55 protein-coding genes and 4 tRNA genes (1 of these 59 running past the window's edge) are annotated in these 55,595 nt (G+C 59.3%); 35 read left to right on the plus strand and 24 right to left on the minus strand.

Translation table 11 applies throughout. The annotated features are described in order from the left end of the window. Positions 1-1,147, plus strand: partial view of a DNA polymerase II gene (locus J3P93_RS09915; RefSeq protein ID WP_434596978.1) — the 3' portion only. The gene continues 1,214 nt to the left of window position 1, outside the view; 1,147 of the gene's 2,361 nt are visible here — the last part of the coding sequence; its start codon lies off the left edge, out of view; the stop codon is at positions 1,145-1,147. On the opposite strand, the gene J3P93_RS09920 is transcribed toward J3P93_RS09915, so the two are convergent. From J3P93_RS09920 to J3P93_RS09930, 3 genes are all read right to left on the minus strand, one after another. Then, a complete protein-coding gene (locus J3P93_RS09920) occupies positions 1,112-1,582 on the minus strand; it encodes a DUF1810 domain-containing protein (protein WP_434596980.1) in 471 nt (156 codons plus the stop codon). The two genes, J3P93_RS09915 and J3P93_RS09920, sit on opposite strands and share 36 nt — an antisense overlap. A 27-nt stretch (positions 1,583-1,609) precedes the next feature. Then, positions 1,610-2,431 (minus strand): aldo/keto reductase, encoded by an 822-nt coding sequence (locus J3P93_RS09925; RefSeq protein WP_203418701.1) that lies wholly within the window; start codon positions 2,429-2,431, stop codon positions 1,610-1,612. A gap of 93 nt (positions 2,432-2,524) precedes the next feature. Beyond that, a complete protein-coding gene (locus tag J3P93_RS09930; protein WP_434596982.1) occupies positions 2,525-3,673 on the minus strand; it encodes an aldose epimerase family protein in 1,149 nt (382 codons plus the stop codon). 245 nt (positions 3,674-3,918) lie between these two features. Between J3P93_RS09930 and J3P93_RS09935 the strand changes: the two genes are divergently transcribed. The 4 genes from J3P93_RS09935 (at position 3,919) to J3P93_RS09950 (ending at position 7,425) form a co-directional block, all read left to right on the plus strand. Beyond that, on the plus strand, positions 3,919-4,668 hold the full coding sequence (locus tag J3P93_RS09935) for a hypothetical protein (RefSeq protein ID WP_434596985.1): 750 nt from the start codon (positions 3,919-3,921) through the stop codon (positions 4,666-4,668). A gap of 193 nt (positions 4,669-4,861) precedes the next feature. Next, on the plus strand, positions 4,862-6,076 hold the full coding sequence (locus J3P93_RS09940; protein ID WP_434596987.1) for an MFS transporter: 1,215 nt from the start codon (positions 4,862-4,864) through the stop codon (positions 6,074-6,076). 229 nt (positions 6,077-6,305) lie between these two features. Further along, a complete protein-coding gene (locus J3P93_RS09945; protein WP_203418697.1) occupies positions 6,306-7,091 on the plus strand; it encodes a sulfite exporter TauE/SafE family protein in 786 nt (261 codons plus the stop codon). A gap of 7 nt (positions 7,092-7,098) precedes the next feature. Beyond that, a complete protein-coding gene (locus tag J3P93_RS09950; protein WP_434596989.1) occupies positions 7,099-7,425 on the plus strand; it encodes a hypothetical protein in 327 nt (108 codons plus the stop codon). Positions 7,426-7,446: 21 nt separating this feature from the next. Here J3P93_RS09950 and J3P93_RS09955 read toward each other — a convergent pair whose 3' ends face one another. Further along, a complete protein-coding gene (locus tag J3P93_RS09955; protein ID WP_434596991.1) occupies positions 7,447-7,911 on the minus strand; it encodes a GNAT family N-acetyltransferase in 465 nt (154 codons plus the stop codon). A 209-nt stretch (positions 7,912-8,120) separates the two neighbouring features. Between J3P93_RS09955 and J3P93_RS09960 the strand changes: the two genes are divergently transcribed. Beyond that, positions 8,121-8,687, plus strand: a complete 567-nt coding sequence (locus J3P93_RS09960; protein WP_434596993.1) for a DUF4174 domain-containing protein — start codon at positions 8,121-8,123, stop codon at positions 8,685-8,687. Positions 8,688-8,823: 136 nt separating this feature from the next. On the opposite strand, the gene J3P93_RS09965 is transcribed toward J3P93_RS09960, so the two are convergent. After that, positions 8,824-10,017, minus strand: coding sequence for an AAA family ATPase (locus J3P93_RS09965; RefSeq protein ID WP_434596995.1), 1,194 nt, complete (start codon positions 10,015-10,017; stop codon positions 8,824-8,826). A 206-nt stretch (positions 10,018-10,223) separates the two neighbouring features. Here J3P93_RS09965 and J3P93_RS09970 point away from each other — a divergent pair, with 206 nt between their 5' ends. Both J3P93_RS09970 and J3P93_RS09975 read left to right on the plus strand, forming a co-directional pair. Beyond that, positions 10,224-10,646: a DUF6124 family protein gene (locus J3P93_RS09970; RefSeq protein WP_434596997.1), complete on the plus strand. Its 423-nt coding sequence runs from the start codon at positions 10,224-10,226 to the stop codon at positions 10,644-10,646. 16 nt (positions 10,647-10,662) lie between these two features. Continuing rightward, positions 10,663-10,929, plus strand: coding sequence for a hypothetical protein (locus tag J3P93_RS09975; protein WP_434596999.1), 267 nt, complete (start codon positions 10,663-10,665; stop codon positions 10,927-10,929). Between the two features lie 72 nt (positions 10,930-11,001). On the opposite strand, the gene ampC is transcribed toward J3P93_RS09975, so the two are convergent. Then, positions 11,002-12,168 carry a class C beta-lactamase gene (gene ampC / locus J3P93_RS09980; protein WP_434597001.1) on the minus strand — a complete coding sequence of 389 codons (1,167 nt, stop codon included), beginning with the start codon at positions 12,166-12,168 and terminating at the stop codon, positions 11,002-11,004. A gap of 160 nt (positions 12,169-12,328) precedes the next feature. Here ampC and J3P93_RS09985 point away from each other — a divergent pair, with 160 nt between their 5' ends. Next, complete coding sequence (locus J3P93_RS09985; protein WP_434597003.1) at positions 12,329-13,201, plus strand: LysR family transcriptional regulator; 873 nt, start codon at positions 12,329-12,331, stop codon at positions 13,199-13,201. A 128-nt stretch (positions 13,202-13,329) separates the two neighbouring features. Here the strand turns inward: J3P93_RS09985 and gudD are convergent, their stop codons facing one another. Together gudD and J3P93_RS09995 are read right to left on the minus strand one after the other, a co-directional pair. Beyond that, positions 13,330-14,673: a glucarate dehydratase gene (gene gudD, locus J3P93_RS09990; protein WP_434597005.1), complete on the minus strand. Its 1,344-nt coding sequence runs from the start codon at positions 14,671-14,673 to the stop codon at positions 13,330-13,332. A 24-nt stretch (positions 14,674-14,697) separates the two neighbouring features. Further along, a complete protein-coding gene (locus J3P93_RS09995) occupies positions 14,698-16,044 on the minus strand; it encodes an MFS transporter (protein WP_434597008.1) in 1,347 nt (448 codons plus the stop codon). Positions 16,045-16,399: 355 nt separating this feature from the next. Between J3P93_RS09995 and J3P93_RS10000 the strand changes: the two genes are divergently transcribed. Beyond that, positions 16,400-17,113: a FadR/GntR family transcriptional regulator gene (locus J3P93_RS10000; RefSeq protein ID WP_093100159.1), complete on the plus strand. Its 714-nt coding sequence runs from the start codon at positions 16,400-16,402 to the stop codon at positions 17,111-17,113. 94 nt (positions 17,114-17,207) lie between these two features. Continuing rightward, positions 17,208-17,438, plus strand: a complete 231-nt coding sequence (locus J3P93_RS10005; RefSeq protein ID WP_434597011.1) for a hypothetical protein — start codon at positions 17,208-17,210, stop codon at positions 17,436-17,438. A gap of 192 nt (positions 17,439-17,630) precedes the next feature. On the opposite strand, the gene J3P93_RS10010 is transcribed toward J3P93_RS10005, so the two are convergent. The 3 genes from J3P93_RS10010 to J3P93_RS10020 are packed head-to-tail and all read right to left on the minus strand — an operon-like array spanning position 17,631 to position 19,881. Then, on the minus strand, positions 17,631-18,161 hold the full coding sequence (locus tag J3P93_RS10010) for a DUF1097 domain-containing protein (RefSeq protein WP_434597013.1): 531 nt from the start codon (positions 18,159-18,161) through the stop codon (positions 17,631-17,633). Then, positions 18,161-19,096, minus strand: a complete 936-nt coding sequence (locus J3P93_RS10015; protein WP_434597015.1) for an SDR family oxidoreductase — start codon at positions 19,094-19,096, stop codon at positions 18,161-18,163. The genes J3P93_RS10010 and J3P93_RS10015 overlap by 1 nt, the downstream gene beginning before the upstream one ends. A gap of 44 nt (positions 19,097-19,140) precedes the next feature. Next, positions 19,141-19,881: an SDR family oxidoreductase gene (locus J3P93_RS10020; protein ID WP_434597018.1), complete on the minus strand. Its 741-nt coding sequence runs from the start codon at positions 19,879-19,881 to the stop codon at positions 19,141-19,143. Positions 19,882-20,133: 252 nt separating this feature from the next. Here J3P93_RS10020 and J3P93_RS10025 point away from each other — a divergent pair, with 252 nt between their 5' ends. Continuing rightward, positions 20,134-21,048, plus strand: a complete 915-nt coding sequence (locus tag J3P93_RS10025) for a LysR family transcriptional regulator (RefSeq protein WP_434597020.1) — start codon at positions 20,134-20,136, stop codon at positions 21,046-21,048. 167 nt (positions 21,049-21,215) lie between these two features. On the opposite strand, the gene yegQ is transcribed toward J3P93_RS10025, so the two are convergent. Next, positions 21,216-22,547: a tRNA 5-hydroxyuridine modification protein YegQ gene (yegQ, locus tag J3P93_RS10030; RefSeq protein WP_434597023.1), complete on the minus strand. Its 1,332-nt coding sequence runs from the start codon at positions 22,545-22,547 to the stop codon at positions 21,216-21,218. A 152-nt stretch (positions 22,548-22,699) separates the two neighbouring features. Between yegQ and J3P93_RS10035 the strand changes: the two genes are divergently transcribed. Next, entirely contained in the window at positions 22,700-23,761 is a 1,062-nt protein-coding gene (locus J3P93_RS10035; RefSeq protein ID WP_434597025.1) for an AI-2E family transporter, read from the plus strand. On the opposite strand, the gene J3P93_RS10040 is transcribed toward J3P93_RS10035, so the two are convergent. From J3P93_RS10040 to J3P93_RS10050, 3 genes are all read right to left on the minus strand, one after another. Next, positions 23,758-23,940: a hypothetical protein gene (locus tag J3P93_RS10040; protein WP_203418686.1), complete on the minus strand. Its 183-nt coding sequence runs from the start codon at positions 23,938-23,940 to the stop codon at positions 23,758-23,760. The two genes, J3P93_RS10035 and J3P93_RS10040, sit on opposite strands and share 4 nt — an antisense overlap. A 102-nt stretch (positions 23,941-24,042) precedes the next feature. After that, positions 24,043-24,237, minus strand: coding sequence for a hypothetical protein (locus J3P93_RS10045; RefSeq protein WP_016984641.1), 195 nt, complete (start codon positions 24,235-24,237; stop codon positions 24,043-24,045). 501 nt (positions 24,238-24,738) lie between these two features. Next, complete coding sequence (locus tag J3P93_RS10050) at positions 24,739-25,092, minus strand: hypothetical protein (protein ID WP_434597028.1); 354 nt, start codon at positions 25,090-25,092, stop codon at positions 24,739-24,741. Positions 25,093-25,347: 255 nt separating this feature from the next. On the opposite strand from J3P93_RS10050, the gene J3P93_RS10055 reads away from it, so the two are divergent. Then, on the plus strand, positions 25,348-26,166 hold the full coding sequence (locus tag J3P93_RS10055; RefSeq protein WP_434597030.1) for a shikimate 5-dehydrogenase: 819 nt from the start codon (positions 25,348-25,350) through the stop codon (positions 26,164-26,166). Between the two features lie 210 nt (positions 26,167-26,376). Beyond that, positions 26,377-26,895, plus strand: a complete 519-nt coding sequence (locus J3P93_RS10060) for a cupin domain-containing protein (protein WP_434597032.1) — start codon at positions 26,377-26,379, stop codon at positions 26,893-26,895. 116 nt (positions 26,896-27,011) lie between these two features. On the opposite strand, the gene J3P93_RS10065 is transcribed toward J3P93_RS10060, so the two are convergent. Further along, a complete protein-coding gene (locus J3P93_RS10065) occupies positions 27,012-27,656 on the minus strand; it encodes a YceH family protein (RefSeq protein WP_434597035.1) in 645 nt (214 codons plus the stop codon). A gap of 125 nt (positions 27,657-27,781) precedes the next feature. On the opposite strand from J3P93_RS10065, the gene J3P93_RS10070 reads away from it, so the two are divergent. After that, entirely contained in the window at positions 27,782-28,291 is a 510-nt protein-coding gene (locus J3P93_RS10070; RefSeq protein WP_434597037.1) for a DUF1993 domain-containing protein, read from the plus strand. Between the two features lie 183 nt (positions 28,292-28,474). Here the strand turns inward: J3P93_RS10070 and sstT are convergent, their stop codons facing one another. Further along, on the minus strand, positions 28,475-29,707 hold the full coding sequence (gene sstT / locus J3P93_RS10075; RefSeq protein ID WP_434597038.1) for a serine/threonine transporter SstT: 1,233 nt from the start codon (positions 29,705-29,707) through the stop codon (positions 28,475-28,477). Positions 29,708-30,016: 309 nt separating this feature from the next. On the opposite strand from sstT, the gene J3P93_RS10080 reads away from it, so the two are divergent. Further along, positions 30,017-31,174 carry an MFS transporter gene (locus J3P93_RS10080; protein WP_093100186.1) on the plus strand — a complete coding sequence of 386 codons (1,158 nt, stop codon included), beginning with the start codon at positions 30,017-30,019 and terminating at the stop codon, positions 31,172-31,174. Here J3P93_RS10080 and nhaR read toward each other — a convergent pair. After that, the gene (nhaR, locus tag J3P93_RS10085; protein ID WP_434597041.1) at positions 31,169-32,068 is read right to left on the minus strand and encodes a transcriptional activator NhaR; all 900 of its coding nucleotides are present in this window, start codon (positions 32,066-32,068) and stop codon (positions 31,169-31,171) included. The genes J3P93_RS10080 and nhaR overlap by 6 nt on opposite strands. Positions 32,069-32,201: 133 nt before the next feature. Between nhaR and J3P93_RS10090 the strand changes: the two genes are divergently transcribed. Beyond that, the gene (locus tag J3P93_RS10090) at positions 32,202-32,444 is read left to right on the plus strand and encodes a hypothetical protein (RefSeq protein ID WP_090284505.1); all 243 of its coding nucleotides are present in this window, start codon (positions 32,202-32,204) and stop codon (positions 32,442-32,444) included. Between the two features lie 30 nt (positions 32,445-32,474). Next, positions 32,475-33,224: a TerC family protein gene (locus J3P93_RS10095; protein WP_090284503.1), complete on the plus strand. Its 750-nt coding sequence runs from the start codon at positions 32,475-32,477 to the stop codon at positions 33,222-33,224. A gap of 239 nt (positions 33,225-33,463) precedes the next feature. On the opposite strand, the gene J3P93_RS10100 is transcribed toward J3P93_RS10095, so the two are convergent. After that, complete coding sequence (locus J3P93_RS10100; RefSeq protein WP_434597043.1) at positions 33,464-33,634, minus strand: hypothetical protein; 171 nt, start codon at positions 33,632-33,634, stop codon at positions 33,464-33,466. Positions 33,635-33,866: 232 nt separating this feature from the next. Here J3P93_RS10100 and J3P93_RS10105 point away from each other — a divergent pair, with 232 nt between their 5' ends. The 3 genes from J3P93_RS10105 (at position 33,867) to J3P93_RS10115 (ending at position 35,050) form a co-directional block, all read left to right on the plus strand. Beyond that, on the plus strand, positions 33,867-34,538 hold the full coding sequence (locus tag J3P93_RS10105) for a peptidase C39 family protein (RefSeq protein ID WP_434597045.1): 672 nt from the start codon (positions 33,867-33,869) through the stop codon (positions 34,536-34,538). Between the two features lie 90 nt (positions 34,539-34,628). Continuing rightward, entirely contained in the window at positions 34,629-34,832 is a 204-nt protein-coding gene (locus J3P93_RS10110) for a DUF6021 family protein (protein ID WP_208940565.1), read from the plus strand. Positions 34,833-34,843: 11 nt separating this feature from the next. Next, on the plus strand, positions 34,844-35,050 hold the full coding sequence (locus J3P93_RS10115; protein ID WP_208940566.1) for a hypothetical protein: 207 nt from the start codon (positions 34,844-34,846) through the stop codon (positions 35,048-35,050). A 52-nt stretch (positions 35,051-35,102) separates the two neighbouring features. Here J3P93_RS10115 and pbpG read toward each other — a convergent pair whose 3' ends face one another. Together pbpG and folD are read right to left on the minus strand one after the other, a co-directional pair. After that, entirely contained in the window at positions 35,103-36,041 is a 939-nt protein-coding gene (pbpG, locus tag J3P93_RS10120) for a D-alanyl-D-alanine endopeptidase (RefSeq protein WP_203418675.1), read from the minus strand. A gap of 229 nt (positions 36,042-36,270) precedes the next feature. Further along, a complete protein-coding gene (folD, locus tag J3P93_RS10125) occupies positions 36,271-37,125 on the minus strand; it encodes a bifunctional methylenetetrahydrofolate dehydrogenase/methenyltetrahydrofolate cyclohydrolase FolD (RefSeq protein ID WP_434597048.1) in 855 nt (284 codons plus the stop codon). Between the two features lie 274 nt (positions 37,126-37,399). Between folD and J3P93_RS10130 the strand changes: the two genes are divergently transcribed. The 10 genes from J3P93_RS10130 (at position 37,400) to J3P93_RS10175 (ending at position 46,793) form a co-directional block, all read left to right on the plus strand. After that, positions 37,400-37,476, plus strand: a tRNA-Arg gene (locus J3P93_RS10130). Positions 37,477-37,508: 32 nt separating this feature from the next. Next, positions 37,509-37,584 (plus strand) — tRNA-His (locus tag J3P93_RS10135). A gap of 57 nt (positions 37,585-37,641) precedes the next feature. Beyond that, positions 37,642-37,726, plus strand: a tRNA-Leu gene (locus J3P93_RS10140). Positions 37,727-37,802: 76 nt separating this feature from the next. Then, positions 37,803-37,878: transfer RNA gene (locus tag J3P93_RS10145), tRNA-His, on the plus strand. 400 nt (positions 37,879-38,278) lie between these two features. After that, positions 38,279-39,589, plus strand: coding sequence for a trigger factor (gene tig, locus J3P93_RS10150; RefSeq protein ID WP_434597050.1), 1,311 nt, complete (start codon positions 38,279-38,281; stop codon positions 39,587-39,589). A 91-nt stretch (positions 39,590-39,680) separates the two neighbouring features. After that, entirely contained in the window at positions 39,681-40,316 is a 636-nt protein-coding gene (clpP, locus tag J3P93_RS10155) for an ATP-dependent Clp endopeptidase proteolytic subunit ClpP (RefSeq protein ID WP_007951559.1), read from the plus strand. 111 nt (positions 40,317-40,427) lie between these two features. Continuing rightward, entirely contained in the window at positions 40,428-41,711 is a 1,284-nt protein-coding gene (clpX, locus tag J3P93_RS10160; RefSeq protein ID WP_016775335.1) for an ATP-dependent Clp protease ATP-binding subunit ClpX, read from the plus strand. Between the two features lie 163 nt (positions 41,712-41,874). After that, positions 41,875-44,271, plus strand: coding sequence for an endopeptidase La (gene lon, locus J3P93_RS10165; protein WP_434597052.1), 2,397 nt, complete (start codon positions 41,875-41,877; stop codon positions 44,269-44,271). A gap of 149 nt (positions 44,272-44,420) precedes the next feature. Next, on the plus strand, positions 44,421-44,693 hold the full coding sequence (locus tag J3P93_RS10170; RefSeq protein WP_003183171.1) for an HU family DNA-binding protein: 273 nt from the start codon (positions 44,421-44,423) through the stop codon (positions 44,691-44,693). A 228-nt stretch (positions 44,694-44,921) separates the two neighbouring features. Then, the gene (locus tag J3P93_RS10175; protein ID WP_434597054.1) at positions 44,922-46,793 is read left to right on the plus strand and encodes a SurA N-terminal domain-containing protein; all 1,872 of its coding nucleotides are present in this window, start codon (positions 44,922-44,924) and stop codon (positions 46,791-46,793) included. Between the two features lie 667 nt (positions 46,794-47,460). On the opposite strand, the gene J3P93_RS10180 is transcribed toward J3P93_RS10175, so the two are convergent. Further along, positions 47,461-48,666 carry an MFS transporter gene (locus tag J3P93_RS10180; RefSeq protein ID WP_434597056.1) on the minus strand — a complete coding sequence of 402 codons (1,206 nt, stop codon included), beginning with the start codon at positions 48,664-48,666 and terminating at the stop codon, positions 47,461-47,463. A 117-nt stretch (positions 48,667-48,783) separates the two neighbouring features. Here J3P93_RS10180 and J3P93_RS10185 point away from each other — a divergent pair, with 117 nt between their 5' ends. Further along, the gene (locus tag J3P93_RS10185; RefSeq protein ID WP_434597058.1) at positions 48,784-49,683 is read left to right on the plus strand and encodes a LysR family transcriptional regulator; all 900 of its coding nucleotides are present in this window, start codon (positions 48,784-48,786) and stop codon (positions 49,681-49,683) included. A 92-nt stretch (positions 49,684-49,775) separates the two neighbouring features. Next, positions 49,776-50,642: a DUF2242 domain-containing protein gene (locus tag J3P93_RS10190; protein WP_434597060.1), complete on the plus strand. Its 867-nt coding sequence runs from the start codon at positions 49,776-49,778 to the stop codon at positions 50,640-50,642. A gap of 410 nt (positions 50,643-51,052) precedes the next feature. Here the strand turns inward: J3P93_RS10190 and J3P93_RS10195 are convergent, their stop codons facing one another. Then, positions 51,053-52,093 carry an AraC family transcriptional regulator gene (locus J3P93_RS10195; RefSeq protein ID WP_434597062.1) on the minus strand — a complete coding sequence of 347 codons (1,041 nt, stop codon included), beginning with the start codon at positions 52,091-52,093 and terminating at the stop codon, positions 51,053-51,055. A gap of 3 nt (positions 52,094-52,096) precedes the next feature. Then, on the minus strand, positions 52,097-53,227 hold the full coding sequence (locus tag J3P93_RS10200; RefSeq protein WP_434597064.1) for a nitrilase-related carbon-nitrogen hydrolase: 1,131 nt from the start codon (positions 53,225-53,227) through the stop codon (positions 52,097-52,099). 209 nt (positions 53,228-53,436) lie between these two features. Between J3P93_RS10200 and J3P93_RS10205 the strand changes: the two genes are divergently transcribed. After that, positions 53,437-55,476, plus strand: coding sequence for an FAD-dependent oxidoreductase (locus J3P93_RS10205; protein ID WP_434597066.1), 2,040 nt, complete (start codon positions 53,437-53,439; stop codon positions 55,474-55,476). Positions 55,477-55,595 lie beyond the last annotated feature (119 nt).

The following is a 55,595-nucleotide window of genomic DNA, read 5'->3' on the forward strand; positions in this document are numbered from 1 at the left end:
CATGGACTCGCAGCCGGGGCTCTACGAATCGGTGCTGGTGCTCGATTACAAGAGCCTGTACCCGTCGATCATTCGCACGTTTCTGATCGACCCGGTGGGCTTGATCGAGGGCTTGCAGCACCCGGACGACGCCGATTCGGTGCCGGGCTTCCGCGGCGCACGTTTCTCTCGCACGCGGCACTGCCTGCCGTCCATCGTGTCGCGGGTGGCCGAGGGCCGTGAGACCGCCAAGCGCGAGCACAACGCGCCGCTGTCGCAAGCGCTGAAGATCATCATGAACGCCTTCTACGGCGTGCTCGGCTCCAGCGGTTGCCGTTTTTTCGATACGCGGCTGGCGTCATCGATCACCTTGCGCGGCCACGAGATCATGCTGCGCACGCGCCAGTTGATCGAAGCGCAGGGTCACGCGGTGATCTATGGCGACACCGACTCGACCTTCGTCTGGCTGCGGCGCCCGCACGGCCAGGAGGAGGCAGCGCAGATCGGCCATGCGCTGGTCCGGCATGTCAACGACTGGTGGCGTGAGCATGTGCGCGAAGAGTACGGGCTGGAAAGTGCGCTGGAATTGCAGTTCGAAATTCACTACAAACGCTTTCTGATGCCGACCATTCGCGGCGCGGAGGAGGGCAGCAAGAAACGCTATGCCGGCCTCGTCGTCCGCGCCGATGGCAGCGAGGAAATGGTCTACAAGGGCCTGGAAACCGTGCGCACCGACTGGTCGCTGCTGGCCCGGCAATTCCAGCAGGAGCTGTATCAACGGATTTTCCAGCGCAAGCCGTATCAGGATTACGTACGCGATTACGTGCGCAAGACGCTGGCCGGTGAGTTCGACGATCGCCTGATCTATCGCAAACGCCTGCGCCGCACCCTCGACGATTACGAACGCAACGTGCCGCCACACGTGCGCGCGGCGCGCCTTGCCGATGACTACAACGCCGAGCATGGGCGCCCGCGGCAATACCAGAACGGTGGCTGGATCAGCTACGTGATCACCCTGGCCGGCCCGGAGCCGCTGGAAGTGCGCCGCGCCGCCATCGATTACGACCACTACATTACCCGGCAGCTGCAACCGGTGGCGGATGCGATTCTGCCGTTCGTCGATGACGATTTCTCAACCCTGATCGGTGGGCAGCTGGGCCTGTTTTGAGTCGAGCAGCTGCAGCGTCCATTCATCGAGAATGCCGTGGAAATACCGCTCCAGCGCCTGATCGAACACGCTGTCCGCACCGGCGAACTGGGCGAACAGGGTCATCGATGAATGGAATTTCAGATCGTCCGGGTGGCCGAAAATCTCATTGATCGAGCGCTGCGGCACGGCCAGCACCTGTTGTGTGCAGGTGCGCAATCGTGCGCCGAGCAGGTCGTCGTTCAGATAAGCCTGCGCTTCCTCGGCTGAGCCAATTGCAAAGCGCCGCGACATCTCGCTGCCGCCCAGCCCGGCGAATTGCGGGAAGACAAACCACATCCAGTGGCTGCGCTTGCGGCCCGTCTTGAGTTCGCGCTGGACGCGGTCGAACACCGGGTCCTGCGCCTGGACGAAACGTTGCAGGTTGAACGGGTCGTGGTGATCCGTGCTTCTCATCGCGAAGCCCTCGCCAGTCGCAGCGGCTCAGACCATGGCCAGCCGCTGCTTGCGTTGTGGCGCTTGAAACGCCTGGTCCAGCGCCGCCAGATCCCCGGCCTCCAGTTGCAGCTGCGCGGCCTGGGCATTGAGTTGCACATGCTCCGGGTGCACAGCCTTGGGAATCGCAATCAGGCCATCCTGACGCAGAATCCACGCCAGCGAAACCTGTGCCGGGGTGACCCCGTGACGAGCGGCAATGTCTTTGAGCACCGGCTCGGCGAGCATGGCGCCGCCCTGGCCGATCGGACAGTAGGCCATCAGTGGCATGCGCTGATGCTGGCACCACGGCAGCAGGTCGAATTCGATCCCGCGTTCTTCGAGGTTGTAGAGCACCTGATTGGTCGCGCATTGCGAACTGGAGAGTTCTTCGAGGTCGTCGACGTCGAAATTCGACACGCCCCAACGGCCGATCTTGCCGTCCTCGCGCAGGCGTTCGAAGGCTTCGACGGTTTCTTCCAGCGGATACTGGCCGCGCCAGTGCAACAGATAGAGGTCAATGTAATCGGTGTCGAGCCGGCGCAGGCTGCGCTCGCAGGCCTGTGGAATGCCCTTGCGGCTGGCGTTGTGCGGGTAGACCTTGCTGACCAGAAACACCTGATCGCGGAGGCCGGTGATGGCCTCGCCGACCACCGTTTCCGCACCGCCCTCGGCGTACATTTCGGCGGTGTCGATCAGGGTCATGCCCAGCTCGATGCCGCTGCGCAACGCCGTCACTTCACGCTTGTGCGCCGAGCGGTCCTCACCCATCCGCCAGGTGCCCTGGCCAATCACCGGCACCTGCACGCCAGCCAACTCGAGGGTACGCATGCAAACCTCCTGTCTGAAGAATCCATATCTTTAGTGGGCAGGAGCATACAGATCGTTCCCGTGCGCGAGCATGGGAACGATTTGGGGCGGGGGTTATTTTGCGGAGAATTTCAGCACGACGCTTTGGGTATAAGTCTGGCCCGGGTCGAGGCGGGTGCTCGGGAAGTTCGGTTGATTCGGCGAATCCGGATAGTGCTGGGTCTCGAGGGTGAACGCGCCCCAGTGCGGATACACCTTGCCGCCCTTGCCCTTGACCGTGCCGTCGAGGAAGTTGCTGGTGTAGAACTGCACGCCCGGCTCGCTGGTGAACAGCTGCAGATGCCGGCCAGATTGCGGATCGCTGACTTCGGTGGCGACTTTGCTGATATCGCCCTTGGTGTCCAGCGCCCAGTTGAAGTCGAAGCCGCCCTGTTTCGGCTCGGCGAATTTCAGTTGCGGATGGTCAGCCTTGATGTGCGTACCGATCGCTGTCGGCTTGGTGAAGTCCATCGGCGTGCCCGCAACGGGCGCCAGTTCACCGGTCGGAATCAGCTTGGCGGTGACTGGGGTGTAATGGCTGGCGTTGATCGTAGCGACCTGTTTGAGAATGTCGCCATTGCCGGCGCCGGCGAGGTTGAAGTAGCTGTGGTTGGTCAGGTTCAACACCGTCGGTTTATCGGTGCTCGCCTTGTAATCGATGCGCAGCTCGTTGGCATCGGTCAGGCGGTAGGTCACCTCGGTAGTGAGGTTGCCGGGGAAACCCATTTCGCCATCTGCCGACAGATAGGTGAGGGTGACACCGACCGAATCCTTGTCCTTGGTTTCCTGAGCCTTCCAGACTTTCTTGTCGAAACCCTGCGTGCCGCCGTGCAGCGCATTGGTCTTGTCGTTCTGCGGCACTTGATAGCGCTTGCCGTCCAGTTCGAAGGCGCCGTCGGCCAGGCGATTGCCGAAGCGGCCGATGGTAGCGCCGAAATACGCGGTGCCTTTTTGGTAACCCTGCACATCGTCAAACCCGAGCACCACGTCGTCGAACTTGCCGTGCTTGTCGGCGACTTTCAGCGATTGCAGGGTCGCGCCGTACGTGATGACGGTGGCTTGCATGCCGTGGCTGTTGCGCAGGATGTATTGCTCGACGGGCGTGCCGTCATTGGTTTTGCCGAAGGCTTTGTGTTCGGCGGTCAGGCCCGCCGCGTTGGCAGAGAGGGTAGTGATCATCAGGGACAGTCCGAGGCCGGAAAGCAGGTGACGGGATTGAAGCATGGTTGACCTTCCTTTTTGTTGTTGTTTTTGAAATCTGCAATTAGTCATGCTATTGGAAAATTAACAGAGGATTTATAGCCGACATAAACGCAAATGCAAATATAAAGTCCGACTAATTGAGTGTATGTGATTTGCCGAAGGTCGGTTCACAGACCGGGCACTGCACTTTTTCGCAATCGGCGGCTCTATCCATGGCCAGGATGCGATGACTCCCGTCGCACCGGAATGTGCCAGTTCGAGAATTCATGCCGAGCGCTTTTGCCCTGATCGTCCCTCTGTTCCGTCGCCCGTGCCTGCTGCTGGCTTGCCTGTCGTCGCTGCTGTTCAGCGGTTGCAGCCACCAGAACGGCAACGGCTTCATCACCCAGATGCGTGAGGGCCAGCCGCAGGAATTTCTGCAGACCAGCGTCGACCGCATGGCCACGTTAGCGATGCGCGACAACCTCAACAGCCTCTATCGCCTGATGGGCAAGCTGTACCTGCGCAACCCCGAAGAATTGCGCAAATCGGGTTTTCTCAACATCAACACCGCGGTTAAACAAGTGCGCCTGGCTGTCGAGCAGCAACAGCCGCTGCCGGTGCTCGGCGGGCGCAAGGACCTCGCCGCGCTGAGCTACGCGATGAGCCCGGAGTTTCTCGGCGACCGCGTCGGCGCGTTCATCTATGCGATCGGCAGCATGCTCGTCACCGCGCACGGCAATCGCACCGAGTTCTATATGACTGACGCGATCAACCCGACCTTCGTTCACAATTCCGCGCGCAACATCGAGAAGGCCATGTGGATCCTGTCGCAGCGGCAGAACAAGGAAGGCCTGCCGCTGCTGTTCTCCAACGAGATCTCCGAGGAGGGCAGCAACCTGAGCTTCGCCACCGAATTCAGCAAGATTGTGGCGCGTCTGGATCTACTCACGCAGATGCTCGATGAGCGCTATCGCAGGATCGGCCTGAATTACGCGCAGAGTTTGCTGTTCTTGAATTTCTTGCCGGTGCAGTGAGCGCGGTGATGAGCCTACACATCAAACCCTGTGGGAGCTGGCTTGCCAGCGATGGGGCCGGGTCAGTCGATATATTTAGTGCCTGATCCACCGCCATCGCTGGCAAGCCAGCTCCCACAGGGGATGGCGTCGCGGCAATAAATTTTGTATACAATCGCTCGCCTCGACTGATCCAAAAGGAGCTGCACCCGTCATGAGCGACCCCGCAAGCGCCGATTTCAGCCGCGTCGACCCCAGCGTCCGCGCCGACAAACTGCCCATCGCCGCGTTGCTGGCATTCGCCATGACCGGTTTCATCGCCATCCTCACCGAAACCCTGCCGGCCGGGCTGCTGCCGCAAATCGGCGCCGGTCTCAACGTCAGCGAAGTGCTCGCCGGGCAACTCGTCACGTTGTATGCGCTGGGCTCGATCGTTGCGGCGATTCCGCTCACCGTGGCCACGCGCGGCTGGCCACGGCGGCGGGTGTTGCTGATGACAGTCGGCGGCTTTCTGCTGTTCAACACCGTGACCACGTTTTCCACTCATTACGGCCTGACGCTGGCATCGCGTTTCCTCGCCGGGATGGCGGCGGGGCTGTCATGGGGAATCATGGCCGGTTACGCTCGCGGCATCGTGCCCGTGCATCAGCAGGGGCGGGCGCTGGCAATTGCCATGCTCGGCACTCCGGTGGCGCTGTCGCTGGGTACGCCGGCCGGGACCTGGCTGGGCAATCTGATCGGCTGGCGCGCCTCGTTCGGGATCATGTCGGCGCTGGCGCTGGTGCTGGCGGCATGGATCGTCATCGCCGTGCCGGATCGGCCGGGCCAGGCCAGCGACGAGCGCCTGCCCTTGCTCGAATCGTTGCGTCTGCCCGGTGTGCGCCCGGTGCTGTTCGTGGTGCTGACGTGGATGCTCGGGCACAACATTCTCTACACCTATATCGCGCCGTTTCTGAGCCAGGCGGGTCTGGCTGATCGGGTCGATCTGGTGCTGCTGGTGTTCGGCCTGTGCTCGCTGGTGGGCATCTGGATCATCGGCCTGCTGGTCGATCGCTGGTTGCGCAAGCTGACCCTGATCAGTCTCGCGCTGTTCGCCTTGACCGCACTGGTGCTGGCGCTGGCCGCACCGTCAGCGCTGGTTGTGTATGCCTGCATGGCGGTGTGGGGCCTGTCGTTCGGCGGTTCGGCGACATTGCTGCTGACCTCGGCAGCGGACTCGGCGGGCGATCACGTCGACGTGGTGCAGGCGATGCTCACTACCTCATGGAACGTCGCGATTGCCGGCGGCGGCCTGTTTGGCGGTGTGTTGCTGGACCGGGCCGGGGCCGTGTCGTTTCCGTGGGCGCTGTTGATCCTGTCGCTGATCGCGTTGGCCACGGTGTGGTGCAACAGAACCCACAGCTTTAAAGCGGGGCGGCGGCTGCATTGATTCTCGAAATCACCGCAATTCTCTGTAGGGGTGAGCCTGCTCGCGATAGCGGTGTATCAGTCAACATCGATTTCAACTGACACACCGCTATCGCGAGCAGGCTCACTCCTACAAAGGGCGATGGTGAGTTCGATATGGCATAACGATAGACCGCATCGATATATGTAGTTATAAGAAAAATCGCTATGCTGCGGGCCAGATTTTTCCTGTCGTTTTTCTGGACGGTTTAATGGAATTGGCAAATTTCGGCCTGGTGATTGCCGGGCTGGTGGTGGGTTTTATTGTCGGCATGACCGGTGTCGGCGGTGGTTCGTTGATGACGCCGATCCTGCTGTGGTTCGGCATCAACCCGGCAACCGCAGTGGGGACTGACCTGCTGTACGCCGCCATTACCAAATCCAGCGGCGTCCTCGTCCATAAAAAGAATCAGAACATCGATTGGGCCATCACCGGCTGGCTGACCCTCGGCAGCGTGCCGGCAGTGGCCATGACCCTGTGGTTTCTCAGCACCCTGCACACCGCGCCCGAGGCGATGAACGCGATCATCAAACAGGCGCTGGGCTTCGTCCTGTTCGCTACCGCGCTGGCAATCTTCTTCAAAAAGCGCCTGCTCGAATTCGCCCACAAACGCGCCGGCGGCAACTACAACCCCAGCGGTTCGCGCCTCAACGTCATGACGGTGATCACCGGCCTGATCCTAGGCACCATGGTCGCCCTGACCTCGATCGGCGCCGGCGCCCTCGGCACGGTCGCCTTGTTCATCCTCTACCCGTTGCTGCCAACCCGCCGCCTGGTCGGCACCGAAATCGCCCACGCCGTCCCCCTGACCCTGGTCGCCGGCCTCGGCCACGCGAGCATGGGAAACATGGACTGGGGCGTCCTCGGCTTTCTGCTGGTCGGCTCGCTGCCCGGCATCTGGCTCGGCAGCCACCTGACCGGGCGCATCTCCGACGAAGTCCTGCGCCCGTGTCTGGCGACGATGCTGGTGCTGATCGGGTACAAGTTGGCGTTTTGATCAAGCCATGACTGAAACCACCGTCCATTGCGAGGGTCGCCTCGTCATCACCGTGGAGCCACGTGAAATGCGCATGAGCCATTGGTTGTATGCGCCGCGCATGGTCGATCGGCAGCGCGAGCAAGTGTTGCTGGATCTGACGGATAGCCTGTGGGATTTGATCGGAACCGCTAACGAGACGGCCAATGGCATCGATCTGCTGTTGCGCAAGTACCCCGGCGACCAGGCTTCAGTGACGCTGAGTGTTGAACTGGTCAGCGGTGCACTCAAGCTCGGCAGCCGGGCGGTGGATCCTGCGCAGTTGCTTTCGGCGCTCGATTCAGCGCTGGAGTGAGGCTCAATCGCCTCGACGCAGTCAGCGCTGTATGACGAACTTCATTACCGTCACCGGCAGGTTTTCGTACACCAGATCTTCAACCACCTCCCAGCCCAGTCGCGCGTACAGCGACTGCGAGGCATCGGTGTACAGATACAATTGCGGCACGCCTAGCGCGGTCGCTTCTTCAACCACCCGGTTGACCAGTTGTGAGGCGATTCCGCGTCCACGCTCTTCAGCCTTTACGTAAACCCCTGCCAACCATGGCGTGAGTTCCGGGCGTAGCTTCAGATCGCTTGCGATCAGCAGTGCGCCGCCGAGCAGTCGCGAGCCTTCAAGCGCCACCACAACGCTGGGGACGGTGCCCTTGCCGCACGACTCGCGCATGTGTTCGATGCGGTCCTCGACGGTTTGCCCCGGACGGAACTCGCCCCACTCGTTGAAGTTGAGCGTCGCCAATTCTTCAATCAATTCGGGGTGATCGCATAAGTAATCGATGTGCATGCGTGTGAACTCCATTTCATCAGCGAAAACAGCCACCCTAATGCGCCCACAGCAGGTAAGCAAATCCGGGCGGTGATCATGCCGCTCTTGTTGCGCAATGTCGTGTCTGTCCTAAGCTTCGGGAAAGGCGAAACATATTTGCCCGACTGCACCGGAACAATCGCCGCGATGCGCAATCAGTAGAGCGTGGATATCAAAAGGAGATGCGCATGCTCATCAGGTCACTGACCCTGACATTCTTGCTGGCGATGGCCGGTCCCTTGTTCGCCGCCGACAGCGATTCGCCATTGGCCGGCGATGTCGGCCGAGCCCGACCGCTGATCGTCATTGCACAAAGCACCGTCGACCCGGTGTGGGTCAGCCTGAAGAAGTCGCTGGAGGACCCGGCCAACAAAAAGGCCGTCACCGACCGCAACATCAAGGTCTACACCATCCTCAACATGTCCGGCCAACTCGACGGCAAGGACCTGGGCCAGCAGGACACCATGGCGCTGCTGCGCTCGCTCAAGCTGGGCGCCGGGGCGTATCCGAAAGTGTTTCTGGTGGGCAAGGATGGCGAGACCAAACTCTCTGCCTCCGGTGACGAAGCCAAGGCTTTGAGCCTGGCGAAAATTTTCGAAACCATCGACGCCATGCCCATGGCCGAAAAAGAAGCCGCCGCCGCGGCTCAGGCCGCCCCAGCCGCTGCCGAACCGGAGCCTGCCAAAGGCGCGAAAGGCACCAAGCCGAGCAAGCCCGCAAAACCGAGCAAGCCGCCGCAAATGCCGGATGATTGATCACGCACTTAACTGAATAAACCCTATCCCCTGTGGGAGCGAGCCTGCTCGCGATTGCGGTCTATCAGTCACCTCATCAGTGGCTGACTTGTCGCAATTCGCGAGCAGGCTCGCTCCCACTGTGCTTGATGTTTCTTTACTTTGCGGCAATGGCTTCAAGACCTTTTTCTGGTTCGCAAAACTCACCGTCATCAAGAAGGTGAACCAGCGCATCCGTGCCCTGATCGATAACCGTAGGCGAATGGGTGGTCAATACAAACTGACAATTAGGGAAGGTTTCCCGCAATCGCGCTATCAGGTTTAAATGCCATTGCGGGTGCAAGTGAAGATCGACTTCGTCTATCAGAATGATCCCGTTACCATGCAGCGGGTTGTCCATCGAAGGATTCGTGATCGTCAGACGGCGGGCGATATCACCAACCAGAGCGAAAAGCGACTTCTCGCCTTGAGAGAGCTGCGTGACGTTGAGCGTTGCGCCATGCTTTTCAACAGTCATGTGCAAATGCGGGCTGCGGTGTACGCGCAGGTTGGTGAAGCCTGGCATGAACGCTGCAATAGCTGAACGGACGGCTGTCAGTTGACGGTCGCGGAAGCATGCTTCCAGATTGGAAAGTGTTTGCCATACTTCGCTTGCGCTGCCGAATTTTTCGGCGATTTGCGCCAGTATTGCGTGTGGAATCCCGTCCTCGTTTTCGCTGTCTTCACGTTCGCGGAACCATCCGAAGAAATCATGTAAATCAACGCCGCCATTGAAGCGGTTGTCGTACCCGTCAAATTGGTCGACGGCTTGTTTACCGCTAGTTTTCAGTGAAATATCGAGTATGCGACGTTCAGATGGGTAAAAAGCGATCAGTGGGAGCGATGCGCCTTCGTCGGCGGTGAGTTGAGTGCGGTAATGATCTGCGAGCAGTCTGATCTCGCTCATTGCTCCGCGGGCAGTCGCTACACGTTCTTCTCGACTGCGAGCACAACCCCATACGAACAGTTCGTTTTCGCGATGATCGTCACCGATAAATGCTCGTGGGTGCGAAAGGTCTGTGATGCCGATCGAAACGACGGCTCCAGACGCACCGTTGCGGATGTCTTCAGTCGGGAGCTGCATACCACTGCCGGTGCCAGAGCGAATTCTAGCGATCAGCCAGCTTAGGCAGATATTCAGCGATTTCAGAACGGTGGTTTTCCCGCTGCCGTTTCTCCCCATCAGCACAGTGATCTTCGAACGGTGTGTCGAGGTCGGGGCAAACTGAATATCCAGTTCTTCAAAGCGCCCGACATCCGAGAGCCTCACGCTTTTGATTTCCATTGATTGCGCCTCGTTAGATGAACGCATTGCAGGTTCCGGATGAGTTCCAGATTGCATAACGCGTAATCGAGCGAAGTGTAGGCACAACAAATCCATTCGTTAATTAGAAGTCATTGCAGCATGTGCCGGCCGAAACGTCTGACACAAATGCCCTGCAAACCCCGCGGATTTTTCGTGCAAGCCGCGGCGGCGGTGGTGAACTGGTGGGGCAGTCAGGACAGGGATAGTCTTGTTTGGCCGCTGTAGAACACAGTGGCCGGATGTGGCTGCCACCCTCTCGTGGAAGTGAGTTCGGCAGTTTTTTCTTAAAATGTCCCGAGGATTGGATTTATGAAAAAACATACTCCAAGTCCCCCGAGTCTCCCTTATGTTCGGGATCCTTCGACGCCAACAACCCCCGATTACGCCAGCCCCATCATTTCGATCCGATCAGCCATCTCTTCACCCTCCGGCCCGACATCGCTACCCCGACGCTGCTCTGCCACGCCTGCGAAACCCTCGCTTCACTTAATGTCCTGAGCACCGATCTGGCGGCGAAACTGCAAGGCTCATCGCGCAGCCATGCCTTGTCGATCCAGCAATTGGCCCTGCTTGGCGAGTTGCTGCTCAACCGCGCGCTGGACAATCTCGATCCACCCACGGTCATCCAACATTGAACATGGAGGTTCAGGCATGGCGAGATACGTACCGATTACCGGGATCGACTGCAAGATTCCTTGTCTGCTGATCGACAGCGAAGCGCCGGTGGATGTGCTGCATGGCACGGCGGCCTACCGGTTGCGATGTGTGACGCAACTGTTGGAGACCGTCGCGCTGGGCGATAACAAGGGACACGACGCTTTGCTGTTGCAGGACTTGGCACGGGTGCTGGCGATTCCCTTGCTTGACAGCTGCGACCTGATGGATGTCATCGGGTGGAAACTGCAGGCGCAGCTTTAACAGCTGAATCAAAATGGGCGACTCTCAACAGGTCGCCCATTTTCATTGCCTCGCAACCAACCAACCAATCAGTCAGTCAGTCACAGCACTGATAATCCTGTGCGCAATCCTCACCCGCTCCGCAATCGGAAAGTTCTTGTTGGCCATGATCGCAATGCCGACGTCTTTACTTGGTACAAACGCCACATACGCGCCAAAGCCTGCGGTGGAGCCGGTCTTGTTGATCAGCACGTTTTCCGGTTGTGGCTGCGGTGGCTTCAGCCATTGCACCTTGTGCGCCTGCATGGCCATTTCCGTGGAGTTGCCGGCGAGCAGGCGTTCGAGGCTGATCGGGTAGGGGTACATTTCCCAGCCCAGGCCCTGGGTCATATCACCGATGCGGTAGTAACCGGTATGGGTGTTGGCGATGGTTTGGGGCAGGGGTGCCGCCAGGGCTTCAGGTTTGAGATTGGCCTGCACGTAACGCAGCAGGTCCACGGCGCTGGTTTTCACCGCGTAGGCTTGCAGGTCGAGGGCGCCAGGGCGCACGCGCACGGGTTTGTCGTCCTTGTCGTAGCCTTGCGCGTACAGGCTCATCTGTTTAGCGGGGACGCTGAGGTACGTGTGTTGCAAGCCCAGTTTCGGCAGCAAGGTTTGCGCCATCGCTTGATCGAACGGCTGGCCGAGGCTTTTTGCCGTCAGGTAGCCGAACAGGCCGAGGCTCGGGTTGGAATACTGGCGATGACTGCCGGCCGGCCAGGTCGGTTTCCACTGCTGAAAGTAGCCGAGCATGGTCTCAGGCGAATCCGCATCGGCCGGGAATTGCAGCGGCAAACCGCCGGCGCTGTAGGTGCCCAGTTGCAGCGCGCTGATGTTGTCAAAGGCGCTGCCGTTCAGTTCAGGCCAGAGTGTGCTGGCCTTGGCCGACAGGTTCAGTTTGCCGGTGGCTTGCGCGAAACCTGCGAGGGTGGCGGTGAAGGTTTTGCTTATCGAGCCGATTTCGAACAGGGTGTTCTCGCTGACTTTCTGTCCCGTGTCTTTCGCGGCAACCCCGTAGTTAAAGTAATGCGGTTTGCCATTGACGGTCAGCGCTACGGTGAGGCCGGCAATGTTCTGTTGCTGCATGACCGGCATTACTGCCGCGTTGACCAGTGCTTGCAACTGCGCATCGTCAGGTGCGGCGGCGAGGCAGGCTGTGGCGCCAAAGAACAGGCTGAACGCTGCGCAGGAAAGGACTTTGCTTGAAGTGATGGATGACATGAATGAACCACTCTCCATGAGCGTTGATGTTGTTATACCGCTACACTGCGGGCGATTTTCTCGTGAGGTCGCTGATCAGCGCCGCCAATCTAGTCAGCTCGGCGGCCAACGACAAACGATGAAAACTCGCACGAGCCATTAGAAAAATTTGGGGTAGGGTATGATTCGACCGCAATTACCGCTGAACGCCCTGCGCGCCTTTGAAGCCTCGGCGCGTCATTTGAGCTTCACTCGCGCCGCTGTGGAACTGTGCGTGACGCAAGCGGCGGTCAGCCATCAGGTGAAGAGCCTTGAGGCGCAGCTTAACGTCACCCTTTTCAAACGCTTGCCCCGTGGGCTGCTGCTGACCAGTGAAGGTGAAACCCTGCTGCCGGTGCTGAGCACCTCCTTCGATCACGTCGCACAGATTCTCGAGCGCCTCGCCGGCGGGCAGTATCGCGAAACGTTGACCGTCGGCGCAGTCGGCACGTTCGCCGTGGGTTGGCTGTTGCCGAGGCTGGCGGACTTCCGGGCGAAACATCCGCTCATGGATTTACGGCTGTCGACCCACAACAATCGTGTGGACGTCGCGGCGGAAGGGCTGGATTACGCGATTCGCTTCGGTGCGGGGGCGTGGCATGGCATCGAGGCGACGCGTTTGCTCGATGCACCGCTGTCGGTACTGTGCGTGCCGGAGATCGCTCGACAACTGCATGCACCAGCGGACCTGTTGCAGCAGACCTTGCTGCGTTCCTATCGCACCGATGAGTGGCCGCAATGGTTGCAGGCTGCCGGTTTGACAACTCACGCCGCGCCGCCGCAAAGCATCATGTTCGATTCGTCGCTAGCGATGATGGAGGCTGCCGTCCAGGGCTGTGGCGTGGCGTTGGCGCCGTCATTGATGTTCGCTCGGCAACTGGCGGCGGAGGTGATTTGCCAGCCGTTTGCGATCGAGATCACCACCGGCAGCTATTGGTTGACGCGATTGCAGTCGCGCCCTGAGTCGGCGGCGATGATGGCGTTCAAAAACTGGCTGTTACACATTTCTGAATAATGCAAAACCCCTGTAGGAGTGAGCCTGCTCGCGATAGCGGTGTGTCAGTCAACAACGATTCCAACTGACACACCGCAATCGCGAGCAGGCTCACTCCTACAGGGATGGTGGTGGACTGAAGATCGGGTTCAGCGCACCAGACACGGCCGCTTGTTATCGAACTTCCAGCCCGGAATCAGGAACTGCATCGCCACGCTGTCATCCCGCGCGCCGAGGCCCATGCCTTTGTAGAGTTCGTGGGCCTTGGCCACTTGATCCATGTCCAGTTCCACGCCCAGTCCCGGTTTCTGCGGCACTTGCACGCAGCCGTCGACGATTCGCAGGGGCGCCTTGGTCAGGCGCTGGCCGTCCTGCCAGATCCAGTGGGTGTCGATGGCGGTGATGTCGCCTGGTGCGGCAGCGGCGACGTGGGTGAACATCGCCAGCGAGATGTCGAAGTGGTTGTTGGAATGCGAGCCCCAGGTCAGGCCCCATTCGTGGCACATCTGTGCAACGCGCACCGAACCCTGCATGGTCCAGAAATGCGGGTCGGCCAGCGGAATGTCCACTGATTGCAACTGGATCGCGTGGCCCATTTCGCGCCAGTCGGTGGCGATCATGTTGGTCGCGGTTTTCAGGCCAGTGGCACGACGGAATTCAGCCATCACTTCGCGGCCGGAATAACCGTTCTCCGCACCGCACGGGTCTTCGGCGTAGGCGAGTACGTGATGCTGATCGCGGCACAGGCGAATCGCTTCTTTCAGCGACCAGGCGCCGTTCGGATCGAGGGTTATGCGCGCCTCGGGGAAACGCTCGGCGAGGGCGGTGACCGCTTCGATTTCGGCATCGCCGCTGAGCACGCCGCCCTTGAGTTTGAAGTCCTTGAAGCCGTACCTGGCGTGGGCCGCTTCGGCGAGACGCACCACGGCTTCAGCGGTCATGGCTTTCTCGTGGCGGACGCGGAACCAGTCGTTGTCGGCGTCCGGTTCGCTGCGGTAGGCGAGGTCGGTTTCGCGTTGATCGCCGACGTAGAACAGATAGCCAAGCATCTTCACTTCGTCACGCTGCTGACCTTCGCCGAGCAGCGCCGCCACCGGCACGTCGAGGTGCTGACCGAGCAGATCGAGCAGGGCGGCTTCGAGGCCGGTGACGGCGTGGATGGTGATGCGCAAGTCGAAGGTCTGCAGGCCACGGCCGCCTGCATCGCGATCGGCGAAGGTCTGGCGCACCTGGTTGAGGATCTTCTGATACGTGCCGATCGGGCTGCCGACCACCAGATTGCGCGCGTCTTCCAGGGTCTGGCGAATGCGCTCGCCACCGGGCACTTCACCGACGCCGGTGTGGCCGGCGTTGTCCTTGAGGATGACGATGTTGCGGGTGAAAAACGGCCCGTGGGCGCCGCTCAGATTGAGCAGCATGCCGTCGTGACCGGCCACCGGGATGACCTGCATGTCGGTGATGATCGGGGCTTTGGCGGTGTCGTGTACGCTCATTGTTGTTTTCCTTTGCAGACGAATTCAGGCGTGTTTCGGCGCGGCGTCGGCCACGGCGTTTTCAGCAGCAGGTTTCGGTGTGGTGCGTGCGGCGAAGACGATGATCGCGGCGATGATCGAGGTCGCGGCCAGACCATAGAGGCCGCCCTGAATCGAACCGGTGTGCTCTTCGAGCAAGCCGAAGGTGGTCGGCGCAACGAAGCCGCCCAGGTTGCCCACCGAGTTGATCAGCGCGATCACCGCTGCGGCGATGCGGGCATCCAGATAAGCCTGCGGAATCGGCCAGAACAGCGACGACGCCGACTTGAACCCCAGCGCCGCGAAGCAGATCGCCACGAAAGCGAAAATCGGCCCGCCGGTGGTGGACATGAACATCCCCGCCGCGGCGATCAACAGCGCCGTGGCGACCCACGCCTGCTGGTGTTTCCACTTCGCCGAGAGCGTGGCGAACGCATACATGCCGACAATCGACAGCAGCCACGGAATCGAGTTGAACAGGCCGACCTGCACATCGCTCAGCTCACCCATTTTCTTGATGATGCTCGGCAGCCAGAACGTCGCTGCGTAGATGGTCAACTGAATGAAGAAGTAGATCAGGCAGAACAGAATGATTTGCCGGTCCTTGAGCAATTTGCCCAGCGACGGACGGATTGGAGTCGCGGCTTCGCGCGCCTTTTGTTCGTCGTCGATGGCGGTCACCAGGGCATCCTGTTCGGCGCGGGTCAGCCATTTCGCATCGTGGGGTTTGGCGTCGAGCCAGAACCAGACGAATACGCACAGGCACACCGAGAACATCCCTTCGATGAAGTACATCCACTGCCAGCCGTGCATGCCCAAACCGTTGATTTGCAGGAGCAGGCCGGACAGCGGCCCGGAGATCAACGAAGCCACGGCCGAGCCACTGAGGAAAATCGCAATCGCCTTGCCGCGCTCGGCGCCGGGCAGCCAGCGGGTGAAGTAATAGATCACGCCGGGGAAGAAACCGGCTTCAGCCACACCGAGCAGGAATCGCAGGATATAGAAGTGGGTTTCGTTCTGGATGAACGCCATGCCGGCGGCGACCAGACCCCAGGTGAACATGATGCGGGTCAGCCAGATGCGCGCGCCGACTTTCTGCAAGAGCATGTTGGAAGGGACTTCGAACAGCGCGTAACCGATGAAGAACAGCCCGGCGCCGAAGCCGTAGGCAGCGGCGCCAATGCCCAGGTCGGTTTCCATGTGGGTGCGGACGAAACCGATGTTCACCCGGTCAATGTAATTGACGATGAACATGATCACGAAGAGCGGCAGGACGTGGCGTTTGACTTTCGAGATGGCCGAGGCGAGCGTCGGATCGACACCCTCGCTCATCCCCGAGACGGAGGTTTTCACTTGGTTTTCTCCCACTGATTATTTTTATGCGGGTAGGTCTGGGTGCTGCGTTGTTGCTAGACATCATACAACTGGAAATTTTTGTCCTACAAGTGGGGTGGGGTGATTAATTTCGTCTTGAGAAGCAGGTTTTTATGCTTTTTGCTTCGTATGCGCCGTATTTGCTGGCTTTCGCGTGGCGGGCGCGTCGCTGTTTGTCTTTGCAAAGGGCGGCTGGGTGACGAAAGATTTTATGAGTGCTTCGGATGACATTTGCTGTTGTCATACAAGTTGGCTGCGCTAGAGGGCCAAATTCAGTCCCGCCAACCTCACGCGCGGTGCTACGATCGGCAAGCCCTGATCACCGGACTCGACCATGCAAGAAGACTTCGACGCCCCCGCCCGCAAACGTGCGCACAACCTGGCGCATGACCTGGTGGAAAAACTCACCCAGAGCATTCTGCTCGGCCAGATGACGCCGGGTGACAAGCTGCCGTCGGAGAATTCCATCGTTCAGGAGCACGGCGTCAGCCGCACGGTGGTGCGTGAGGCGATTTCCAAATTGCAGGCGTCAGGGCTGGTGGAAACTCGCCACGGCATCGGCACGTTTGTCATCGAGCGCGCGCCAGAGCAGGGCTTGCGCCTGAATGTCGACACCGCGTTGGGTGTACGCAGCATGCTCGAGTTGCGCCTGGGCCTGGAAACCCAGGCAGCGGCACTGGCGGCGCAACGGCGCAGCGAGCAGCAACTGCTGCAGATGCGCCAGGCGCTGGATGACTACCAGCGGCTGCTGGACAACAACGACAGTTGCGTCGAGGCGGATCGACGCTTTCATCTGTTGATCGCCGAAGCCACCGGTAACGTGTGCTTCAGCGAGATCATGCAGCACCTGGGCAGCGCGATGATTCCGCGTACTCGCCTCAATGCTGCCGAACGGGGCGCGGCGGATCTGAGCAAGCTCGGGCAACTGGCCAATCTGGAGCATGAGGCAATTCTGAATGCGATCAAGCGTCAGGACCCGGAAGCGGCGCGGGCGGCGATGTGGCTGCACCTGACCAACAGCCGTGATCGCTTTTCCGCGCAAGGCTGAATGCCGCTGGTCTGTTGCGCCGCACATCGCCCACGTTTCTCATCTCCAACCAAGACAACCCGGACATTCCGGCGCTGTTTTTGTGAGGTGCACCATGGCTGACGATTCGTTGTTTCCGGGCGGCATTGCGCCCACCGACCAGACCCACCGCATTCCCGGCACCGACGAGCCGACCCTGAGCGATCACGACGCGCCGCCGGGCATGGATCCGGGGCGCGATCCGTTGAGTGATGCTGACCGGCCGGATGACTGGCAAGACCCCGCCGCTGACGAGGATGTGCTGCCGGCGGATGAGCCGACGCCGTTGTCGGATGATCGGCGCTGAGCCTTGGGGTTTGATGGTGGTTGGCTGGCCGTTTCGCGAGTGGGAGCGTGTGTAGATGGAATACGGGTCAACAACAAGCCGTTGGAGTGAGCCTGCTCGCAACGGCTTTCTACTTGTGCGCCGCCCTTGCATCAAGCTCCGGCGGCTTCATTGATTGAAATCGTACTTCCCGATATGTGCAACGGAGCATTATCAGGATGGCCGCAGTCTCCAGATAGCCACGCTTTGTTGGAGTTTGACGGAAAGCCACGCCGCCAGGCTTCCAATTCCTGAGGCACTACCCAGCCGCACGCCAGCTTCCAGAGACGGCTCCATGTGGGCAGCGAAAAACGCTATAAGGCCAAGAAAATAGCCCAGTACGTTGTTCATCACCGGAAGCGCGCGAAGCGAAACTACGCCCATCGCGACGACAAAGACCACAAGTGGCAATGCCATTTTTTCGAGAGAGGGGCTGAGCGCGGCAATTGCGATTGCCGCAGCCATTCCGATGATCAAACCGGCCAATACACTGCCGTAGTTGACCAAGCCATCACGCAAGCTATGACCTCGGGAGAAAAATGCGACCCAGCCAATGAACATCGCCCAGACAGGTAGCTCGAGCGCCAGGCTAGCTGCCGCTGCTGCGGCAGCTGTCACCGCAGCAACTGCCGTGATCGCATTGAATCGCATCTGCTTTATCACCTTGGAATCAGGGGCTGCCAAAGCTTTCTGAGGAGTAGCCATTATTTGCGCTCCTGCGACATAGCCATTTGCACGCCCACTTCATCTACACGGGTGTGAAGCAGATCTCCGAGACCAATACGACGCAGCATTTCCGCACGCACACGGTCAGCCATGGCATTGACGACCTCTGCGCCATCTTGTGATGGATCAACATGACGCCGGAAAGGGCGGCGCCCTACAGGCATGTCAACAATGTCGACAATCGCGCGTGCGACATCAGCAACGTCAGCGTCTTCCGGCTCCAGTGCGGCCAATCCTTTGAGACTCTGTTCCGGAACACCCGCATACGGGCCAGTGTGATATTCAGCAGCCCTCTCGCTGTCCGCAGGAGTACCAGAATGGACAAAGTGGTTGGTGCCCTTGGTGAATGCGCCCGGAACCACGATGGTGGTATCGATCCCCCAGCGGGTCAGCTCGCTTGCGTAGGACACGGCGAGAGAATCCATTGCGGCTTTGGCTGCAAAGTACGGTGCCAGATAAGGCGGCGTACCACCTCGGGCGCTGCTGGAGGACACCCAGAGAACCAGACCGCTTCCCTGTTGGCGCAGGTACGGCAGTGCGGCGCGGTTGACTCGCTGAGTACTCAGTACGTTGATGTCATAAAGCTGGGCGAACTGTTCAGGCGTAAATGCTTCGGCTGGGCCGAACGACATGTGGCCTGCGTTGTGAATAACTACGTCGAGATGTCCTGCCTCCTTGATTACCTGCGCAATACCGGCTTCGACGGAATCGCTGGAAGCAACGTCCATTTCGACAGTGCGCAGGTCGACTCGGTGCTCTTCAGCGTAACGAGCCGCGTCTTGTACTTGCGGTGCATTGCGGCCCAGCGTTTCGCGCATGCTGGCGTAAACGGTGTGTCCAGCCTGTGCCAGTGCGCGCGCGGTGAGGGCTCCGAAGCCGCTGGAAGCTCCGGTGATAACGATGACTTGTTTCATAGTGTTCTCCGAGTACCTGTAGGGTCAGAATCCAGGACGTTGCTTCAGATAATCCCGCCATTGGCGCGCAGGGTTTGCCCGTTGATCCAGGCACCATCGGAGCCCACGAGAAAGGCGACAGTTGCGGCAATATCTTGTGGTTGACCCAAGCGCTCCAGTGGCGCGAGCCTGGATAAACGATCCACGATTTCCTGCGGCTTACCATTCAGAAAGAGATCAGTTGCGGTTGGGCCAGGCGCAACAGCATTCACTGTGATGCTGCGCCCGCGCAGCTCTTTCGCAAACACGCTCGTCATCGCTTCGACGGCGGCTTTGGTACCGGCATAAACGCCATAGGTAGGTTGCAACATGGCCACAACACTTGAGGAGAAATTGACGACCCGGCCACCGTCACGCATCCGCTTTGCAGCCTCTCTCAAGGTGTTGAAAGTACCTTTGAAGTTGATGTCGATCTGACGGTCAACGCTTTCGTCTTCAGTCTCGGCGATGGTCGCAAGAGCCATGATGCCGGCGTTGTTTACGAGGACGTCGACACCACCGAACGCCTGCTCGGTTTCTTCGAAGAGCCGGCGCACGTCGGCGGCGCAGGCGACGTTGGCTTTTACAGCTAACGCTTGGCCACCCTGCGCCTGGATCGTAGCGACCAGTGTGTTCGCTTCACCAGCGCTGCTGGAGTAGTTAACGACTACTGCGAAGCCGTCCTGCGCCAGGCGCTTGGCGATTTCGCTACCGATTCCGCGCGAAGCGCCAGTGACGATTGCTACTTTGCCGTTGGAAGTATTCATGTTCATCCCCTGCCTTTATCGTTGGGTTGGTTGTGGTGTGGGAGTAGATTCCCATGGCAGGTTTTTTTGATAAATACACCTTTTTAGCCTTCACTATTCAATTTTGGCCAACAATAATGACGGTAGTGCTTTTGCACACGCTAGTGAAAGCAGCACGCTGAGAAGGGAGTCGATGAAATGGCCGAGTTCTGAGCGAATCCGCCTGCTTGTCACGCTACTTTCAACCCTCATCAGCAATGGGAAGCCCGCTCGATGGATCAAGTTCGCGCCATGAAGATTTTCGTACGCATCTACGAGCGCAGTAGCTTCACCGCCGCAGCTGAGGATCTTGAGATTCCTCGCGCGACGCTGACGCATGTAATGAACCAATTCGAACAATGGCTAGGGACGAGGCTGCTTGAGCGAAGCACACGACGTGTGCGCCCTACATTGGATGGCGAAGCTTATTACCGAAGATGCGTTAACCTCTTGGCAGAACTGGAAGAGGCTGAACTGGCATTTCGGCAAAGCGTTCCCAAGGGAAGATTGCGCGTAGACCTGCATGGCACCTTGGCTCGTTTTTTCGTCATACCGGCGTTGCCGTCCTTCATGCAACGTTATCCCGGCATTGAGTTGTCGCTAAGCGAAACTGACCGCTTCGTCGATCTCATCGAAGAAGGAGTCGACTGTGTGGTTCGTGCTGGTACGCTCGGAGATTCGTCTTTGATAGGCAGGCACCTGGTCGACTTGCCGCAGGTGACTTGCGCCAGCCCCGCCTATATCGAAACTTATGGCGCGCCGCTTAGCGTTGACGATCTCGGCAAGCACCAGGCGATCAACTACATCTCGAGAACGAGCGGAAGACCTTTTCCGTTCGAATTCCAGATAAATGGAGCGGTGCTAGAGGTGACGATTCCGACGGCAATTTCTGTGTTCGGCGCGGAGATTTACACTGCATCTGCCATTGCGGGAATCGGGATTATCCAGGTTCCCAGATACAGGGTAGCTAAGGAGTTGCAGCAGAAAATCCTGTGCGAATTGCTACCTGACAATTTGCCGCCCACCATGCCCGTTTCGGTGCTCTATCCACACAATCGGCACCTTTCACCTCGGGTTCGCGTATTCGTGGACTGGTTGAAAGAAGTCTTCCAGGCCGGAACGCCAAGCTCACGAGCGAGCGGCATGTAGTGAGGCAATGATGAACTGCTTGACCTGAAGCGATAATCGTAGGGATTTGGACAACGCTATTCAGATTGGAGCAACAATCGATCAGGCGCTTTCATCCTGAAAACGCAGATTGATAAGCAAACTGCCCTAATTGAACTGATCACGACTTCTGGAATGAGGGCGGCTTTTCAGGCAGCACCCAAATCGCGCATCAACAACCCGAAGCGCAGATCCACCGCATCCGGTATCGGCAGATAGACCGTGTGCCCATCTCCCGGCGCTACGTCGATGGTCTCACCGTTGAGGTTGTGCAGTTCGTGCAGATCGAAATGAAAGTTGCCCTGGGGCGTCATCAATTCCAGATGATCGCCCACGGCAAAGCGGTTCTTCACCTTGACCTCGGCCAGCCGTTCACGCCGCTCGCCGGTCAGTTCGCCGACGAACTGCTGACGCTCTGACACGGAGCTGCCGTGCTGATAGTTCTGATATTCATCATGCACATGCCGGCGCAGAAAGCCTTCGGTGTAGCCGCGCTGGGCCAGTGATTCGAGGTCGCTCATCAGGCTGCGGTCGAACGGCCGACCGGCGACTGCATCGTCAATGGCGCGGCGATACACTTGAGTGGTGCGGGCACAATAGAAATGCGATTTGGTCCGGCCTTCGATTTTCAGCGAATGCACGCCCATGTGCGTCAGGCGTTCGACGTGCTGCACGGCGCGCAGGTCCTTGGCGTTCATGATGTAGGTGCCGTGCTCGTCTTCGAAGGCCGGCATCAATTCGTCCGGGCGGTTGGCTTCCTGCAACAGGAACACCTGATCGGTGGGTGCGCCGAGGCCCAGGGTCGGCTCGGGCTGGAAGGTCTGTACGATCTCGCCGAGCTGATTTTCCGTGGCCTGCTGCGCCGAATACTTCCAGCGACAGGCATTGGTGCAGCTGCCCTGATTGGCGTCGCGCTTGTTCAGGTAGCCGGAGAGCAGGCAGCGCCCGGAGTAGGCCATGCACAACGCGCCGTGGACGAACACTTCCAGCTCCATGCCCGGCACCTGCTCGCGGATTTCGCCGATCTCTTCCAGCGACAATTCCCGCGACAGAATGACCCGGCTGACACCTTGCTGTTGCCAGAACTCAACGCTCGCCCAATTCACCGTGTTGGCTTGCACTGACAAGTGAATCGGCATCTGCGGAAAATGTCGGCGCACCAGCATGATCAGTCCAGGGTCGGACATGATCAGCGCATCCGGTGCCATCTCGATCACCGGCGCCAGATCCTTGAGAAAGGTCTTCAGCTTGGCATTGTGCGGGGCGATGTTGACCACCACATAGAAGCGCTTGCCCTGCGCCTGCGCCTCACGGATGCCCAGCGCCAGATTGGCATGGTCGAATTCATTGTTGCGCACCCGCAGGCTGTAACGCGGCTGCCCGGCATACACCGCATCGGCGCCGTAGGCGAAGGCGTAACGCATGTTTTTCAAGGTACCGGCGGGGGCGAGCAGTTCGGGAGCGCTGTGGGTCGAGTTCATGATGGCGGTCGCAAAAGCGCGGCAGGGTAAGCGAGGCGCAGCGAGGGTTTATTGATCTGGATCTATGCTCAACGAATAAACAGGGCACTCGCGCACGTCGCGGGTGACTAAGGTTCGGGGCGTGCATGACGCCTGACAGACATGGACCGGACATGAACGAAAAGAGTCTTCAATTCAAATCCCTGACAGTGCTGCTGGTGCTGGTCACGGTGGCCTTCATCTGGATCCTGCTGCCGTTCTACGGTGCGGTGTTCTGGGCAGTGATTCTCGGCATTCTGTTTGCGCCGGTGCAGCGCAGGCTGCAGATCCGATTCGGCTGGCCACGCAACCTGACGTCGCTGTGCACGTTGAGCTTGTGCCTGGTCATCGCGATTCTGCCGGTGATCATCGTCAGCATTCTGCTGGTGCAGGAGGGGGCGACGGTTTACAAGAATATTGAAAGCGGTGAGCTGGACATTGCCGCCTATCTGGCCCAGTTCAAGCACAGCCTGCCGCCATACTTTCAGCATCTGCTCGACCGTTTCGGCATGGGCGAACTCGACAGCCTTCGCGAGAAAATCGTCAAGGCCGCCATGCAGGGCAGTCAGGTGCTGGCGACTCAGGCGTTCAGTTTCGGCCAGGGCACTTTTGAGTTCGTGGTGAGTTTTTTCATCATGCTGTACCTGCTGTTTTTCTTCCTGCGTGACGGCCCTGAACTGGCGCGCAAAATGCGCACCGCCGTGCCACTGGAGGAAAATCACAAGCGTCGCCTGCAACTGAAATTCAACCGCGTGGTGCGTGCGACCGTCAAAGGCAACGTGCTGGTGGCCGTGACGCAAGGTGCGCTGGGCGGGGCGATTTTCTGGTTTCTCGACATTCCCAGCGCTTTACTCTGGGCGGTGCTGATGGCGTTTCTGTCGTTGCTGCCAGCGGTCGGCGCGGGAATCGTCTGGGCGCCGGTGGCGGTGTACTTCCTGCTCAGCGGGATGATCTGGCAAGGTGTGGTGCTCGGCTTGTTCGGGGTTTTCGTGATCGGCCTGGTCGACAACGTCCTGCGCCCGATTCTGGTGGGCAAGGACACGAAAATGCCCGATTACATGATTTTGATCTCGACCCTGGGCGGCCTCGCGGTGTTCGGCCTCAACGGCTTCGTCATCGGCCCGTTGATCGCCGCGCTGTTTCTGTCGAGCTGGGCGCTGTTCGTCGAGACCCGACCCAAGGTGCAACTGCCTTAAGCGTTGAACGAGGCACCGACGATTTTCTGCGACAAGGCCTGTGCGGCGGGTAACGAGGTGAGCGGGCCACTGATCGCCTCGCCGTCGCGCATCAGATACCAGCAGGCGAGCAACCCCGACGCTCTGAGCGAAGCGGGAACCGCGCTGCCGACCACCGACATGATTTGAACCTGAGCCATGACCTGTACCTCCATTCAACAATGGAGCTACCTTAGAGATTCGCCGCTTCTGCGGACAATCAACGCTTTCGATAGTGGTCATTGATGCGGTTGAGGGCCGCCTCAGTCGACCACTTGATCGAGCATGTGCATGACTTCGCGCTCGTTGAGCAAGCCTTTGTGCACCAGGTTCTCCGCCAGCAGCGAAAGGAACTTGGCGCAGCGGTGACCTTCCAGATGCTTGAGTTCGGTCAGCGCGCTGTACACCTTGCTCGAGGTGCACAGACCGACAATGCGGTGCGGGTTTTGTGTTGGCATACCGTCGTCCTTGTTGTTATCAACCTGTTGTTTACGGACGGATTCAGATTGCGGCTCCGTCATGACAAAACCATGACCGTTTCGTGGAAATGCCCATGACGGTCGAGTCAATCATGCCGACTTTAGCTGCATAAACTGTTCTCGCAGCGACCTTGGCGAGATTTTTTCAGACGTTGGGCGACGAGTGGTCGAATATGCTCAGTGCGCCCGTAAAGATCAAAAGCCCCTCATCGGAACGCCGCCCGCCTAGCCCTCTCCCAGAGGGAGAGGGGACTGATCGCGGTGGATGTGAGAGGTACGCTGAGGTGAAATACCGAGTCGTACGTGATATGCGCCGACGGGAAATACCGGGTCGTACGCAAACTTCAAAGCCAACCGAGATCGGCTCCCTCTCCCTCCGGGAGAGGGCTGGGGTGAGGGGCGAATCCACCACAAGCCCAAAGCCGATCGCACACTCCCCCCAAAAAAGCCCCGCTTCAAAAGCGGGGCTCCGTGTCCCGGTTACCAGCGTGGCCCGCCGTAATACCCATGCGGCCGGCCGTAATACCCGCGAGGCGGACCGTAATAAACCGGCGCCGGCTGCACGTAAACCGGCTGCTGCACATACACCGGCGCCGGCTGGTAGTAAACCGGTGGCGGCTGCTGCACATAAACCGGTTGGGGCTGTACGTACACCGGTTGCTGCACATACACCGGCCGATCCTGATTGATCAGTGCCGAGCCGATGATGGCCGAGCCGACGATCGCGCCAAACACTGCAGGGCCTTGCCAGCCGTGGCCACCACCCGCTTCTGCCTGACCCGTGACCGCGAGCGCGCCGATCAGCAAAGCCATAATGGGAAGTTTACGAATCATGATAAATCCTCGGTTCTTCGACCCGGCGGCAGGGCCTGCACCAGGCCCACAATTGTCGCGGGGATACATCTGAGACACTGAAATTCGCAAAATCAGCACAGCCGCTGGGTAAATTTTGTGTAAGGTCTGTAGCGGTTTCTTTACCGGGCTGAACGATCGCCGCGAAAGCCCTCTAAATCACGCCCCATGATCGTTCAGAGCCCGCGGGGCTGGCTAATCCCGTCTATCCGAAAGTGCGTTCGAAGGAGAAGTTTCATGCAGATGAACCCGAACAAAGACACCCAGCTGTGCATGTCCCTGTCGGGGCGGCCAGGGAATTTTGGTCTGCGTTTCCACAACCATTTGTATGAACAGCTGGGCCTGAATTTCTATTACAAGGCCTTCAGCAGTAAAGACCTGACCGGTGCCGTGAGAGGGATTCGCGCACTGGGCATCCGCGGGTGCGGCGTATCGATGCCGTTCAAGGAGGCGTGCATTGCGCTGGTCGATGAACTGGATGCGTCGGCGGCAGCGATCCAGTCGATCAATACCATCGTCAACACTAACGGCCACCTCAAGGCGTATAACACCGATTACATCGCCGTCGCCCAGTTGCTGCAGGGCCACGCCGTGCCCAAGGATTCGACCTTCGCCCTGCGCGGCAGCGGCGGTATGGCCAAAGCGGTGGCCAGTGCCTTGCGCGACGGCGGTTACAGGAACGGCCTGATCATCGCCCGCAACGAGCGCGCCGGGCGTGCGCTGGCGGATTCGCTGGGTTACCGCTGGCAGGCAGAGTTGGGCGAGGAGCGCCCGCAGATGTTGATCAACGTGACGCCGGTAGGGATGGACGGCGGGCCGGAAGCGGGGCAACTGGCGTTTGAACCGGAAGTCATCAAGGCGGCGCAGACGGTTTTCGATGTGGTGGCGATTCCCTCGGAAACACCGCTGATTGTGCGCGCTCGTGCGGAGGGCAAACGGGTCATCACCGGGCTGGAAGTCATCGCGATTCAGGCGCTGGAGCAGTTTGTGCTGTATACCGGCGTGCGCCCGAATGAAGCGCAGTTTGCGGCGGCGGCGGCGTTTGCGCGTAGCTGATTGAATCTTGCGGTGGCGGGGCGGACCTCATCGCTTGCAGGCAAGCTCCCACAGGTTGAGCGCATTTTTCAACTGGAACCCGGTCAACCTGTGAGAGCCAGCCTGCTGGCGATGGCCGCGCTGCGGTATCAAGCCAGACATCCTCGGCTATGCTGCCTGCGCGGCAAGCGCAGACTTGCCTTCACCAAAAAACCAAAACCGAGGCCGTCCATGCATCCGCCCATTCTCAATGTCGACGAGGTCGAGCTCGAACCCCTGCCCGAAGCCCTTGCCCCGAAAGGCGAAACCGCCGGGCGCTATCAACAGCGCTTCGCCCGCATCGGCCAGCGACTGGGCGCGCAAAAACTTGGCTATCGCCTGTACGCCTTGCCGCCGGGCATGCGCGGCAGTCCGTTTCACAGCCATCGGGTCAATGAGGAAATGTTCTACGTGGTGGCCGGGGAGGGCGAGGTGCGCCTGGGGGGCGAGCGTTTTCCGATCCGTAGCGGTGATGTGATCGCCTGTCCACCGGGCGGCCCGGAGCAGGCGCATCAGATCATCAATACCAGTTCGGCCGAGTTGCGATACCTGGCGATCAGCACGCAGCAGCAACCCGAGATCTGCGAATACCCGGATTCGAATAAATACGCGGTGATGGATAACTTCAGCGTTGATGCCGAGGGCAATCCGTCCGGTTTCGTCGCCGTGGCGCGGCAGGCGGATGGGGTGGATTACTGGGACGGTGAATAAACGCACCTCCTCTGTAGGCCTTCGCCTGCTCGCGATAGCGGTGTGTCATCCAACATATAGGTGACTGACACACCGCTATCGCGAGCAGGCGAAGGCCTACAAGGGGAATGCGTGAATTATTCGAGGCGTGCCAGGCGTTCTTCCAGTGCAGCGATCCGCGCTTCGAGCTCTTCGATGCGCTCCACCGAAACGCCGGTGACCGCGCGCTCCAGCGGATTCTGCCGCGCGGCGATGATCGCCTCGATGTCCGCCGGATCGCCCAGCGCATGGGTGTAACGGTCTTCGCGTTGCCCGGCCTGACGCGGGATCAGCACCGCCAGGCCGCGCGCAATCAAGCGCTCGAGCTGATGCACCACTTGTTCGGCGTCTTCGAACTCATGCATGCGGCCGCTGCGGGTCAGCAGCTCATTGACCGTTTGCGGGCCGCGCAGAAACATCAGTCCGCTCAAGATCACCTGCGCCGGCACCAACTCCAGCGCCTTGTCGACCTTGTGCTCCCAGCGATCGGCGCGACTGCCCATCACCAGCCTGGCAAAACCGCGACCCTCAAGGGCGCGCAGGCTCTGGCCGACCTGGCCCGGAGTCAGGTTCATCACCGGTTCGCGGCTGGTTTTCTGATTGCAGGCCAGCACCAGCGCATTGAGGGTCAGCGGATAGCTTTCCGGGCTGGTCGCCTGTTTCTCGATCAGCGAGCCGAGGATGCGGATTTCCGTGGCGTTGAGCCGTGGCTGTTCGGAGCTGGATTCTGGTTCGGTGGTCATCGCGCGTTCCCTCTGCAGTCGAAGGCGCCTAGCCTAATCCTTGCCCAACAAAAGGCAAGCCGTGTGGTCATCAAGCATGGCTATAATCGCCACCTTGTTCCACCCAGCCATCACACGAGACTGCCATGACCATTTCCCTGTACGCCGCATCCGTCCCGGTTTTTCAACAAATGCTCAACGCCCTGAGCGATGTGCTGAAAAAGGCTGAAGCTCACGCCAGCGAGAAAAACATCGATCCGAACGAGTTCCTGCAAGCGCGTCTGTACCCGGACATGTTCCCGCTGACCCGCCAGGTGCAGATCGCCGTCGACTTCGCCAAAGGCGTGTCGGCGCGTCTGGCCGAAGTCGAACTGCCGAAGTACGACGACAGCGAAACCACCTTTGCCGAGCTGCAAGCCCTGATCGCCAAGGTTCTGGCGTTTATCGGCGAGATCAAGCCAGAGCAGATCGATGGCAAGGAAGGCATCGAGATCGTCACCCGTCCGGGCACCCCGAAAGAGAAGCGCTTCAGTGGCCAGTCGTACCTGCTGACTTACGGCCTGCCGCAGTTTTTCTTCCACGTCACGACGACTTATGCGCTGCTGCGTCATAACGGGGTGGAAGTGGGCAAGCGCGATTACATGGGCGCGTTCTAAAACAGCCAGCCACAAAAAAGCCCGCCAAGGTTCACACCGAGGCGGGCTTTTCATTTGATCGTTCCCACCGCTCCGCGTGGGAATGCAGCCCGGGACGCTCCGCGTCCCTTTTCGAGCCGAACGCGGAGCGTCCGTAGAGGCATTCCCACGCGGAGCGTGGGAACGATCGGGGTACCGTGAATATCAGGCCGTACGCTGGGCCTTCGCTTCTTCACCCATGCAAGCCGCTGCGGTAAACAGCACGTCAGTCGACGAGTTCAGCGCAGTCTCCGCCGAATCCTGCAGCACGCCAATGATGAAACCGACCGCCACCACCTGCATGGCAATCTCGCTCGGGATGCCGAACAGGCTGCACGCCAGCGGAATCAACAGCAGCGAGCCACCGGCCACACCCGAAGCACCGCACGCACAAATCGCTGCCACGACGCTGAGCAGGATCGCCGTCGGAATGTCCACGGCAATCCCCAGCGTGTGCACGGCAGCCAGGGCCAGTACGGTGATGGTGATCGCCGCGCCGGCCATGTTGATGGTCGCGCCCAGCGGGATCGACACCGAGTAGGTGTCTTCATGCAGGCCCAGGCGCTTGCTCAGTTCCAGGTTGACCGGAATGTTCGCCGCCGAGCTGCGGGTGAAAAACGCGGTGATGCCGCTTTCGCGCAAGCACTTGAGGGTCAGTGGATAAGGGTTGCGGCGCAGCTTCCAGAACACGATCAGCGGATTCATCACCAATGCCACGAACAGCATGCAACCAAGCAATACCGCGAGCAGGTGCGCGTAACCCAGCAGCGCGCCGAAACCGGACGTGGCCAGCGTCGACGCGACCAGACCGAAAATACCCAGCGGCGCGAAGCGGATGACCACGCGAACAATCACCGTGACGCCGTTGGACAGGTCGCCGAGCACTTCGCGGGTGGTGTCGCCGGCATGGCGGATCGCGATGCCCATGCCGATCGCCCACGCCAGAATGCCGATGAAGTTGGCGTTCATCAGCGCGCTGACCGGGTTATCGACCACGCTCAGCAGCAGGCTTTGCAGTACTTCACTAATACCACCCGGTGCGCTGACCGCAACGTTTTCAGTCGACAGCACCAGATGGGACGGGAATGCCATGCTGGCAACCACGGCCACCACCGCTGCGCTGAACGTGCCCAGCAGGTACAGAAACAGGATCGGTCGGATGTGGGTTTCCTGACCATGCTTGTGATTGGCAATCGAGGCCATCACCAGCACGAACACCAGAATCGGCGCCACGGCTTTCAACGCCGAGACAAACACCTTGCCGATGAACGCGGTGGACTTGGCCGCTTCCGGGGCAAGCAGCGCCAGGGCGATACCGGCGATCAGGCCGATCACGATCTGGGTCACCAGGCTGAGATTTTTCAAGCGTTGCAGGAGAGAAGGGGATGAGGCGGTCATGAACGGCATCTCTGTTTTTTATAGGGTGCGAGGTTGCGTGGGCAGGCACGAACCGAGTGTCGAATCGACATCAGCGCCAAAAACCGGCCGCTGGACAAGCTGTACGTTTTGCAGGGCGCGGACTTTATCACAGCGTAAGCCTTGTCCCTCAGGCATGTGACGATCTGCCACCCGTTTGTTCGGCCAATCAGACAGGTTTGTGCAAGTCAGGCCGGGGCACTCTCTGTTAAGCTGCGCCATCCTCATTTTCAAATTTCGCCAGCGGGCCTTAAGGCCAACGCTGGTGTCGTCGTATTGCTGGAGTTGCGCATGCTGTTGCCTATTCTTCTGTTGTCCGCCGCCGGATTTACGGTGCTGACCACTGAATTCGTCATCGTCGGCCTGTTGCCGGCGATTGCCCGCGATCTTGAAGTCACCATTCCACAAGCCGGATTATTGGTGACGCTGTTCGCGTTTACCGTAGCGATGTTCGGCCCGTTCCTCACTGCGTATTTCGCCCGTTTCGAGCGGCGTAAATTGTTCATCAGCATCCTGATCATGTTCGGTCTGGCCAATACCGTTGCGGCACTGGCGCCGAATATCTGGGTCATGGCCGTTGCCCGATTGATTCCGGCGCTGGGGTTGCCGGTGTTCTGGGCACTGGCCAGCGAGACGGCGGTGGATATCGTCGGCCCGGACTTCGCCGGTCGCGCCATCGCCAAGATCGGTTTCGGGATTGTCTGCGCCACGGTGTTCGGCATCCCGGTCGGCACGTTGATTTCTGACGCCTTCGGCTGGCGCACGGCGTTTGCGATTCTCGCGGTGGTTGCGTTTGCCAAGGCTCTGCTGCTGTTCGTCTACCTGCCGAAAACCAGCCTGCATCAGCATCAAGTCAGCTTCCGTTCGCAGTTCAAGATCCTGCGCAGCCCGCTGATGCTCGGCCATGTGCTGTTGTCGATCCTGGTGTTCAGCGGCATGTTCACCGCTTACACCTATCTGGCTGACATCCTTGAGCGGCTGGCCGGGTTCAACGGCACCGTGGTCGGCTGGTGCCTGATGGGCTTCGGTGCGGTCGGGCTGATCGGCAACTCGTTGGGCGGCCGAGCGGTGGACCGGCACCCGCTCGGCGCTTCGGTGCTGTTCTGCGCGTTCATGATCGCTGGCATGGTCTCGCTGGTGCCGAACATTCATTCACCGTTGGGCCTGGCCGTGGCGATGGCGATCTGGGGCGTGACCCAGGCGGCGCTGTTCCTTGTCAGCCATGTGCGCCTGATGAAGGCCGCGCCGGAAGCGCCGGCCTTCGCCGCCTCGTTGAACATCGCCGGGGCCAATCTGGGCATCGGCCTGGGCGCGATGATCGGCGGTCGGGTCATCGACAGCGCGGGCCTGGGCTTCCTCGGTTTTGCCGCTGCCGGGTTCATCCTGCTGTCGGTGTTCCTCGCCATGGTCCTGATGACCTTGAAGCCGCGCGAAGCCTGCGCTTCATAAGGTGGTAAACAGCTCGCGTCGGGCACCCTCGGTAATCGCCACGATGCCGGGGTGCTTGACCTTGCGCTCCACTGAAATGGCATAGAACGACTCGGTCACCGCGTCGGTCTGGCCGATCAACACGACGCCGTACTGGCGCTTCACCTCATCGGCAATCACGCTCGGGCCAATGAAAATCCCGCTGCCGGATTGGCCGAACGCCTGCATCAACGCACTGTCATCGAATTCGCCGACGATTTGCGGCTGGATCTGCTGTTCGGCAAACCAGCGCTGCAAGCGGCTGCGCACCACGGTTTCCGCGCCGGGAATCAGCAGCGGTGCGCCGTGCAGGCTGCGCGGAAAATCCTGACCGTACCTCGCAGCCAGTTCGGCGGTGGCGAAAAAACTGATCCCGCATTCACCGAGTTTCTGGCTATAGCCTTTGATGTCGAGGTGCGAAGGCATCGGGCTGTCGGAAATCACCAGATCGAGACGTTGAATCGCTAAGTCCGCGAGCAAGCGCTCGAGTTTGTCTTCGCGACAGGTGATGCGCAGCGGTTCGCTCAATTCCATGGTTGGCGCGATCAAGCGATAAACGATGGATTTGGGCACCACGTCGGCGACCCCGACGCGAAAGAGGATCTGCTGTTCGTTGGGCTGCGCGCGCAGCATCAACTCGAGTTCACCGCCGAGCTGGAACACCTGCTCGGCGTAGGGCAGGGCCTGGCGCCCGGCTTCGGTGAGTTCCAGCTGCCGGCCGACACGCCGAAACAATTCGATGCCGTAGGTTTGTTCAAGCAGGGAGATCTGCCCGCTGATGGTTTGCGGGGTCAGGTTCAGTTGCTCGCAGGCGCGCACGATGCTGCCGGTCTTGGCGACAACCCAGAAGTAATGCAGTTGACGGTAATTGAGCATGGCGGTCTTCAGTTCGTGAAAACCGAAGTATAGCCGCTAAAAATACGAATTTTACTGAAGTGTTTGCCTCCCTAGAATGCCCAGCCATCGACGGCTGCTCTGCGTGCCGCTCTGATTTATTCGAGGAATCATTATGAAATACACATTTCCTGCGCTGATGTTTGCGTCTTTACTGGTTCTGGCAGGCTGTGACCAGGCCGAAAAAAGCGCCCAGCAATTGATGGGCGCGGCGGCCGAAACGGCCAAGCAAGCGATCGACGACACCCATAAAGCCGCCGAGCAAGCGCTCAGCGATGCCACCGGTGGCTTGATTCAGAAAAAAGAAACGCCGGAAAAAGAAACGGAAGAATCCGAATCTTCCTCCAAGACTATCTAACCCCGTCTTACACAGAGTCAGGACTGACCCATGGAATATCTGTTAGAACTCGCCGCCAGCCCCACCGCCTGGGTTGCTTTGGCCACACTGGTGGTAATGGAAATCGTGCTCGGCATCGATAACCTGATCTTTATTTCGATCCTGACCAACAAGTTGCCTGAGCAACATCGGCAGAAGGCTCGCCGTATCGGTATCGGCATGGCGTTGATCCTGCGTCTGGCGCTGTTGAGCACCATCGCCTTCATCGTGCAGTTGACCGAGCCGGTGATCGAAATCCTTGGCCAGGCATTCTCCTGGAAGGACATGATCCTGATCGCCGGTGGCCTGTTCCTGGTGTGGAAAGCCACCACCGAGATCCATCACAGCATGGACCCGGCTCCGGAAGATCCGAAGACCGCGACCTCGACCGTAACCCTGGGCTTCGCTGCCGCGATCGGTCAGATCCTGATGCTCGACATGGTGTTCTCGATCGACAGCATCATTACCGCTGTCGGCATGACCGAACACTTGCCGATCATGATCATCGCGGTAGTGGTGTCGGTCCTGGTGATGCTGCTCGCGGCTGATCCGCTGGCCAAGTTCATCAACGACAACCCGACCGTGGTGATGCTGGCCCTGGGCTTCCTGATCATGATCGGTATGACCCTGATCGCCGAAGGCTTCGGCGCCCACGTACCGAAAGGTTATGTATATGCGGCGATGGCGTTCTCGGCGGGTATCGAGGTGTTGAACATGATGTCGCGTCGGGCTAAACAGAAGAAAGTTACTCAGCAAGCGTAAGCGCTGACAGCGTAAAGACCGCTTGGGCTTTTGGGCTCAGGCGGTTTTTTTTCGCTTTGATTTGGTGCGATGTGACGCCAGCCCCTCACCCCAGCCCTCTCCCGAGGGAGAGGGCTGGGGTGAGGGGCTTTTCAAAAAAATGAGTTCGGCTCGATAGTGCAGGTCTGCGCAATTTGCGAAAACAACTCGGTCAGTTCCCTCTCCCCCTGGGAGAGGGCTAGGGTGAGGGGCTTCTGATCTTAATGCGCGGTCACATGCCGCCCACGGTGCTCCTCGCTCTTTTCGACAGGCGCATGCTGAACCGGATGGTGATGATGCCTCCGCGAAATCCGCAACACCCCCCACAACATGGCAGTCGCCACAGCCAGCCAGCCGGCAATCAACATTACGATGGTCATGGTCAGGCTCATCAGTGCCTCCTCTTCGCCCTGCAGCGGGCGCACACTTTTCAATTCGCTCTGTTTCACTGACAGTCTAGCCAATGGGGTGTTTCAGGCTATTGACCAAAGGTCGCTGGCGACCAATCAGTTCGCTCTATGCAATCGCCTCGTCTGCGGTCAAAGGCTATACCGCAGGCGGTCACGGCCCTATGATCGCAGCGTTGCCGGAACACGATGACCGGCGTCTGAACAGAGAGTGATGATGGTCCAGCTATTTTCCCGAGTGTGTGCGGCTCTGCTCATTGCCGTCGGTGCGGCAGTTTTGAACGGTTGCGCAGGTACTGTGGCGCCGGAGGTCAAGCGTCTGCCGGAGCGGGTCGAGTTGAGCGGCACGTTCTATCGTGGCGAAGCCAATCAGAGCGGGCCGCAGGTGCTGGCCAGCCTGCTGTCGCAGCAAGGCATCGTGATCACCCCGGGCCTGCTGGAAAAGCCGTTGCAGTTGCCGGGCGCCGAAGACAAGTTGCAGCGCAACATTGAAAACCTCGCTCGTGAATACGGCATGCTGGTCTACCCGCTGGACAGCAATCTGCCAGCGCTGTTGACCCAGGTAGCTGCCGGTTATCCGGTGATGGTGCGCTTTAGCGAAGGTTCGGCGTTCTGGGCCGAGCCGCGCTATGCGATTCTTTCCGGCTACGATCGCAACAAGCAGAACGTGCTGCTGCGCGCCGGGATGAACCGTCGGCAACTGATGAGTTTCAGTGCCTTCGAGTCGGCGCTGGAAAAGTCCGGCGGCTGGGCCATTCTGATCCAGAAACCTTCGCAGATCCCTGCAGCCGTTGACCCGCAGCGCTGGCTGAAAGCAGCCGATGCGCTGGCCCAGGCCGGTCAGGAAAACGAAGCGGCGCAGGCGCGCAAGGCGCTGGCGGCACACTGAGCTCCGTTCGTCACTTGCCGGGCACGACTGCGTCCGGCTCGCCTCCTATGCGTAGAGCCCGTGATTTTGCGGGCGCACCAGGAGGCGCACATGGCAGATTCATCCCCGAAAGGCCCACATTCATCTGAACATTCCTCTGGCGATGATCTGGGGTTCGATCCGGATTCGCCCGATCTCGATGATCCGCAGGTAGACCCGGTCGGCCCGGCGAAGGCTCCGCTGGACGAAAAGCCCGACGATGAGCAGCGCAAACCCGGCAAAGCCTACGACCCGTTGGGCGATCTGAAACCCTGAACGAGGTGCGTATGAGTACCGATTCAAGCTTCGATGACCAGAAACCGGACAGCGTGCCGACCACGCCCGAGTCAGACGTCGACCCGGTGCTCGATCCGGACAGCCCGATGCGTGACCCGTTGGCGCGGCCTAATGTGCTGACCCCCGAGCCGTCCCGGGATCCAGCTGCGGGCGATGGCATCCCCGATGACGACAAGATGCCGCTGCCCAACGATTGATCTGGCAGACGAAAAAAAGCCCCGAAAATCGGGGCTTTTTACTGTGTGATAGCTATTTAGACGCTTCAACCACGCCGCTCTGGCGCGACTTGAGGTTTTTCTGTGCCTTGTACTGCTGCGCGACTGCCGGCACCGCCGCGCTGCGACCGGTTTCCATCCAGCTGCGAATGCGGCTGGCGTCGGCAAAATGCGTGTACTTGCCGAATGCATCGAGGATCACCAGCGCCACCGGACGGTTGGCCATTCTGGTCACCAGCACCAGGCAATGACCGGCGGGATTGGTGAAGCCGGTCTTGGTGATCATGATGTCCCAGTCAGCCTTGTTGACCAGGTGGTCGGTGTTGCGAAAGCCCAAAGTGTAATTGGGCTTGCGGAAGGCGACGGTTTTTTCCTTGGTGGTACTGAGCTGGCTCAGCAGCGGGTGCTTGTGCGCTGCAACCAGCAATTTGCTCAAGTCGCGGGCGGTGGAGACGTTGCGCTCCGACAGGCCCGTTGGCTCAACAAAGTGTGTGCTGGTCATGCCCAGCATCTTGGCCTTGGCGTTCATTGCCGCGATGAACGCGGCGTAGCCACCCGGGTAGTGGTGGGCGAGGCTGGCGGCCGCGCGGTTTTCCGAGGACATCAGGGCAATCAGCAGCATTTCGCGCCGCGGCAGTTCGCTCTTGAGTTTGACTCGGGAAAATACGCCCTTCATTTCCGGGGTGTTGCTGATGTCGACATTGATCCATTCGTCCATGTTCTGCCGCGCTTCAACCACCACCAGTCCGGTCATCAACTTGCTGACGGAGGCGATCGGCACGATCACGTCAGGGTTGCTGGAGTAGATGACTTTGTTGGTCTGCATATCCATCAGCAGGGCGCTGCCGGAGGCGATCTTCAGGGTCGAGGCATCGCGTGGGGCAGCGGTGGTTTCCGCAGCGTTGATCGTTGGCGTGATGAATGTGCCTGTGAATGCGAAAAACAGGCTCAGGATCGAAAGACGAATTTTCACGCGGGCGAACTCATAAAGGTTGGATATTCCGTTAGTTTGTAACGGGTTATTTCTTCAAAGCGTCGCATTCTAGGAGTATGGCTGAAGATCTGTCGATGGTTGTTTGAACGACCTGAAAATCTCGTGAAAAGGCCTGTAAAAAGAGGGGTTTCCGGCGAACGGTTACAGTTTTTTCTCAAACAATAAAAAACCCGCACAAGGCGGGTTTTTTCAACGCTGAAAATGTCACTCAGGCGTGCAGGGTTTCTGCTGCATAAAGCGTGTTTTCCAGCAGGCAGGCACGGGTCATCGGGCCGACGCCGCCGGGCACCGGAGTGATCCAGCCAGCGCGGGGCAGGGCGGTTTCGTAGACAACGTCACCGACCAGTTTGCCGTCGTCCTGACGGTTGATGCCGACGTCGATCACGATCGCGCCTTCCTTGATCCACTCGCCCTTGACCAGGCCCGGCTTGCCGGCGGCGACAACCACCAGATCGGCGCGGCCGACGTGGCCGGCCAGGTCCTTGGTGAAGCGGTGAGTCACGGTGACGGTGCAGCCGGCCAGCAACAGTTCCATCGCCATCGGGCGGCCTACGATGTTGGACGCGCCAACGACCACGGCGTCCATCCCGTACAGATCGGCACCGGTGCTTTCCAGCAGGGTCATGATGCCCTTGGGGGTGCATGGGCGCAGCAGCGGGATGCGCTGGGCCAGGCGACCGACGTTATACGGGTGGAAACCGTCGACGTCTTTGTCCGGGCGGATGCGCTCCAGCAGTTTCGACGCGTCGAGATGCTCGGGCAGTGGCAGCTGCAGCAGGATGCCGTCGATTGCCGGGTCGTCGTTGAGGCGATCGATCAGATCGGTCAGCGCGACTTGCGTGGTGTCGGCGGGCAGGTCGTAGGCTTGAGAGAGGAAGCCAACCTCTTCACAGTCTTTACGCTTGTGCGAGACATAAACCTGAGAGGCAGGATCGCTGCCGACCAGGATCACCGCGAGGCCGGGCGTGCGCAGGCCTTGCTGGCGACGCTCGGCAACTCGTTGGGCGATCTGCTGGCGCAGGCTGGCGGCGATCGATTTGCCGTCGATTAGTTGTGCAGTCATTGCGCGTGATTAACCATCGAGAGGGGAAAAAATGAGAGCGCATTCTCGCATGTCGAGCGGTGAGGGCAAAGGCGCTTGGTCAGTAAATTCCTCTAACTCCTTTAATTAAATGAATTTTTTTCAAAAAGGATTTGACGACCTTCGGAGCCCTCTATACTATTCGTCGCACTTGTCGGGCACAGCCTAGCACTGGTTAAGAAGGTGAAGCGGAATCAAGGTTCTGCGGCACTGGAAAGCACTTAGTTTGTAGTCCTTAAGAGTACAGATTAATAAGGCGCCCGTAGCTCAGCTGGATAGAGCATCCGCCTTCTAAGCGGATGGTCGCAGGTTCGAGTCCTGCCGGGTGCGCCATTAGGCAGCATTGGCACAAGTAGCGCGATATGGTGGGCGTAGCTCAGTTGGTAGAGCACGGGATTGTGACTCCCGTTGTCGTGGGTTCGATCCCCATCGTCCACCCCATATTTCGAAAGGCGCCAGATGTAACAGTCTGGCGCCTTTGCTTTAAAAGCTTCATCCGCGGATGTGGTGGAATTGGTAGACACACTGGATTTAGGTTCCAGCGCCGCAAGGCGTAAGAGTTCGAGTCTCTTCATCCGCACCAATCAAAGCTTCATTCAAGTCTTCGGGCGGGTGAGGTTCAACAAAGAAGTTGTTTGGCTTTTTTGTTACGCAATATGGTGGGCGTAGCTCAGTTGGTAGAGCACGGGATTGTGACTCCCGTTGTCGTGGGTTCGATCCCCATCGTCCACCCCATATTTCGAAAGGCGCCAGATTTAACAGTCTGGCGCCTTTTTTGTTTTAGCGCTTTTGAAATCCGGTCTGGCCGGTTTCGTGGTGCAAGGGCAGGGCGCTTCGTCGTAATCATGTTGCTCGATGATGCTGCGCTGCCTGGCGTACTTGCTCGCAAGTGCGGCCGTCGGGGAGTGACTGGCAGTCTCTTCTATATATAGAAGCGGTGGTGCAGAGCCCTGGCGTGAAAGTTTGTATTCGTCTGCGGAGCGCTCTGCTTTGATGCATCGCTCCGAATAAACTGCCTGCTGTTTTTTTACCCGTTTTCCGTAGGGTGACTTCTTGAGTTTGACCCACTAGAATGCATGCCCTTGATTCTGGGGTCGGAAACGGCCGGCTAACGTCTGTGCAACGAGGAATATCCATGCAAGTTTCTGTTGAAAATACTACTGCTCTCGAGCGCCGCATGAGCGTCACCGTGCCGGCTGAGCGCATCGAGACTCAGGTCAACAAGCGTCTGCAGCAGACTGCCCAAAAGGCCAAGATTGCTGGCTTCCGTCCAGGCAAAGTGCCAATGAGCGAAATCAAGCGCCGTTTCGGTGCCGATGCTCGCCAGGAAGCAGTAGGCGACGTGATCCAGTCGTCGTTCTACGAAGCTGTGGTTGAGCAGAAGCTGAACCCGGCAGGTTCGCCGTCGATCGAGCCAAAATCGCTCGAAGCTGGCAAAGACCTGGAATACGTTGCTGTATTCGAAGTGTTCCCTGAGTTCACCGTTGCCGGTTTCGAAGGCATTACCGTTGAGCGCCTGAGCGCCGACGTGTCCGACGCTGACCTGGACAAGATGCTCGACATCCTGCGCAAGCAGAACACCCGTTTCGAAGTGGCCGATCGCGCTGCGCAGAACGAAGACCAGCTGAACATCGATTTCGTTGGCAAGGTTGACGGCGAAGTGTTCGCTGGCGGTTCCGCCAAGGGCACTCAGCTGGTACTGGGCTCCGGCCGCATGATCCCGGGCTTCGAAGAAGGCCTGGTTGGCGCCAAGGCCGTTGAAGAACGCGTTCTGAACCTGACCTTCCCAGAGGACTACCAGAACCTCGACCTGGCGGGCAAAACCGCTGAGTTCACCGTTACTGTGAACACGGTGTCCGAGCCTAAGCTGCCTGAGCTGAACGAAGAGTTCTTCGCGCAATTCGGCATCAAGGAAAGCGGCATCGACGGTTTCCGCACCGAAGTTCGCAAGAACATGGAGCGTGAACTGCGTCAGGCGATCAAGTCCAAAGTAAAAAATCAGGTAATGGACGGTCTGCTGGCCACCAACCCGATCGAAGTGCCAAAGGCGCTGCTGTCCAACGAAGTTGATCGTCTGCGCGTGCAGGCTGTTCAGCAGTTCGGTGGCAACATCAAGCCTGACCAACTGCCGGCCGAGCTGTTCGAAGAGCAAGCCAAGCGCCGCGTCGTGCTGGGCCTGATCGTGGCTGAAGTGGTCAAGCAGTTCGACCTCAAGCCTGACGAAGCCCGCGTTCGCGAGATGATTCAGGAAATGGCTTCGGCTTACCAGGAGCCTGAGCAGGTCGTGTCGTGGTACTACAAAAACGAGCAGCAACTGAACGAAGTGCGTTCGGTTGTGCTGGAAGAACAAGTTGTGGATACTGTTCTGCAGAAAGCTAGCGTGACCGACAAATCGGTCTCTTACGAAGAAGCGGTCAAACCGGTAGAAGCTCCAGCAGCCGACTGATTGTTTTTGCGTTAGAAGTACACACATAAGCCAGCCTTCGAGCTGGCTTATGCGTATTCAAGACATAACTATTTGGGAGTGACTGCAGAGCATGTTCCGTAATTCGTATATTCAGCAGAACTCTGATATCCAGGCCGCTGGCGGCCTGGTCCCGATGGTTGTCGAGCAATCTGCTCGTGGCGAACGCGCCTATGACATCTATTCGCGCCTGCTCAAGGAGCGAGTGATCTTTCTGGTGGGTCCTGTAGAGGACTACATGGCCAACCTGATCTGTGCGCAACTGCTGTTCCTTGAAGCGGAAAACCCGGACAAGGACATCCATCTCTATATCAACTCCCCGGGCGGTTCGGTGACTGCAGGCATGTCGATCTACGACACCATGCAGTTCATCAAACCCAACGTATCGACCACTTGCATCGGTCAGGCATGCAGCATGGGCGCGTTCCTGCTTACCGCAGGTGCCCCGGGCAAGCGTTTCTGCCTGCCGAACTCGCGCGTGATGATTCACCAGCCACTGGGCGGTTTCCAGGGCCAGGCGTCGGATATCGAAATCCACGCCAAGGAAATCCTCTTCATCCGCGAGCGCCTGAACACGCTGATGGCCAAGCACAGCGGCCGTACTCTGGAAGAAATCGAGCGCGACACCAATCGCGACAATTTCATGAGTGCAGAAGCGGCGAAGGAATATGGCCTGATCGACGAAGTGATCAACCAGCGCCCAGCTTAAAATAAGCAACGCATAGAGGCCTGGTCGGCAAGTCCGATCAGCAGCGGGCTTGAAAAAGCCCGCAATAGCCTTCATCTTGTGTTGCAAGCCTATCGGATTTGGATCGAACGAATGACTGACACCCGCAACGGCGAGGACAACGGCAAGCTGCTCTATTGCTCCTTCTGTGGCAAAAGCCAGCATGAAGTGCGCAAATTGATTGCCGGCCCCTCGGTCTTTATCTGCGACGAGTGCGTCGACCTGTGCAATGACATCATCCGCGAGGAGGTGCAGGAAGCCCAGGCCGAGAGCAGCGCGCATAAATTGCCTTCGCCTAAAGAAATCAGCGGCATCCTTGACCAGTACGTCATTGGTCAGGAGCGTGCGAAAAAGGTTCTGGCCGTAGCGGTGTACAACCACTACAAGCGGCTGAACCAGCGTGACAAGAAGGCTGACGACGTCGAACTCGGCAAGAGCAACATCCTGCTGATCGGCCCGACAGGCTCCGGTAAAACCCTGCTGGCCGAAACCCTGGCCCGCTTGCTGAACGTTCCGTTCACCATCGCTGACGCAACCACCCTCACTGAGGCCGGTTATGTGGGCGAAGATGTCGAGAACATCATTCAGAAGCTGCTGCAGAAGTGCGATTACGACGTGGAGAAGGCCCAGATGGGCATTGTCTACATCGATGAAATCGACAAGATTTCGCGCAAGTCCGACAATCCGTCGATCACCCGCGATGTATCCGGTGAAGGCGTGCAGCAGGCCTTGCTCAAGTTGATCGAAGGCACGGTCGCTTCCGTTCCGCCGCAAGGTGGCCGCAAGCATCCGCAGCAGGAATTCCTGCAGGTCGACACCCGTAACATCCTGTTCATCTGTGGTGGTGCGTTCTCCGGTCTGGAAAAGGTTATTCAAAACCGTTCCACCAAGGGCGGCATCGGCTTCAACGCAGAAGTGCGCAGCAAGGAAGAAGGCAAGAAAGTCGGTGAATCCCTGCGTGAAGTCGAGCCTGACGATCTGGTCAAGTTCGGTCTGATCCCGGAATTCGTCGGTCGTCTGCCGGTCCTCGCGACGCTGGACGAACTCGATGAGGCTGCGTTGATGCAGATTCTCACCGAACCGAAAAATGCTCTGACCAAGCAGTATGCCAAGCTGTTCGAGATGGAAGGCGTCGATCTGGAATTCCGTTCCGACGCACTGAAATCGGTCGCCAAGCGTGCCCTGGAACGTAAAACCGGTGCCCGTGGCCTGCGCTCGATTCTCGAAGGTGTACTGCTCGACACGATGTATGAAATCCCCTCGCAGTCCGAGGTGAGCAAAGTCGTGATCGATGAAAGCGTGATCGAAGGCAAGTCCAAGCCACTGTATATCTATGAGAACAGTGAGCCGACCGCCAAGGCAGCTCCGGACGCGTAAGCGTCCACCCTGTCGCAGTAAAGAAGGGGCCCTCGGGCCTCTTTTTTTTTATCTGGTTTTTTACAGCCGCATTGCGCTTGTTTTTTTTCAAGGCAGCCCCCATCTTGGTTTCAAGTTCAATTCCATCTGATTACGGCCCTATGGCCGCCGTAGAGGCGAAATCATGAAGACAACCATCGAATTGCCTCTCTTGCCATTGCGTGATGTCGTGGTTTATCCGCACATGGTTATCCCGCTGTTCGTGGGGCGCGAGAAATCCATCGAAGCCCTCGAGGCCGCGATGACGGGCGACAAGCAGATCCTGCTGCTGGCCCAGAGAAACCCGGCTGACGACGATCCCGGTGAAGATGCTCTCTATCGCGTAGGTACCGTCGCCACTGTTCTGCAACTGCTCAAGCTGCCTGACGGCACCGTCAAGGTGCTGGTCGAAGGTGAACAGCGCGGTACGGTCGAGCGCTTCAGTGAAGTCGACGGCCACTGCCGCGCCGAAGTTTCGCTGATTGAAGAAGTCGACGCCGCCGAACGCGAGTCCGAAGTGTTCGTGCGCACCCTGCTGTCGCTGTTCGAACAATACGTCCAGCTAGGCAAAAAGGTCCCGGCTGAAGTCCTGTCGTCGCTTAACAGCATCGATGAGCCGGGGCGTCTGGTCGATACCATGGCCGCGCACATGGCGCTGAAAATCGAGCAGAAGCAGGAAATCCTCGAAATCGTCGACCTGTCGGCCCGCGTCGAACATGTGCTGGCGCTGCTGGATGCCGAGATCGACCTGCTGCAGGTCGAGAAACGCATCCGTGGCCGCGTCAAGAAGCAGATGGAACGCAGCCAGCGCGAGTACTACCTGAATGAGCAGATGAAGGCCATTCAGAAAGAACTCGGCGACAGCGACGAAGGCCACAACGAAATCGAAGAACTGAAAAAGCGTATCGACGCTGCCGGTCTGCCGAAAGACGCCCTGGCCAAGGCCACTGCCGAACTGAACAAGCTCAAGCAGATGTCGCCGATGTCCGCCGAAGCCACCGTGGTGCGCTCGTACATCGATTGGCTGGTGCAGGTGCCGTGGAAGGCGCAAAGCAAGGTGCGTCTGGACCTGGCGCGCGCTGAAGACATCCTCGATGCCGATCACTACGGTCTGGAAGAGGTCAAGGAACGCATCCTCGAGTACCTCGCCGTACAGAAACGCGTGAAGAAAATCCGTGGCCCGGTGTTGTGCCTGGTCGGTCCTCCGGGTGTGGGTAAAACCTCGCTGGCAGAGTCGATCGCCCACGCCACCAACCGCAAATTCGTGCGCATGGCCCTCGGTGGCGTGCGTGATGAAGCGGAAATCCGTGGTCATCGCCGTACCTACATCGGTTCGATGCCGGGAAGATTGATTCAAAAGATGACAAAAGTGGGTGTGCGCAACCCGCTGTTCCTGCTCGATGAAATCGACAAAATGGGCAGCGACATGCGTGGCGACCCGGCGTCGGCGTTGCTGGAAGTGCTCGATCCGGAGCAGAACCACAACTTCAACGACCACTATCTGGAAGTCGATTACGACCTTTCCGATGTGATGTTCCTGTGCACCTCGAACTCGATGAACATTCCGCCGGCGCTGCTGGACCGGATGGAAGTCATCCGTCTGCCGGGCTACACCGAAGACGAAAAGATCAATATCGCCGTCAAATACCTATCGCCAAAACAGATTGCCGCGAACGGTCTGAAGAAGGGCGAGCTGGAATTCGACGCTGAAGCGATCCGCGACATCATCCGTTATTACACACGCGAAGCCGGTGTACGTGGCCTCGAGCGCCAGATCGCCAAGGTCTGCCGCAAGGCCGTGAAAGAGCACGCGATGGAAAAACGCTTCTCGGTGAAAGTGACAGCCGATCTGCTCGAGCATTTCCTGGGCGTGCGCAAGTTCCGCTACGGTCTGGCCGAACAGCAGGACCAGGTGGGGCAGGTGACTGGCCTGGCCTGGACTCAGGTCGGTGGTGAATTGCTGACCATTGAAGCGGCAGTGATTCCGGGCAAAGGGCAACTGATCAAGACCGGTTCGCTCGGTGATGTTATGGTCGAATCGATCACTGCCGCGCAGACTGTGGTGCGCAGCCGCGCCAAGAGCCTGGGCATTCCGCTGGACTTCCACGAGAAGCGCGACACGCACATTCACATGCCTGAAGGCGCCACGCCGAAGGACGGTCCGAGCGCTGGTGTCGGTATGTGCACCGCGCTGGTTTCGGCATTGACCGGCATTCCGGTGCGCGCCGATGTTGCCATGACCGGTGAGATCACGTTGCGTGGTCAGGTGCTGGCCATCGGTGGTCTGAAGGAAAAACTGCTCGCGGCTCACCGCGGCGGAATCAAGATCGTGATTATTCCGGAAGAGAACGTGCGCGATCTGAAGGAGATTCCTGACAATATCAAGCAGGATCTGCAGATTAAACCGGTTAAATGGATTGACGAGGTCCTGCAAATTGCGCTGCAATACGCGCCGGAGCCCTTGCCGGATGTGGCTCCGGAGATAGTTGCCAAGGACGAAAAACGTGAGTCTGACTCTAAGGAAAGAATTAGCACGCATTAATAGGCTTTTGCCTGGGTGGCTTCCTTGACAGTTTTTTAGAGCCCTTGTTATAAAGCGGCTCTTAAGTGTCTGTAGGCCATTCAGCACTCGTTTTTGCTTTCACCAAAAAAACTTAGAATCATCTCAAAATAGATATAAGGGGACTTAGAGTGAACAAGTCGGAACTGATTGATGCTATCGCTGCATCCGCTGATATCCCGAAAGCTGCTGCTGGCCGTGCGCTGGACGCTGTAATCGAATCCGTCACTGGCGCTCTGAAGGCTGGCGACTCCGTTGTTCTGGTTGGTTTCGGTACTTTCTCCGTGACGGACCGTCCGGCGCGTACCGGTCGTAACCCACAGACCGGCAAGACTCTGGAAATCCCGGCTGCCAAGAAGCCAGGTTTCAAAGCCGGTAAAGCACTGAAAGAAGCTGTTAACTGAGTTTCAGGTTTTTACCCATCCGGGTCGGGGTCAAGCCTGACTTGGCAGCGGAGCGGTAGAGCAGGCCACTGAGAAAGTCGCCTGTAACGCCGGGATCGAGGGTTCGAGCCCTGTCCGCTCCGCCAGTTACGAGAAGGCGCATCCTCGGATGCGCCTTTCTTCTATCCGGATTCTACCCACGCTCCACGGTTGCCTAAATATTGAAGTTCAACCGTTTCTGGGGGACGCATGCTGCAGAATATCAGGGACAATTCACAAGGCTGGATTGCCAAGACCATTATCGGAGTCATCGTTGCACTGATGGCTTTGACCGGTTTCGATGCCATTTTCCAGGCCACGACTCACAAGAATGAGGCGGCCAAGGTCAACGGCGAAGAAATCAGCCAGAACGAGCTGAGCCAGGCCGTTGACATGCAACGCCGTCAGCTGATGCAACAGTTGGGCAAAGACTTCGATGCTTCCTTGCTCGATGAAAAAATGCTCCGCGAATCGGCCCTCAAGGGTCTGATCGATCGCAAGCTGCTGTTGCAAGGTGCCGAACAGGCCAAATTCGCTTTCTCCGAAGGTGCGCTGGATCAGGTGATCCTGCAGACGCCTGAATTCCAGGTGGACGGCAAGTTCAGCTCCGAGCGTTTCGACCAGGTGATCCGTCAACTGGGTTACAGCCGCATGCAGTTCCGCCAGATGCTGGCTCAGGAAATGCTGATCGGCCAACTGCGCGCCGGTGTCGCGGGCAGCGGTTTCGTCACCGACGCCGAAGTGCTGGCATTCGCCCGTCTGGAAAAACAGACCCGTGATTTCGCCACGCTCAACGTCAAGGCTGACCCGGCAGCGGTGAAGCTCACCGACGACGAGGTCAAGGCTTACTACGATGAGCACGCCAAAGAGTTCATGACCCCGGATCAGGTGATCATCGATTACGTCGAGCTGAAGAAGGCTTCGTTCTTCGATCAGGTCGCCGTCAAGGATGAAGACCTGCAGGCGGCGTATCAGAAAGAAATCGCCAACCTGTCGGAACAGCGTCGTGCGGCGCATATCCTGATCGAAGTGAACGACAAGACCACCGAAGCTCAGGCCAAGGCGAAGATCGACGAAGTCCAGGCGCGTCTGGCCAAGGGCGAGAAGTTCGAAGCGCTGGCCAAAGAGTTCTCGCAGGATCCGGGTTCGGCCAACAATGGCGGTGACTTGGGTTACGCAGGCCCTGGTGTTTACGATCCAGCGTTCGAAAAAGCCCTGTATTCGCTGGGCAAAGATCAAGTCTCCGAGCCGGTTCGCACCGATTTCGGTTATCACCTGATCAAGTTGCTGGGTGTCGAAGCGCCTGAAGTGCCGACTCTGGCCAGCCTGAAAGACAAGCTGACCCGCGAGCTGAAAGCCGCACAGGTCGAGCAGCGTTTCGTTGAAGCGACCAAGCAACTGGAAGACTCGGCGTTCGAGGCCTCCGACCTGGCACAGCCAGCAGCGGATCTGAAGCTGACCGTGCAGACGTCCAAGCCGTTCGGCCGTGAAGGTGGCGAAGGTATTGCGGCCAACCGTGCCGTGGTCACCGCTGCATTCAGCCCTGAAGTGATTGATGAAGGCGCCAACAGCACCGCCATCGAGCTGGACCCGGAAACCGTAATCGTGCTGCGCGCCAAGGAACACCTGAAGCCTGCGCAACTGCCGCTGGAAAGCGTGAATGCGGCGATCCGCACTCAGTTGACCAAAGAGCATGCCAGTGCCGCCGCCAAGACCCGTGCCGAGAAGCTGATTGCTGATCTGCGCGACGGCAAGGCTCCGCTGGACAAGGCGATTGACGGTCAGAGCTGGAAAGTCACCGAAGCGGCTACCCGTGGTCAGGAAGGTGTTGATCCGGCGGTGTTGCAGGCGCTGTTCCGCATGCCGAAGCCGGCCGCCAAGGACAAGCCGACCTTCAGCAGTGTGACGCTGCCGGACGGTAGCCTGATGATCGTGCGCTTGAACGGCGTTAACGAAGCGGCGGCGCCGACCGATGAAGAGAAGGCGCAATACCGGCGGTTCCTGGCTTCCCGTGAGGGGCAGCAGGATTTCGCGGCGTATCGCAAGCAGTTGGAGAGTCAGGCGGATATCGAGCGGTTCTGATTGTTGACTTGAGACATGGGAGCCCCGGCCTTTTTTAGGTCGGGGCTTTTTTTTGCGCCTTGGCGGCCTTTGGGCCGACCAGGCTCTTGGGGTTTTGGGTGAATATCCGTTGCTGCGGCGGCTGCTGATGGCGGTTTCGCCCTTACGGCGAGTCCCTTTTTCAGACGCCAAAAAGGAACCAAAAGGCTTTGCTCCTACGTTCGGCCCTCGCGGGCTCGGGTCCCTTCGCTCCGGGATCGATCCGGGCGCAGCGGCTACGGTTTGCTTCGCTGCACCTACTTCCGCTGTGTACGACTTCGTCGTACGGTCGCTGCGCTCCCACGCCCGGATCAATCCCTCCACTCAGCCTTCCGATGTCGCTGGTGACGCAAGATCAAGATCAAGGGTACTCGAGCTAACGCTCATTGTTGAGTGGTTAGAAGCGGTTGTTCGGTTTGGGGTTTGTGGTGTGGCTGCCCCTCATCGGAACGCCGCTGCCCAGCCCTCTCCCCGAGGAGAGGGAGCAGATTTGTGGGCTTTTCAAAGTTTGAGTACGACTCGGTATTTCAAGTCGGCGTACCTCTTCCAATCACCTCGGTCAGTCCCCTCTCCCTCCGGGAGAGGGCTAGGGTGAGGGGCTTTTGATTTTCGGACAGACTCAAACATTCCACGGCAATCCAGGCGGCCCCTATCCGGCAGTTGGAAATCCATGTCTGCGAGCTTTGAGCGCCACATACAGCGTCAAAACCAGCAAGCCTGCAACGATCCACGGAAATGTTCCTGCACCGAAGTCTTCAAGCAATAGGCCTCCGATCAAACCTCCGCCAGCAATCCCCACATTCCATAGCGTTACCAGCATCGATTGCGCGGTATCGGCTGCGCTGCTCGCGGTTTTCGCTGATGCGGTTTGCAATAAGGATGGCATGGCGCCGAAGGCCAATCCCCAGATGGCGATGGCGGTGTAAACCACGCTCGGCGAGTTGCGCCACAGGCCCAGCGCGAGCGCGGACAGCATGAACAGCGCGGCACTGAGCAGCACCAGTTCGCGTAGCCAGCGGTCAATCAGGAGGCCTACGATCCATAAACCGAGCACCGAAGCGAGGCCGAATACCAGCAACACCCGGTCGACCTTTGCATCAAGTCCGGACGGCTGCAGGAAAGGCGCGATGTAGGTGTACAGCAGATTGTGCGCGACCACGTAGGTAAGGGTTACAAACAACACCGGACGTACGCCGGGCCAGGTAAACACCTGTTGCAAAGGCATGCGGTGTCCCGCGCGTTCGCCGGCAAAGTCCGGTACCCACCAGCGTACCCATATCACCAGCACGATGGTCAGCCCGGTCATGATCGCGAAGCTCAGGCGCCAGCCGACCAGCGTGCCGAGCAAAGTGCCTGCGGGGATTCCCAGCGACAGCGCCAGTGGTGCACCGAGCATCGCTACCGTGATGGCGCGACCTTGCAGGTGTGAGGCGACCATTCTGCTCGCGTAACCCGCCAGTAGCGCCCAGAGCAGTCCGGCGAACACGCCGGCAATGAAACGTGCGATCAGGCTTAGCCAGTACAGCTCCGACATGGCGGTGATGCTGTTGGCAATCGCGAAGCCGCCGATTGCGGACAGCAGCAATGGTTTTCGCCGCCAGCCTCGGGTGGCGATCGTCAGCGGAATCGCCGCCAGGATCGAGCCGAACGCGTAGACGGTGATCAATTGCCCGATCAGTGCCTGGGAGACATTCAGGCCGCTGCTCATCTGCGGCAGCAGTCCGGCCGGCATGGCTTCGGTCATCACCGTGATGAATCCGGCGGTGGCCAGTGCCAGCAGGGCGGCGAGGGGTAAGCGTTCGGGTTGATCGACCGGGTGTTCGAGTGCTGCGCAAGCTTGTTGAGTATCGTTCATGAGCGGCGTCCATGTGCGAATTTGACGAGAAGCGCAGAGTAGGGCGCTGCACGGCGGGGAAAAACGGGTTATGGTTCCGAACATATCGGACATGGATGTCAGCAATCGGAGAGTCGTATGGATAGCCTTGGCAGTATTGTGGTGTTTGTTCAAGTCGCCGAGACGCGCAGTTTCACCGAGGCTGGCCGGCTCCAAGGTGTCTCATCGTCGGCGGTGGGCAAAAGCATTGCGCGGCTGGAAGCCCGACTGGGCGTGCGGCTGTTTCAGCGCACCACCCGCAGCGTTACGCTGACCAGCGAAGGCGCGATGTTTCTTGAGCGGTGCCGAAAGATCCTCGCCGAAGTCGAGGCGGCAGAATTCGAACTGTGCGACGCCTCTGCCAAACCCCACGGCAGGTTGCGCATCAGCTTGCCGCAGGTGCATGGGTTGGTGATGCCGGTCATGGCTGAGTTCATGGCGATGTTTCCGCAAATCGAGCTGGACCTGGATCTGACCGATCGCATGGTCGATGTGGTGGAAGAAGGTTTCGATGCCGTGATCCGCACCGGCAAACCCCGCGACTCGCGGCTGATGGCGCGACGATTGGGGACATTTCACATGGTGTTGGTGGCCAGTCCGGCGTATCTGCAGCAGCGGGGCGTACCGCAGACGCCGGCTGATCTTGCCGCTCATGCGTGCCTGCGGCACACCTTCCATGCCACTGGAAAACTGGAAGCCTGGCCGCTGATTCGCGAAGAGGGAGCTGCGGAGCCGACGTTGCCCGCCCGCTTGGTCAGTACCTCCATCGAAGCGGTGAGCCATGCGGCGCTGGCCGGCATGGGTATCGCCTGTCTGCCTGATTTCATGACCCGCGAGGCCGAGGCGCAAGGACGCTTGCGTCGGGTGCTCGATGCGCATCTGGAACACACCGGTGAGTTTTGGGTCCTATGGCCATCAAGTCGTCACGCCACGGCGAAATTGCGCGTATTCATCGATCATTTGGTCTCGCGACTTTTCCCCGATACGCAGATGACATAGCGTTGTAACCGTTTCACGACACTATTCCATGCGCCGCGGGGTTGCGATCTGTTGCACAATACGCCCCGGACTGTTTTCTCTCAGGATGTTCAATGTTGATTTCCACTCCCTTGCGTGTAGCCGGGTTGGCGCTGTTGTTGGCTGCCGTTGCCGGCTGTTCGAAAGACAAGCCGATGTATGAGCACGAGAACTTCGATGACTCCGGTACGTTTTCGCGCAATTATCCGGTGACGGATGTGGCCAGTTGCGAAGCGGCGCGGCGGGCGTTGCTCAGTCAGGGCTACATCATTACCAGCAGCGATCCGAAACTGGTCAGCGGGCACAAGAGTTTCCAGCAGACCGGCGATACCCACATGGAGATCAGCTTCAATGTGGTGTGCGCCGATGACGGCAGCGCCGGGCATCATGCGACGATGTTTGCCAATGCCTTGCAGGATCGTTATGCGCTGAAGAAGACCAACAACTCGGCCAGTCTCGGTGTGGGTGTGCTGGGCTCGGTTTCGATGCCGATCGGTTCGTCTGACGATTCGATGGTCAAGGTCGCCAGTGAAACGGTGACTGCGCAGAAGTTCTACGAGCGGTTCTTTACCCTGGTCGAGCAGTTCCTGCCGGCGGATGCGAAGAAGGCGGCGCATATCGAGGAGAAGCCCAAGGCTGACCTCGGTGTGCCTGAGGCGAAAGCGACGCCGGCACCGACACCTGCGCCGTTGGTGCCGACTCCGGCAGCAGAACCTGCGGCAACGCCTGCGCCTGCTGCAGAGCCTGCGCCGGCTCCGGTTGAAACGGCGCCAGTCAGTTCCGAACCGGTAGCGCCGCCGGCGGAGTCGACGCCGATCACGCCGGCGCCAGCACCCGTTGAAGACCCCGCGCCTGCGAGCGAAACCATCACACCTCCGGCGAACCCGGACATTCCACCGCCGTCCGAGCCGATTCCGGCGATGCCTGCGTCCGGTCAATAACCGCAATCCCCTGTAGGAGTGAGCCTGCTCGCGATAGCGTTAGATCAGCCAACATAATGTTGACAGGTCTGACGCTATCGCGAGCAGGCTCACTCCTACATTGATTTGGGCGCGGCTATATCTGGTTACATTCCCCTGACCATCATCCCGCGATAAATCCCCAACCACCTGCTACGTTTAATTCATGAAGGCCACGTTTCACTTTTCCTTCATACGGGCACTTTATGCTCGGGCCACAGGTCGATTGATCAGGCCATTTTTCATAGCGAGCAGTCGGGGGATTTATACGATGGATGAGTATCAGGAAGAACTGCTCGAATACCAGGCCTACGAACTGGATCAACCGGAACCCGCAGACGACGCAACCGAGCTTTAAGCTTGCAGCTTGCAGCTTGAAACTTGCAGCTGCTTCAAGCCCGTATTCGATGACTGCGGCGAAACTCGCCCGGCGTCTGGCCGCTCCAGCGTTTGAACGCTCGCTGGAATGCTTCGGCTGAAGCAAAACCGAGCAGGTAGGCGATTTCGCCGAACGCCAGTTCGGTGTCGCGGATGTAGGTCATCGCCAGGTCCCGGCGCGTGTCGTTGAGGATGGCGCGAAATTGCGTGCCTTCCTCGGCCAGTTTGCGCCGCAACGTCCAGGTCGGCAGTTTCAGGCGTGCCGCGACCTCTTCAAGATCCGGTTCGCGCCCGCCGTTGAGCAGCGGCCCAAGCAGTTGCGTGATGCGTTCGCGCAGGCTGCGGGTTCGCGTCAATTGTTCCAGCTCCCGTTCACACAGTTGCAACAGATGCCGCCAGGTACTCGGGCAATGCTCGGGGTTGCGCTGCGCAAGGCTATCCAGATTCAGGCGCAATTGGTTGCCTTCGGCGCCGAACTGGATCGGGCAATCGCCCAGTGAGCTATAGGCGTGGCGATAGTCGGGCTCGGCAAATTCGATCTCGATGCGCTCGGCTCGAAGCGGCTGACGGCTGATAGTGGAAAGCTGATTAAGCCAGCCGGCCACGATCGAATCGACGACAAAGCGGTTATAGGCGTTGTACGGGCTGATCGAATAAAAGCGCAGCCATGCACCATGGGCGTCTTCGTGAAAGCTCGATTGGCCACGATAGTTCGATCCGTACAAGGGTTCGAAACGGATCAGGCAGCGCGCAGCTTCGCGCACGGTCGGCGCTTGCGCGGCGGTGACGCCAGCGAGGCCGGCCTGGCTCAGACGACTGAGCTGGCCCATGCGCAAACCCAGCGCCGCATCGCCGGTCAACTGAGTCGCGGCATGACCCAGGCGCATGTAGCGAGGGATCGATAAGCGCGCGCCGGCTTCGGCCAGTCGCGCCGCGTCGAGGCCGTATTGTTCCAGCAGTGGCTGTGGGTCGATGCCATGGCTGCGCACGGCGTCGGCGAGGCTGTGAACGAAGCCTACCGACAGATCACCGAGGCGCATCGGTTGCGGCTTCATGGCTTACAACCAGATATTCAGCAGACGCGCGCCACGGGCATCGCCATCGGCAAAATGCTGGCCGCTGCTGCTGATAAAACTCTGGCCGGAGCTGGCCTTGTCCCAGAACTGCCCGCGCAGGAATACGCTGACGCCAGCGATCGCGCGGCTGCTCGGTGGCTGGGCGGTCAAGGTCAGTCGATGCCAGGCCTGGCCTTCAGTGACTTCGCCGGGCTTGAGGCTCACCGAACCGGGAGTGCTCGAACCTTTATAACCGCGCCACGGCTGGTTCCATGCGTCCTGGCCGAACAACTGCGCCGGCACGGCGACCAGTTGCGCGTTCTGCTCGTCGAGCGTGCGGTAGTTCTGCGGGTACCAACTGTCGCTGCCGATCAGCACGCCGAGGCGGCCTGCCGGGGTCTGAACCACATTGATGTGTTCTTTGTCCTCGGCCTGGATCACGTCACTCTGAGCGAACACCGGGTGCATCTGGCGCTGCGGCTGGCCGAGCGGCACGCCGTCGCGGCCGAACACCACGCTGCTGTTGTAAAGCGAGCCACTGCCCGGTCTGAGCCGGCCATCGCGAATTTCCGGTTCTGGCAATACGATCGAGCCGGCCACCAGGGTCACGCGAAATTCCTTGGCCAGACCGCCGAACAGCGCCTGATATTGCTTGGCCATGGATTTGGCTTTCATGCGCAGATGGGCGTCGTTGAGTCGATCATTGCCGCTGGCACGCAGCCAGGCGCGGGCGAACAACAGCGGGTTGCTCGCCGCTAGCCAGTTCATCGCCTCGTCAACGGTCGGGGCCTGGTACAGCTCGTCTTTTTCGCCGCTGAGCAATAGCCAGGTGCCGATGTTTTCCGGCAAGACCACGACGGTTTTTTCGTTCAGCAAGCCTTGCTCCTGCGCTTGCTGAAAATAGGCGGCGAGTTTGCGGTGCAGGCGTTCGGGGCTTTGATAGTCGGTGGGAAACAGTTCGGGCTGGATGCCCAACAGATTGCCGCGGTCGGCGGGTGTGCCCTGGTCGACCGCCAGTTTTATGCGCAGGTCCGACAGGTAATGCCCGGCCGGCCGGTCCGCCGCCCACATTGCGTAGGTGGTGAGGGCAGCCACAAGGGCCATGGAAAACGTCAGGTACAAAAGTTTGCGCATGAAAACCAACAACGACCGGGTGCAGGGTATGGCGACTAGGGTAGGGCGCATGGCCGCGATTGCCAAGGGGCGCTGCGCACTTGGATCAATAAGTTGTCAGTTACGGTCATTGAGCCGCAGCGAGGCGGCTCTTAGTCTGTCGAGCATGAATGACGAGTGCCGCAGAGCGCTCGCAACTTTTTCCGTGATCGCTCGTTGTGGAGTTACCGATGACCGCCGCTCATTACCCGCACCTGTTGGCCCCGCTGGACCTGGGATTCACCACGCTGCGCAACCGCACCTTGATGGGCTCGATGCACACCGGCCTGGAAGAGAAATCGGGCGGTTTCGAGCGCATGGCGGCGTACTTCGCCGAGCGTGCGCGTGGCGGCGTTGGCCTGATGGTCACTGGCGGCATCGGCCCTAACGACGAGGGCGGGGTGTATTCCGGCGCTGCCAAGCTGACCACCGAAGAGGAAGCACTCAAGCACCGTATCGTCACCCGTGCGGTGCATGAGGCGGGCGGCAAGATCTGCATGCAGATCCTCCACGCCGGCCGTTATGCCTACAGCCCGAAGCAGGTCGCGCCGAGTGCGATCCAGGCACCGATCAACCCGTTCAAGCCCAAGGAGCTGGACGAGGAAGGCATCGAGAAGCAGATCAGCGATTTCGTGACCTGTTCGGTGCTGGCGCAGACTGCCGAGTACGACGGTGTCGAGATCATGGGCTCCGAAGGTTATTTCATTAACCAGTTCCTCGCCGCGCACACCAACCACCGCACCGACCGTTGGGGTGGCAGCTATGAAAACCGCATGCGCCTGCCGGTGGAAATCGTGCGCCGGGTGCGCGAAGCGGTGGGCCCGAACTTCATCATTATCTTCCGTCTGTCGATGCTCGATCTGGTCGAGGGCGGCAGCACCTGGGACGAAATCGTCATGTTGGCGAAAGCCATCGAGCTGGCCGGCGCGACCATTATCAACACCGGGATCGGCTGGCACGAAGCGCGGATTCCGACCATCGCGACGAAAGTGCCCCGCGCCGCATTCAGCAAGGTCACGGCCAAGCTGCGCGGCTCGGTGAGCATTCCGCTGATCACCACCAACCGCATCAACACCCCGGAAATCGCCGAGCAGATTCTCGCCGAGGGCGATGCCGACATGGTCTCGATGGCGCGGCCGTTCCTTGCCGATCCGGATTTCGTCAATAAAGCCGCTGAAGGCCGAGCCGACGAAATCAACACCTGCATCGGCTGCAACCAGGCGTGCCTCGATCACACCTTCGGCGGCAAGCTCACCAGTTGCCTGGTCAACCCGCGCGCCTGTCATGAGACCGAGCTGAATTACCTGCCGGTACAACAGATCAAGAAAATCGCCGTGGTCGGCGCCGGCCCTGCCGGCTTGTCCGCCGCCACCGTGGCCGCCGAGCGCGGTCATCAGGTGACGCTGTTCGATTCGGCCAGCGAAATCGGCGGCCAGTTCAACATCGCCAAACGTGTGCCGGGCAAGGAAGAATTCTTTGAAACTCTGCGTTACTTCAAGCGCAAGTTGCAGACCACCCATGTCGAGGTGTGCCTGAACACCCGCGTCGACGTGGCGAAACTGCTCGAGGGCGGTTACGACGAGATTATTCTCGCCACCGGCATCGCCCCGCGTGTACCGGCGATTCCGGGTGTCGAGCATGCCAAGGTGCTGAGCTACCTGGACGTGATTCTCGAGCGTAAACCGGTGGGCAAGCGCGTAGCGGTCATCGGCGCTGGCGGTATCGGTTTCGACGTTTCCGAATTCCTGGTCCATCAAGGCGTGGCGACCAGTCAGGACCGTGCGGCCTTCTGGAAGGAGTGGGGCATCGATACGCAACTTGAGGCCCGCGGTGGTGTTGCCGGCATCAAAGCCGCGCCGCATGCGCCGGCGCGTGAAGTGTTCCTGTTGCAGCGCAAGAAAACCAAGGTCGGCGACGGCCTCGGGAAAACCACCGGCTGGATTCACCGTACCGGTCTGAAAAACAAGCAGGTGCAGATGCTCAACAGCGTCGAATACCTCGGCATTGATGACGACGGCCTGCACATCCGCATCGGCGAAACCGGTGAGCCGCAAGTGCTGGCGGTGGACAACATCGTGATTTGCGCAGGGCAGGATCCGCTGCGTGAATTGCACGATGGCTTGGTCGAGGCGGGGCAGAACGTGCACTTGATCGGCGGCGCCGATGTAGCGGCAGAATTGGACGCCAAACGTGCGATCAACCAAGGCTCGCGTCTGGCCGCCGAGCTCTAAGCCCAGCGCCGGACCTGTAGGAGTGAGCCTGCTCGCGAAGGCGCAGTATCAGTCAATTTATAAGTCGACTGACACGACGCTTTCGCGAGCAGGCTCGCTCCCACAGGGACTGGCGTACG

It is taken from the genome of Pseudomonas sp. R3-57 (genome assembly GCF_051132065.1).
Taxonomy (GTDB): domain Bacteria; phylum Pseudomonadota; class Gammaproteobacteria; order Pseudomonadales; family Pseudomonadaceae; genus Aquipseudomonas.

Coding starts and splice junctions, on each gene's coding strand:
- J3P93_RS10065 (WP_434597035.1), bottom strand. CDS start 27,656: ATGACCACCGAACCAGAATCCAGCTCCGAACAGCCACGGCTCAACGCC.
- nhaR (WP_434597041.1), bottom strand. CDS start 32,068: ATGCTCAATTACCGTCAACTGCATTACTTCTGGGTTGTCGCCAAGACC.
- J3P93_RS10035 (WP_434597025.1), top strand. CDS start 22,700: ATGAACGAAAAGAGTCTTCAATTCAAATCCCTGACAGTGCTGCTGGTG.
- gudD (WP_434597005.1), bottom strand. CDS start 14,673: ATGAGCGTACACGACACCGCCAAAGCCCCGATCATCACCGACATGCAG.
- J3P93_RS10020 (WP_434597018.1), bottom strand. CDS start 19,881: ATGAATACTTCCAACGGCAAAGTAGCAATCGTCACTGGCGCTTCGCGC.
- J3P93_RS10040 (WP_203418686.1), bottom strand. CDS start 23,940: ATGGCTCAGGTTCAAATCATGTCGGTGGTCGGCAGCGCGGTTCCCGCT.
- J3P93_RS09955 (WP_434596991.1), bottom strand. CDS start 7,911: ATGCACATCGATTACTTATGCGATCACCCCGAATTGATTGAAGAATTG.
- J3P93_RS09985 (WP_434597003.1), top strand. CDS start 12,329: ATGATTCGACCGCAATTACCGCTGAACGCCCTGCGCGCCTTTGAAGCC.
- J3P93_RS10115 (WP_208940566.1), top strand. CDS start 34,844: ATGAGTACCGATTCAAGCTTCGATGACCAGAAACCGGACAGCGTGCCG.
- J3P93_RS09945 (WP_203418697.1), top strand. CDS start 6,306: ATGGAATTGGCAAATTTCGGCCTGGTGATTGCCGGGCTGGTGGTGGGT.
- J3P93_RS10100 (WP_434597043.1), bottom strand. CDS start 33,634: ATGAGCCTGACCATGACCATCGTAATGTTGATTGCCGGCTGGCTGGCT.
- J3P93_RS09940 (WP_434596987.1), top strand. CDS start 4,862: ATGAGCGACCCCGCAAGCGCCGATTTCAGCCGCGTCGACCCCAGCGTC.
- J3P93_RS10195 (WP_434597062.1), bottom strand. CDS start 52,093: ATGAAGCCGCAACCGATGCGCCTCGGTGATCTGTCGGTAGGCTTCGTT.
- J3P93_RS10110 (WP_208940565.1), top strand. CDS start 34,629: ATGGCAGATTCATCCCCGAAAGGCCCACATTCATCTGAACATTCCTCT.
- lon (WP_434597052.1), top strand. CDS start 41,875: ATGAAGACAACCATCGAATTGCCTCTCTTGCCATTGCGTGATGTCGTG.
- J3P93_RS09965 (WP_434596995.1), bottom strand. CDS start 10,017: ATGCGTTCATCTAACGAGGCGCAATCAATGGAAATCAAAAGCGTGAGG.
- J3P93_RS10005 (WP_434597011.1), top strand. CDS start 17,208: ATGGCTGACGATTCGTTGTTTCCGGGCGGCATTGCGCCCACCGACCAG.
- J3P93_RS10200 (WP_434597064.1), bottom strand. CDS start 53,227: ATGCGCAAACTTTTGTACCTGACGTTTTCCATGGCCCTTGTGGCTGCC.
- ampC (WP_434597001.1), bottom strand. CDS start 12,168: ATGTCATCCATCACTTCAAGCAAAGTCCTTTCCTGCGCAGCGTTCAGC.
- J3P93_RS10050 (WP_434597028.1), bottom strand. CDS start 25,092: ATGATTCGTAAACTTCCCATTATGGCTTTGCTGATCGGCGCGCTCGCG.
- J3P93_RS10205 (WP_434597066.1), top strand. CDS start 53,437: ATGACCGCCGCTCATTACCCGCACCTGTTGGCCCCGCTGGACCTGGGA.
- J3P93_RS10045 (WP_016984641.1), bottom strand. CDS start 24,237: ATGCCAACACAAAACCCGCACCGCATTGTCGGTCTGTGCACCTCGAGC.
- J3P93_RS09920 (WP_434596980.1), bottom strand. CDS start 1,582: ATGAGAAGCACGGATCACCACGACCCGTTCAACCTGCAACGTTTCGTC.
- J3P93_RS10000 (WP_093100159.1), top strand. CDS start 16,400: ATGCAAGAAGACTTCGACGCCCCCGCCCGCAAACGTGCGCACAACCTG.
- J3P93_RS10175 (WP_434597054.1), top strand. CDS start 44,922: ATGCTGCAGAATATCAGGGACAATTCACAAGGCTGGATTGCCAAGACC.
- J3P93_RS10180 (WP_434597056.1), bottom strand. CDS start 48,666: ATGAACGATACTCAACAAGCTTGCGCAGCACTCGAACACCCGGTCGAT.
- J3P93_RS10015 (WP_434597015.1), bottom strand. CDS start 19,096: ATGAAACAAGTCATCGTTATCACCGGAGCTTCCAGCGGCTTCGGAGCC.
- J3P93_RS09960 (WP_434596993.1), top strand. CDS start 8,121: ATGCTCATCAGGTCACTGACCCTGACATTCTTGCTGGCGATGGCCGGT.
- J3P93_RS10105 (WP_434597045.1), top strand. CDS start 33,867: ATGGTCCAGCTATTTTCCCGAGTGTGTGCGGCTCTGCTCATTGCCGTC.
- J3P93_RS10095 (WP_090284503.1), top strand. CDS start 32,475: ATGGAATATCTGTTAGAACTCGCCGCCAGCCCCACCGCCTGGGTTGCT.
- J3P93_RS09950 (WP_434596989.1), top strand. CDS start 7,099: ATGACTGAAACCACCGTCCATTGCGAGGGTCGCCTCGTCATCACCGTG.
- clpP (WP_007951559.1), top strand. CDS start 39,681: ATGTTCCGTAATTCGTATATTCAGCAGAACTCTGATATCCAGGCCGCT.
- J3P93_RS10060 (WP_434597032.1), top strand. CDS start 26,377: ATGCATCCGCCCATTCTCAATGTCGACGAGGTCGAGCTCGAACCCCTG.
- folD (WP_434597048.1), bottom strand. CDS start 37,125: ATGACTGCACAACTAATCGACGGCAAATCGATCGCCGCCAGCCTGCGC.
- tig (WP_434597050.1), top strand. CDS start 38,279: ATGCAAGTTTCTGTTGAAAATACTACTGCTCTCGAGCGCCGCATGAGC.
- J3P93_RS10080 (WP_093100186.1), top strand. CDS start 30,017: ATGCTGTTGCCTATTCTTCTGTTGTCCGCCGCCGGATTTACGGTGCTG.
- J3P93_RS09975 (WP_434596999.1), top strand. CDS start 10,663: ATGGCGAGATACGTACCGATTACCGGGATCGACTGCAAGATTCCTTGT.
- J3P93_RS10090 (WP_090284505.1), top strand. CDS start 32,202: ATGAAATACACATTTCCTGCGCTGATGTTTGCGTCTTTACTGGTTCTG.
- J3P93_RS10185 (WP_434597058.1), top strand. CDS start 48,784: ATGGATAGCCTTGGCAGTATTGTGGTGTTTGTTCAAGTCGCCGAGACG.
- J3P93_RS10055 (WP_434597030.1), top strand. CDS start 25,348: ATGCAGATGAACCCGAACAAAGACACCCAGCTGTGCATGTCCCTGTCG.
- clpX (WP_016775335.1), top strand. CDS start 40,428: ATGACTGACACCCGCAACGGCGAGGACAACGGCAAGCTGCTCTATTGC.
- J3P93_RS10070 (WP_434597037.1), top strand. CDS start 27,782: ATGACCATTTCCCTGTACGCCGCATCCGTCCCGGTTTTTCAACAAATG.
- J3P93_RS10190 (WP_434597060.1), top strand. CDS start 49,776: ATGTTGATTTCCACTCCCTTGCGTGTAGCCGGGTTGGCGCTGTTGTTG.
- sstT (WP_434597038.1), bottom strand. CDS start 29,707: ATGACCGCCTCATCCCCTTCTCTCCTGCAACGCTTGAAAAATCTCAGC.
- J3P93_RS09925 (WP_203418701.1), bottom strand. CDS start 2,431: ATGCGTACCCTCGAGTTGGCTGGCGTGCAGGTGCCGGTGATTGGCCAG.
- yegQ (WP_434597023.1), bottom strand. CDS start 22,547: ATGAACTCGACCCACAGCGCTCCCGAACTGCTCGCCCCCGCCGGTACC.
- J3P93_RS09935 (WP_434596985.1), top strand. CDS start 3,919: ATGCCGAGCGCTTTTGCCCTGATCGTCCCTCTGTTCCGTCGCCCGTGC.
- J3P93_RS09930 (WP_434596982.1), bottom strand. CDS start 3,673: ATGCTTCAATCCCGTCACCTGCTTTCCGGCCTCGGACTGTCCCTGATG.
- J3P93_RS10010 (WP_434597013.1), bottom strand. CDS start 18,161: ATGGCTACTCCTCAGAAAGCTTTGGCAGCCCCTGATTCCAAGGTGATA.
- J3P93_RS10025 (WP_434597020.1), top strand. CDS start 20,134: ATGGATCAAGTTCGCGCCATGAAGATTTTCGTACGCATCTACGAGCGC.